General features: G+C 53.7%; 28 protein-coding genes. 16 read left to right on the top strand and 12 right to left on the bottom strand.

All coding sequences use genetic code 11. The features are described 5' to 3' along the window. The first annotated feature begins 1,098 nt into the window (after positions 1–1,098). Positions 1,099–1,860: a hypothetical protein gene (locus NKF06_RS05495; RefSeq protein ID WP_253244773.1), complete on the top strand. Its 762-nt coding sequence runs from the start codon at positions 1,099–1,101 to the stop codon at positions 1,858–1,860. Positions 1,861–2,258: 398 nt separating this feature from the next. Here NKF06_RS05495 and NKF06_RS05490 read toward each other — a convergent pair whose 3' ends face one another. Beyond that, entirely contained in the window at positions 2,259–2,633 is a 375-nt protein-coding gene (locus tag NKF06_RS05490) for a helix-turn-helix domain-containing protein (RefSeq protein ID WP_253244772.1), read from the bottom strand. 405 nt (positions 2,634–3,038) lie between these two features. Here NKF06_RS05490 and NKF06_RS05485 point away from each other — a divergent pair, with 405 nt between their 5' ends. Then, positions 3,039–3,443 carry a hypothetical protein gene (locus tag NKF06_RS05485; RefSeq protein WP_253244771.1) on the top strand — a complete coding sequence of 135 codons (405 nt, stop codon included), beginning with the start codon at positions 3,039–3,041 and terminating at the stop codon, positions 3,441–3,443. Between the two features lie 5 nt (positions 3,444–3,448). On the opposite strand, the gene NKF06_RS05480 is transcribed toward NKF06_RS05485, so the two are convergent. After that, positions 3,449–3,862 (bottom strand): MarR family transcriptional regulator, encoded by a 414-nt coding sequence (locus NKF06_RS05480; protein WP_253244770.1) that lies wholly within the window; start codon positions 3,860–3,862, stop codon positions 3,449–3,451. Between the two features lie 129 nt (positions 3,863–3,991). Between NKF06_RS05480 and NKF06_RS05475 the strand changes: the two genes are divergently transcribed. Together NKF06_RS05475 and NKF06_RS05470 are read left to right on the top strand one after the other, a co-directional pair. Then, positions 3,992–4,540, top strand: a complete 549-nt coding sequence (locus NKF06_RS05475; RefSeq protein ID WP_253244769.1) for a hypothetical protein — start codon at positions 3,992–3,994, stop codon at positions 4,538–4,540. 640 nt (positions 4,541–5,180) lie between these two features. Beyond that, positions 5,181–5,504, top strand: a complete 324-nt coding sequence (locus NKF06_RS05470) for a hypothetical protein (RefSeq protein ID WP_253244768.1) — start codon at positions 5,181–5,183, stop codon at positions 5,502–5,504. Positions 5,505–5,780: 276 nt separating this feature from the next. Here NKF06_RS05470 and NKF06_RS05465 read toward each other — a convergent pair whose 3' ends face one another. Then, positions 5,781–7,058 carry an orc1/cdc6 family replication initiation protein gene (locus tag NKF06_RS05465; protein ID WP_253244767.1) on the bottom strand — a complete coding sequence of 426 codons (1,278 nt, stop codon included), beginning with the start codon at positions 7,056–7,058 and terminating at the stop codon, positions 5,781–5,783. Between the two features lie 2,595 nt (positions 7,059–9,653). On the opposite strand from NKF06_RS05465, the gene NKF06_RS05460 reads away from it, so the two are divergent. Next, positions 9,654–10,910: an orc1/cdc6 family replication initiation protein gene (locus tag NKF06_RS05460; protein WP_253244766.1), complete on the top strand. Its 1,257-nt coding sequence runs from the start codon at positions 9,654–9,656 to the stop codon at positions 10,908–10,910. 925 nt (positions 10,911–11,835) lie between these two features. Here NKF06_RS05460 and NKF06_RS05455 read toward each other — a convergent pair. Further along, complete coding sequence (locus tag NKF06_RS05455) at positions 11,836–16,047, bottom strand: GH32 C-terminal domain-containing protein (protein ID WP_253244765.1); 4,212 nt, start codon at positions 16,045–16,047, stop codon at positions 11,836–11,838. 652 nt (positions 16,048–16,699) lie between these two features. On the opposite strand from NKF06_RS05455, the gene NKF06_RS05450 reads away from it, so the two are divergent. Together NKF06_RS05450 and NKF06_RS05445 are read left to right on the top strand one after the other, a co-directional pair. After that, complete coding sequence (locus NKF06_RS05450) at positions 16,700–18,058, top strand: glycoside hydrolase family 68 protein (RefSeq protein ID WP_253244764.1); 1,359 nt, start codon at positions 16,700–16,702, stop codon at positions 18,056–18,058. A 210-nt stretch (positions 18,059–18,268) separates the two neighbouring features. Further along, on the top strand, positions 18,269–19,666 hold the full coding sequence (locus tag NKF06_RS05445; RefSeq protein WP_253244763.1) for a glycoside hydrolase family 68 protein: 1,398 nt from the start codon (positions 18,269–18,271) through the stop codon (positions 19,664–19,666). A gap of 234 nt (positions 19,667–19,900) precedes the next feature. Here the strand turns inward: NKF06_RS05445 and NKF06_RS05440 are convergent, their stop codons facing one another. Continuing rightward, positions 19,901–22,078: a GH32 C-terminal domain-containing protein gene (locus tag NKF06_RS05440; protein ID WP_253244762.1), complete on the bottom strand. Its 2,178-nt coding sequence runs from the start codon at positions 22,076–22,078 to the stop codon at positions 19,901–19,903. Between the two features lie 1,281 nt (positions 22,079–23,359). On the opposite strand from NKF06_RS05440, the gene NKF06_RS05435 reads away from it, so the two are divergent. The 5 genes from NKF06_RS05435 (at position 23,360) to NKF06_RS05415 (ending at position 32,096) form a co-directional block, all read left to right on the top strand. Then, positions 23,360–25,291: an ABC transporter substrate-binding protein gene (locus NKF06_RS05435; protein ID WP_253244761.1), complete on the top strand. Its 1,932-nt coding sequence runs from the start codon at positions 23,360–23,362 to the stop codon at positions 25,289–25,291. A 115-nt stretch (positions 25,292–25,406) separates the two neighbouring features. Next, a complete protein-coding gene (locus NKF06_RS05430) occupies positions 25,407–27,626 on the top strand; it encodes a GH32 C-terminal domain-containing protein (RefSeq protein WP_253244760.1) in 2,220 nt (739 codons plus the stop codon). 269 nt (positions 27,627–27,895) lie between these two features. Next, positions 27,896–28,822: an ABC transporter permease gene (locus tag NKF06_RS05425; RefSeq protein ID WP_253244759.1), complete on the top strand. Its 927-nt coding sequence runs from the start codon at positions 27,896–27,898 to the stop codon at positions 28,820–28,822. After that, positions 28,809–29,813, top strand: coding sequence for an ABC transporter permease (locus NKF06_RS05420; RefSeq protein ID WP_253244758.1), 1,005 nt, complete (start codon positions 28,809–28,811; stop codon positions 29,811–29,813). Before NKF06_RS05425 ends, NKF06_RS05420 begins: the two co-directional genes overlap by 14 nt. Positions 29,814–29,858: 45 nt before the next feature. Then, on the top strand, positions 29,859–32,096 hold the full coding sequence (locus NKF06_RS05415; RefSeq protein ID WP_253244757.1) for an ABC transporter ATP-binding protein: 2,238 nt from the start codon (positions 29,859–29,861) through the stop codon (positions 32,094–32,096). A 382-nt stretch (positions 32,097–32,478) separates the two neighbouring features. Here NKF06_RS05415 and NKF06_RS05410 read toward each other — a convergent pair whose 3' ends face one another. Then, on the bottom strand, positions 32,479–33,432 hold the full coding sequence (locus tag NKF06_RS05410; RefSeq protein WP_253244756.1) for a carbohydrate kinase: 954 nt from the start codon (positions 33,430–33,432) through the stop codon (positions 32,479–32,481). A gap of 132 nt (positions 33,433–33,564) precedes the next feature. Here NKF06_RS05410 and NKF06_RS05405 point away from each other — a divergent pair, with 132 nt between their 5' ends. Next, positions 33,565–33,834 carry a hypothetical protein gene (locus tag NKF06_RS05405; protein WP_253244755.1) on the top strand — a complete coding sequence of 90 codons (270 nt, stop codon included), beginning with the start codon at positions 33,565–33,567 and terminating at the stop codon, positions 33,832–33,834. A gap of 65 nt (positions 33,835–33,899) precedes the next feature. On the opposite strand, the gene NKF06_RS05400 is transcribed toward NKF06_RS05405, so the two are convergent. Continuing rightward, entirely contained in the window at positions 33,900–36,140 is a 2,241-nt protein-coding gene (locus NKF06_RS05400) for a TrmB family transcriptional regulator sugar-binding domain-containing protein (protein ID WP_253244754.1), read from the bottom strand. A gap of 226 nt (positions 36,141–36,366) precedes the next feature. On the opposite strand from NKF06_RS05400, the gene NKF06_RS05395 reads away from it, so the two are divergent. Next, entirely contained in the window at positions 36,367–36,825 is a 459-nt protein-coding gene (locus NKF06_RS05395; RefSeq protein WP_253244753.1) for a universal stress protein, read from the top strand. 526 nt (positions 36,826–37,351) lie between these two features. Here NKF06_RS05395 and NKF06_RS05390 read toward each other — a convergent pair. Beyond that, positions 37,352–37,762 (bottom strand): hypothetical protein, encoded by a 411-nt coding sequence (locus NKF06_RS05390; RefSeq protein WP_253244752.1) that lies wholly within the window; start codon positions 37,760–37,762, stop codon positions 37,352–37,354. Further along, positions 37,759–38,634 (bottom strand): ParA family protein, encoded by an 876-nt coding sequence (locus tag NKF06_RS05385; protein ID WP_253244751.1) that lies wholly within the window; start codon positions 38,632–38,634, stop codon positions 37,759–37,761. The genes NKF06_RS05390 and NKF06_RS05385 overlap by 4 nt, the downstream gene beginning before the upstream one ends. A 927-nt stretch (positions 38,635–39,561) precedes the next feature. On the opposite strand from NKF06_RS05385, the gene NKF06_RS05380 reads away from it, so the two are divergent. Both NKF06_RS05380 and NKF06_RS05375 read left to right on the top strand, forming a co-directional pair. Continuing rightward, positions 39,562–40,137: a hypothetical protein gene (locus NKF06_RS05380; protein ID WP_253244750.1), complete on the top strand. Its 576-nt coding sequence runs from the start codon at positions 39,562–39,564 to the stop codon at positions 40,135–40,137. 62 nt (positions 40,138–40,199) lie between these two features. Further along, positions 40,200–40,580, top strand: coding sequence for a hypothetical protein (locus NKF06_RS05375; RefSeq protein WP_253244749.1), 381 nt, complete (start codon positions 40,200–40,202; stop codon positions 40,578–40,580). A gap of 1,116 nt (positions 40,581–41,696) precedes the next feature. Here the strand turns inward: NKF06_RS05375 and NKF06_RS05370 are convergent. From NKF06_RS05370 to NKF06_RS05360, 3 genes are all read right to left on the bottom strand, one after another. Continuing rightward, positions 41,697–41,879, bottom strand: coding sequence for a hypothetical protein (locus tag NKF06_RS05370; protein ID WP_253244748.1), 183 nt, complete (start codon positions 41,877–41,879; stop codon positions 41,697–41,699). Then, positions 41,876–42,802: an HTH domain-containing protein gene (locus NKF06_RS05365; protein ID WP_253244747.1), complete on the bottom strand. Its 927-nt coding sequence runs from the start codon at positions 42,800–42,802 to the stop codon at positions 41,876–41,878. The genes NKF06_RS05370 and NKF06_RS05365 overlap by 4 nt, the downstream gene beginning before the upstream one ends. Before the next feature lie 343 nt (positions 42,803–43,145). Next, complete coding sequence (locus NKF06_RS05360) at positions 43,146–43,523, bottom strand: hypothetical protein (RefSeq protein ID WP_253244746.1); 378 nt, start codon at positions 43,521–43,523, stop codon at positions 43,146–43,148. Between the last annotated feature and the right edge of the window lie 119 nt (positions 43,524–43,642).

Raw genomic sequence — 43,642 nt, 5'->3', positions numbered from 1 at the left:
TGCTCCCTCTGCCAACATTCAAGCGTAGCAGTGTCTAAACTCTCTTTGAGCAGGTCTTTGAGCAGCATAGGAAACTAGCTCTTCGACCTGTTCACCCCTTAACTAGACGGTGCCGTAGAGGACGATTTTTTAGTTTGTTGATAGTGTGACTTATCGAACTCATTCCTTTTTAGGGAGAGTCGGCATAGTGAAATCATATGGCCTCGATTGTATCTGAAACACTCGCTGGACGAACCATTCAGGTAATCGGGTTTGTTGTTGTTCTCTTGGCTATTCTCGAATATTTTGGAGTGATTCATCTCCTCCCGATATGGGGGTATCCAGTTGTCATCGTTCCACTCGGGTACCTTCGTTGGGTACTCGACCGGAGAAATACCTCAGGAAATGGCCGAACAGATAGAGATTGAAGCAGCTACGAAAAGGTAGTTTCACTGCTATTGGGGATGCTGAGTAAGCATCTAAGTCAGTGGTTCTCCCAGCGAAATCTAGTTTTTCTGTGGCTGAAGCCAGTAAGTCGTTGTCGAGTCGTGGGTCTCCTCTCCATTTAGCGGCTGTTTCACAGTAGACTCTGATTTTATCGGGATTGTTGCACACTGTATCGGTTCCCTTCAGGACGTCACGGCGGCCGAACATCCCGGGCTCTGTGGCTTCAGAGCTGGAGGGACTCTGTTCCTCTGCTGCTTTGTCGCCTTTCGGAGTTTCGTCGGTCAAGTGGGTTCTACCCACTCGACCCATCGCCCCGTTTTAATTCGGGTTTATTGTCATAAAAATTTTGCTAGTGTAGAATGGCTCTGTTGAAATCCTTCAGCGTTGACATTGGAGAGTGCGCTCTTTCTGGCTAGTTTCCGTGGATCACAGTGACTAGTCTCTTAACAAATCGCAAGACGGCGAGAGGAATTCAACAGAGCCGGGTTTTTTGTTGTGCTTTCCGACAGCCCACGTCGGTTCCTGTGAACTAGACGTCGGGAAGTCAGCGGCGGCAACCGAAGAAAGGATTACTCCGACTGTTACTGCTGACGCAGAGGCTGCGCCAATCCCTTTCAACACATCCCTGCTGAAGTCGTCTCGCATATCGTTGACTACGACGACGACGTCGCTGTGAAGGTCCAGAAGTACGAGATTGACGAAGCGTTCTACGTCGTCTACACGTCCCGTGTCGATGGTGGCCCCGTTCGTGAGATCGACTTCGATCTCAAAGCGTCACTCGCGAAGATGAGCGAGGACAACAGAACCATCGTCGTTCGGCTGCTCGAGATCTACCGTGCTCTCATCGCTCAGAACGAGGAGGAAGAAGGTGTTCCTGTCGAGGCGTACAAGAAGATCGACGTCGACGCGCTGCCGGACGTGCTTGATCAGACGTCGTGGGAAGGGTCAGCAACAGCCGTTGCAGGCCGACTCGCCTCGAACCTGATTCTGAAACACGCACTTCCGAACGCCAACCACCGGACTGCTGTCGCATTAGTTCAGTTCTACCTCCGGCGCCTGAGTCCTGACTTCTCTATGCCGGAAACGTCCATAGAAGTCGATCCGGAGTCGTACGACTGGCGGGAGTGGGTGAATGAGTACATCAACGAATCGAAGCGGCTATTGACCGTTCGGCGGAAGAACGTCCTCTTCAAGCACTTGTACCGCTTCGGCGCGAGAACGCTTGAGCGGAAACACGCGGTAGAAATCGACCTGACTGCATACGAGCTGGATATGTACCCGAGTGAAGCGAAGGTCATCTACGCGGAGCAACACGAAGAGCTCTGGATTGAGTTCGTCGAGGAGGCCGCCGAACGCGCAGGCTATCCAGAGCTGAAGGAAACGCCAGGACTATCGAAAACAGCGTTCGCTGAAAAGATTCGGAACCTCAACTAAACGGTTCTGTTAGTCTTGGAGCGTGGCGACTGTTCGGCCCGTTTCCTCGGCCTCTTCGCTGCGCGACATGTTGTACGTCGCGAGCGCTTCGTCAACCGCTTCATCAAGACTCATTGGTCAACCTAATCTTGATTCTTCTGTCGTATAAATACTTGCCTGGCTAAAACGTCAGCCCTCTAGATGGGAAGATCACAACCCAAACCACGCACAATCTGCTCGCTTTTCAAACTGGACCAAGCAGACAGTAGCTCTCGTGTTGTACACACCGTTCGTTGTTAGTGATCCCAACTGGACCCGTGGGGCTTGTTAGTAGACTCGAGCCGTCGTAACGAAGGGCGGCAGCGCAATCGCAGTTCAGGTATCAACCCGAGTGCCTCGGAGCTTGACCCCGAGGTGGTTCACTCTGTACTAGTGTCTGCATCTTCATACTCATCAAGATCTGGGAGATTGGCATCCCAGTCCGGATCCTCGTCGTAGTAATCGCCCTCAAACTGCTCGCTCACGGCAACTAAACCAATCAAGCTCGCAGTATGTGCATCGTAGGCGTCGGGATTGATCGCCCAATACTCGCCCTTATGACGCACAAACCCCTGATTATGGAGTCTGCTGAGCGTCGTCCCAACACTTCCTCGTGGGATGTCGAGCGCCTCAGTAATCTCACCTGCTCGATAGCCTGTTTCTGGAGTCGCTGCGAGGAAGCGAAGAATGGTCCGTCCATTCGTATTCGGTCCTGGAAGATCCGATGGCTGGTAGTTTTCGAAATCAACGGGCATATGTAATAGTATGTAACGGGGAGTAATAGACTTGCCGGAGTAGTTGTTCCAAAGTACTCTTTGGACGCTGGAACGTCTCGATCGACGCGTTCTCCCAATAGAAGTGCGATGAATCTGAGGTCGTTGAGGGATACTAGTTTTTACTGGCAAGAGTGGTGTGTCTGACAGAGTATCCGCAGAGTGGCGAGTTAATTCAGCAAGGAGATTGTTGATAGACAAAGACGACTCAGTATCCGAATCAATGGCCGTTGTCAGGTGGGAACGCCTACTTCTTGGCCTAAAGCTCTCTGCGAGATTGTCGGGGAGATTCAAGATGCAGCGGAACTCAATTTCACAGAACGGTTCAGCTGTTCTGCCTGTAGAAACGCACCGGAATACCAGTAGGAATCAGCTCCACCACAAACCATGACCGAAAACACACTCACCGTCCGTGTCGAATCGAACGACGAGTTCTTCGACCGTGCACTCGAAGCCGCAGCGAAAGCCGACGCTGGTGAACTGACTGATGACCACACTGGCGTCTCACTTCCAGACGAGGCTGCACTTGCACGTGTTCTAAGCGAGAATAATCTCAAGCTCATCCGGACTACTGCCCGCAAAGAGCCGCAGAGTCTCCGCGAACTCGCGCAGCTCGTCGATCGTGACATCAAGAACGTCTCGAACGCTATCAACGACCTCGCAGAACTCGAACTTGTCGAATTTGAGCAGGATGGCCGATCAAAGCGGCCGGTCGTCTGGTACAGCGATATCCACGTAGAGTACGACCTTGGCGTTGGGACTGACGATACCGAGGTCGCTGCACAGGAGTAGCTTGACTACTGCTGTTCTGGACGGGGCGCGTTCTCATACTTGACCATCTTCTCGGGCTTGTTGGAGATGGTCGCGTAGATCTGCTGGAGCGTCTCCTCAGCGGCGAGCAGATTGTGTTCCTCAAGGAATGTTCGACCGTCCTCAGTCAGGCCGTAGAACTTCCAGGGATAGCCCTGTCGGCGCTGGTCGTCGTCAAGTGCGACTTGTTTGACGATGCCAGCGTCAATCAACTTCTGGATGTGCTTGTAGACGGTGGCATCGCTGACGCTGGGGTTGAGCTCCTCAAGTTCGTACATTGAAGGCAGCTGCTTGGGATGCTGGAGGATATTATTGACGAGCGCGAACCGCGTCTGTTGGGTGACGAAATGGATGAGTTCACGGGACCTCTCTCCACCAGCGGTTCCCAGATCGGTACTCATACATCACAGTTCACACTCTGACGCAAAGTAGTTTACCCTTGAGTAAATCACTCTGAGGTAAACCAAAATAAATCTGAATGGGTGAATTACTTCATAAACCGTATTACTCGTCCGAGAGAGAACCCATATATGCCCGATGAAGAGTCGCCCGTCCCTGAAGAGGTCCTCACGAGTGCGAAGGAGCAACTCGATGAGGAAGAGATCTCACTGGCGGATAACGAAGAAATCCTCCACGCACTGAGCGAGTTGACACCTGTCTACGAGAACGACCGTTCGTACTTCGTACTCGGGAACTACGACCGGGAACCGATTCGTCGGCTGAACCTCGTAGTTGACCGTCTCAACCGACGCACTGACGCGTACGCCTTCCGGATGGTCGATATTCGGGGCGAGTGGGATAATAGCATCCAGAAGTTCTGCCTGATCGCCGATATCGTAACGTATCTCGTTGGTGTCGCCGAGAAGGACCCGAGCGACTTCCTTGTCGAACAGGGACTACTCGTTGGCACGACTGAATACTTCTCGAAGAGCCACGTCCTCAAGCGGGAGTATGAAGACGAGGAACATCCGTTCGGATGGATGCAGGACGGCGTCTTCGAACTGTTCGAACAGGAAGGTCGACTGTACCGATGGTGGACTGAAGACGACCTTGTTGACGTGACCGAAGAACTCCCGTGACGAGGAACGGAATCGCCATTCTCGACCGAATTACTCGGAGCGGGGCGACCCAAACTGTCCGAGAAGCAGTTGCAAAGCGGGACGACTTGCAGCTGTTTGGGTTAGATGAAATAACCAATAACGTGTAGCCCACAGTTCTTGGAAGTCTGAGGTGCAAGTATCCCGATGGTTCACCAATTATTCTCGGCGACACTCGAATCGACCAAACAACTTTGCTGTGGCATCGTGTGGACACTACTGGAGACAGACTGTGTCACATGCGTCTCCACAATCCCCCATGACGAGTGATTCGACGGCGCTTGGTCGATGTCCTGATTGCGGCGGAGAGATTGAGGCATACCAGTCGATAATTGAGTTCGAAGATGGCGATGGGTCAACTGGCGTTTTCGCTGAGTGCTATTCGTGCGACGAAGTTGTTCGTCCAGAGTGACGAACTGGTGCTACTGGTCCACGAGGAAGTCTAGGCTTGCGTCGAATGTTAGTTGACTCATCGAAGTACGTTGTAACGTAGCGCGAAACTTGTTGATATACCAACTTCGAGTAGCGTTACAACCAAAGGAAAACGGGAAGTCGGCATCAGCTGTTTAACCAACAAAATTTTTGATTAGCCCTTGTGTTGGTTAACACGAGGCAGCTGCCGATGTCCTACGAACCACCGACGCCGCCGACGAATCTCCCCACGGAAGTCGTCAACGCCCTCAACGAGTTGGGGCAGAACCGCCTTCGGGACGTTGCTCACTATGCCGAAGAGTTGGCCGAACACAAGGAGCGTGAGGCTCGTCTCGAGGAAGAGCCACCGGAAGGGGAACTCGAAGAACGGTCGGATGACCTTCCAGATGATGTCCCCACGAAGGCGACGATTACGATCAAAGAGATCAACGACAATCGCTACTACTACTGGCAGTGGCGAGAAGGTGACAAAATCAAATCTAAGTATAAAGGCCCAGTCAACCCCAATGAGTAGGAAGGACTTCCATGGGTCGAAAGACACCACACCCCGTGTGCGAAGTGAATTTTCTCATCATTGATGGGCCCCGTGTGAGAGATGAATCGGGTGACAATTTGAGAGGGGAGACACCCCGTGTACAAGATGAATAATGGAGAACCCCAACTGCTCATTAAACGCTCTCGCGCATGAATTTCGCATATTTACACTTTGCACACGGGGTGTGGGTTACCAGACTGAACAAGTCAGAACTTACACTCGTGGCCAGGGGTGCGTAGTCGGGGAAAACGGAAACTACGCGAGATCTTCTAGTCGGCTATCGCGGAGCACGGATTTTAGCACAATACCGGTATCCTGCACCAGTCGATGCTCCAGGTAGCTCCCCTCTCCCCGGCCACCGCCCGTCCGGGTCGATTCCACGACGCCGAGGAATGCCTGCTCCTTCAGCAGTTCATAGACGCGGTGTTCGCTCAGAACCTTCGCATCGACCGTCTCAGCAGTGTTCTGGTAGCGCTTGTAGATACGGCTTGTCGAGAATTCGTCTTCGTTCGAGCTCTCCTCGGTCAACAATGCAAGTGAGTAGAGAATGAACTTGACCTGAGTCGTCGATCCACGAAGTAACTCCTCGAATCGGTCAACCTCTGCCCATTCTTGAGCATCGCGAACGTGCTCTGCGACGACCTGGTTGGCATTTTCTCGCTCAGCGAGTTCGCCCGCGTGTCGGAGAATCTCGATTGCCTTCCTGGCGTCGCCATGTTCCTGTGCGGCGAGTGCCGCAGTTAGCGGGATGACGTCGTCAGAGAGAACGTCGTCGTGGAACGCGTCACGGCGGTGCTTCATTATCCCACGGAGTTGATTCGCGTCGTAGGGTTGGAAGACGAACTCTTCTTCACGAAGACTTGACTTGACACGCTCGTTCAACTGGTCCCGATACTCGATTTTGTTACTCACCGCAATAACACCCAGGTGACAATCGGCTTTCCCAGATTCACGGGCTCGTGAGAGCTGCATCAGAATATCGTCGTCGTTGAGACGATCAACCTCGTCGAGAATGATGACAACAGCATCGTAGGCGAGATTCAATATCTCCCAGAGGTAGTCGTAATATTCCCCACTGCCAATCCCCGCGCGTGGGACGTCGAAGTCAGTTTTTTCGGTCTTGTTGAGCTCCCGTGTCACTGTTCGGGCAACACGGGTCTGAGTATTGTGCTGTGCACAGTCGACGTAGACAGTCCCGACCGAAACCCCATTTGACTCTGCGGCTCGACGGGCACGTTCTGTGACATGGCGAGCAACCAGCGACTTGCCCGTCCCTGTCTTGCCGTAGATCATGACGTTGTTAGGCGGGTCATTTTGAACGATCGGCCTGAGTTCAGCAGCGATGTCTTTGATTTCTTCGTCACGGCCGACGATTCGGGCACTTTCCGGGACGTGACCAACCTTCAGGAGTTCCTTGCGAGTGAAAATGTCGACCCGGTCAGGGTCGTCTCCATCAATATTGAACAGCGGATCCTCAGCCGGGTCTTCGTACCGGTCGTTGAAGTCAGAGAGTTGCGACGGGTCATCAGCCATCGATACCAGATACCGCGCAACCTGGCTACTTAATTATTCTCCCACCCCAACAAGAGTGTAAATCGGCCCATGACTAGGATCTACTGCCTAGAGCGTCCAATGTCAGTCGGTAAAATAGACGGGATAATCCAGAGTGAAAGGCGTCCTTCCCGTGCAAGTGATTTGGACGATAAAACACCCCTCACCAAGACTGTATAGCGGACAGAAACCAATATTTGACCACCCCTCGTCCCGAGTGAATTACCACTAATCTTCCGCTGGGCTCGAAAATGCACACCCCACATCAAGAGTGTAACTCAATCAGAGCACAGACGTCAAACATTGAGCAGACACGAAGACGTCTGACGCACGGCACACACCCCTCGTCCAGAGTGAAAACAGTCGCGAGGTTCGTTATTCGGTTGAACAGAAGTTCGAGGAGATGCTTCCTGTTTTCAGTCGTAGCCATCGACACAAAACACAGCTGTTGACCTGTATTCTGCACCAATCTTGAGGGTGTCGAGAGTTTGGGGCATCGAGAGAATAATCATATAAAAGTCACGACGTAAAGACACCCACCCACCCCTCGTCCAGAGTGAAACAGCACGAGAAGATCCGGGTAGCAAGATGAGAATTGCACGACTGAATCGCCTGCAAACGACACGAATCACAGGAAGAGAGACGGAAACACACGCATCGAGCTTCCGGGGAATCAACTAGAACGCACATCCATCAGAATTCTTAGTATTATCTAGAAGATTTATATCTTATTGGTTCGAATAGCTCACTAACTATATTCTCCACAACAAAAGAGACGAATTAGTATTCGTCTGGGCCTCGTGAAGAACTACTCATCTACTTTCCTCTTATTTCGCCGTCAATCTCAGTCTTAGCGACTCTCTCCGTGGGTTCGTCCGTGTTCTGTCTTTTCGACCTCTGTTTCTTGTGGATAACACCCCTCACCCTTTCAATCGTTTTCACTCTTGACGAGGGGTGTGTGTTCCCACAATTTTCCCCTTCCGGTTCAGAAATTCGAGTCAAACTCTCGATTTCTTAACCAACAAAATCACCGAGCTCGTGATTCTGTTGGTTAACGTCTGAATCAATCACAAAATGTCGATTGGCCACCGTTAACGAGTCGAAAGTGAAGTTGTGACCTGATATAGATACGACACTCCGTGAATCAGTGATTCACTGATTGGCGTCTTGCTTTGCGAGTCCCGAATCTTCTCTTTCGTTTTCTCTTGGTGTTCGCCAAACGCCACCTCGAAGATCCCACGATAGAAGTGTTTGTTCTTCTCCAGCGTGACACCCTCGAGTTTCTGCTTCTGTTTTTGACGACGTCGCTGCAGCTTCCTCTTCGGCCTTAGTGTTCCCATCGTCCCCTTCGTCTGATAGATTCTCGAACCGCTCAACCATTCCTCGTGGCATACTTACGCCTCCACTTGAGCCTTGTCGAATGCCCGCTCCATCGTCTTTGCAACTTCTAGGAAGAGGTCACGCTCTCTCGCGGCAATGAATGAAGTGACTGAGAGTGAAAACTGCTCTTCCCCTGCAGATGGTTTCGATGGAGACACACCCCTCGTCCAGACTGTAAACCGGCTGGCTTTCCGCGACCTCCCCCGAACTGACAAGATCAGACGCTAACGGGTTGCTTACCGAGCTTGAAGACAGCTATGTCGGCAGTATCGAGACAGCAGAGTGTATGGGTTAGATTGTTACCGCGCTGTGCTAGTGAAATCGAGGAGACGTCCAGATGGCGTTCGATCAGTCCGGACCGTTCCGTCACATCCGCAATCTGACTGCGTTCGACACGGCACTATGGAATGTCCAATAGGCTATCGTAACAGACGACACTCTCCTCATATACTCGGTAGTCTAAGTATCCTCACCGCAGGTCTTACTCCACGAGCGTGTGTGCAACAACTCCCAACACGACCGCACTCACCCCGAGGATTGCCCACGTCATCCCGGCGACAGCGTATCCGAAGAACCCGTAATCGTTGCCACGGCGAATCGGCGGGGGTTCAGCATTCCAAGGATTCCCTCGACAACTGCGCTTCCCCATACCGCAAGGGCCGGAATTCTCGTGTCCCGCGAACCACCTCAATATGGTAGTAATCTGAGATACCGGTGTTGCCAGTACTGCCAATAACCAGTCCACTATTGCCAGTAAAGGTGGCGTAAGCATGGGAACTCCCGAGATCAAGGGCAGATTCGTTAAAGGTTTGTTCTCGGGAGACCCCCGTTGCCAGTACTGCCAGTATTCGCCCGTTTTAAGTAACACACACACACCACTTTTGCCAGTAAAGCCACTCGAACGAGTAGAAGACTACTCGTACCAGTACTAGTTAAGCGATAGATTTATATTAATAGTAGTTAAACCAAACCCGCACTAGAAAAGATTTAGTAAAGTACAGCTGTAGATATAGTTCGGTAGCTCTGTTAATTACCTCATTTTGGACTTCGGTCCTCATCTACGAGAGAATACTGGCAATGGTGGAGAGAGTGTCTTTTATAAGCCACCGTGATATTGGCGGTACTGGCAACGGGGGTGTAGTTACTGGTCATACTGGCACCCGTGGTTTTATAACATATAGCAACATCGTCCAATCCATGGGCCGGTTCACTCGGGAGTCATTCATTATTCGAGACAACGACGTGTTGCGAGACGACTACCAGCCTGAGACTCTTGAGGAACGAGACGCGGAACTCGACGAATACGCGGCAGCTCTCCGACCGGTAATCCAAGGATGGCAGCCGAATAACGTGTTTCTGTATGGGGTCACCGGTGTCGGGAAGACTGCGGCCACACACGATCTACTCAAAGAACTTCAGGAATCGGCTGACCAGTACGACGACGTTGACGTGAATATTATCGAACTGAACTGTACTGGCTGCAACACGTCGTACCAGGTTGCGGTGAACCTCGTGAACGAGATTCGAGAGCCAAATCACCCACTGACAAATGTGTCGTCTTCACGGGTGCCAATCAGTGAGACTGGATATCAACAAAAGCGCGTGTTTCGTGAACTCTATGCTGACTTAGAAGATATTGGAGGGACTGTATTGGTGGTCCTCGACGAGATCGACAATATCGGGTCAGATGATGATATTCTGTACGAACTCCCGCGGGCACGCTCACAATTGGACCTGGACGTGAAGTTGGGCGTCATCGGTATCAGTAACGACTTCAAATTCCGCGATAATCTCTCTCCGAAAGTTAAGGACACACTTTGCGAGGAAGAGATTTTGTTCCCGCCATACGATGCTGGTGAACTCCAGAATATTCTCCGCGAGCGAGCAGAGATTGCGTTGTATGATGATGTGTTGGAAGATGATGTGATTCCGTTGTGTGCCGCGTTTTCAGCACGAGACTCTGGATCCGCCCGGCAGGCACTTCGACTGTTGCGGAAGGCAGTCGATATTGCGGAGTCAGAAGCGCGGGCAGGTGGGGACGCGTTTGTAACAGAGGAACACGTCCGTGAGGGGGAGTTCCAGATTCAGCGCCAGCAGGTCGTTGAAGGGATGCATTCGTTGACACAGCATGGGCAGCATGTGTTATTGACGGTCTGTCAGCTGGCGGCCCGAGGAGAAACGCCCGAACGAACAAAGGCAATCTATCGCCGGTACCAGAAGGTTGCGAGAAAGAATGGGCAAGAGCCGTTGAAGCGTCGGCGTGTGCACGACCACCTGTCGGATTTGAATCTCCACGGTGTGTTGCAGTTGGTTGATTCGAGTGGTGGTCGAGGGAACTACAACGAGTACGATTTGGATGTCTCGTTGTCCTCGGCGTTGGATGCACTGGAGAGTGAGTTTGGGCATTTAGAAGGCATCCGTGAACTCGCAAAAAAGAACGGGACGTTAGATTAATTCGACTCTGTTAAATTCCGCTTCGCGCCTGGCGATTTACTGAGGAGTGAGTTTCTAACAACTTTCGCTGAAACCCGTGGAAGAGTGACTCTCTGTAGTGTCGAAATTGAAGGATGACAACAGAGCCACTGGTCTCTTTGTTCTGAGGGTGACCCCCGTTGCCAGTGTTGCCAATAACCTGTCCACTGTTGCCAGTTTCACCTGTTGATGTAGATTCCAACAGTATATTGGTATCCGATATATCTGAAACAGACCATCGTTGCCAGTAAGATTAATCTCGTTTACGTCTGCTGGTTTTATTGGCAATAGTGGTGTGTCTGACGAATCATCTAATAACTGACTACATTCGGTTCTTGGACTTTCTCAACTGTCGTTCGTCCATTGACCGCGTGATGAAATCATTGGATGTTATAGTATTGCACAACTTTAATGAACTACTTGTGGACGTCACCGTGACTACTCACTCTGGAATTATTGACGCGGCCAACTCGAATTTTGAGGTATGAACCCCATCGTTCGATACGATTCAACTCGACAGAGTCGAGTCACCTATCCACTTCTAATCGGTAGGCTACGACTAGATGGCTGCAACTATCAACGTGAAATATTATGTCTGGAGGTCGTGTTTTTTCGAGAGACGATCGAGAACCGTAGCAGTCAGATCAGCGTCATACCGTTCATACAATTCGACGCCCAGAATCAATTTTATCCCAACTATCATTGTGTTATATTTACAAGACTACTACTACGGGGCCGGCTGGACACACAACAGGTAGCACCCAGACGAGCTCATCCTCCCAAGACGACGGTCGTCTTGGCTTTCGACCCGACGGAAAATCCTCGACGTTCTGAAAACTTCATTTGGTAGATTATTCTCTCCTGCCATCGGTGTGCTGACCGTACTGTTTTCTTCAGCGCGTGCCTTTCAACTGAGTCGCTTGAACCGCCACTTCTGATTCTTTCCTCCCCACCACTCCCACTGCATCGCTCGCGCTCCCTCCGTGGTAGCTGCGTCCTCGATGTCCAGCACTTTCCCGCTGTTGACGTTTCGTATTCGGCGGTAGTTCCCTTCCGTACTATCAATTGTCCATCGCTGATTGTCACCTCCCCACCACTCCCACTGCATCGCGTGCGACCCGTCGTTCGTGGACGCGTCTTCGATGTCTAGGACGTCGCCGCTGGTGAGGTTCTCGATGCGATAGACTCCGCTCGTAACTTCGCGAACCACCCACCGTTGATTGTCACTGCCCTCCCAGCGCCGCTGTTGGACTGCCGCACCGTTCCCAGTCTCTCCGTCTCTCACTTCGAGTACTTTCCCGGACAGTCGGTTCTCGATACGATAGACTCCCCCGTCGACGAGACGTGGCGAATAGTCCCACGCGGTGAGAGTCTCAACCGTTGCGGTCCCACCGCTTGCCGTCATCGACGCGTGGACGCTCCGCTCGTCCGGATAGATTCGGTTCGTCATCGTTTGTTCGCCGCCATTAGCGAACGTCGTCACCGAACTCCGGTCGACGAGTACGCGGAGTTCGATAGTTCCGTTGCTCCGCGTCGATAGCGGGTGGCTCGCACTGTCTTTCGACGTCTCACCGAAGAACGATCCAGCGTCGTTTCGGTCGACGATCAGTTCTTCCATCTCGACGTCGTACGTCACTCGCGTCTCCTGTGTCATTCCCTTCCGTAGCTTGAGCGTCACGGAATCAGCATCTCCGGGGTCAATGCTCGTGCGCAGTTCGAACATCTCTCCCTGTACATCTGTTCCGGCGAGCGGGTCTGCCGTCGAGGAGAGCGGTTCAGTATCGAGTTCAGCCAGCGTGCCGTCGCGCGCTGATTTAATCGCTTCATCGGGTCGCTGGATGGGGATAATTTCGTTGCCAGTATCCCGGAGAGTGAGTCGACGGGGGAACGACTGCACGCCTTTCCACCCATCCTCTGGTGTGTTTGGAGCGTAGTCCCAGTGGCTCATCCAGGCGAGCCCCAAGCGGGAGTCCGTCGCTGGCTCGTTCGCCCACGTCTGTGCGGCATAGAAGTCCCGCCCAGAATCAGCATAGACTGAATTTTCGACAGTAAACGCAACTCCGTCGAAGTGGCCGATGTGATGTTCGACGTGGTCTGCGTCGACAGAGATGGTCATCACCCAACGAGCTTCACCAGTGTTCTCGACTGGTAGCTTGTAGAGGTCGGGGCACTCCCACCTCGCTCCCCCTGATTCGTACGTGGTCAAGTAGGTCCACTGCTTCAGGTCGTCAGATTCGTAAATCTCGATGCCGGCCGGTCGTGTGGGCCCGCTGGCCTCAACACGGGCGACGACCATGCGCCAGTTCGACGTCGGTTCATACCAAAACGGGTTCGGATCTCGCCAGTTCGTCGTTTCTTCGTCTAAGACCGGGTTTCCACTGAACTTCGTGAACGTTTCGCCGTTGTCAGTGCTGTAGGCGAGACGCTGGTCTTCGATTCCGGTGTCATCGTGGTGCCCCGTGTACATACAGACGATGGCATTGCTACCGAACCCTGCTGTGTCAATTTTGTCGACGACTGCACCGCCCGAGTAAGCCTGAATGGAGTTCGTATCCGGAATTTTCGTTCCCTGTTCAGTCCAATTGACTAAGTCACGACTCGTCGCATGGTCCCAGCGGCGGTGTGTTTCGCCTGCCTGGTAGAAGAGGTGGTATATCCCATCTTGGTAGACCAATCCGTTTGGATCGTTCATCCACCCGCTCTCCGGCGAGAAGTGATAGCCCGGCCGATATTGCTCGTCGCTCGGCGTTCCGTTTTGAATGTCTTCCATCTCCCAGATCTCTATCGACCGGACAGTGATATCACCATCATGATAGAGTCGCAACTCCGTGGAGTCCCCGCGAGAGGGATATGCGCGCGTCGTCACGCTCTTCAGTTCGTTGACGTAGCATTCGATCAGCGACTTGTCGATATACACGTGGAGTCGTAGCGGTTCATTGCCGATGTCGACCGGTCCCGCGGTCGTCAGCGTGCTTCGGTCGCGCTCTGCGGCCATCAACGTCTCGTCTAAACTGGTTTCTGTACGGTCCGTTTTGATCTCTCCAGTCTCTTCGTCGTAGTAACAGCGCGTCTTTTCTTCACCATCGGGCGAGTGGTGCGAATAGATGCCATACTTCGAAGCCCCGTGTGATTCAATCTCCAGTTTCAACTCCACCGTATCTGCAGTGAGGTTCTTCAGTGCGTCATTGACGAGGCTGGGCTGTGCATCTTTCATTTCCAAGCATTTCTCCGAGCGAGCTGATTTCATCTCTCGAATTGGCGCGATACCTAACTGTCCGTCGTCGCGTAGCGCCAACTCTATCGGCATCCCTGTGTTGTGCGCCCAGCCCGAGTCGTGCCACAGTTGTTCTCTCCGGTAATCTTGTGCAATCGTGAAAAGAATAGACCGGCCCGTGTGCGGATCGACGAACCCGCTCGGCCCCGTGAAGTGTGAATTACCCTCGTCGATGAGACGTGGCTCCATGTGGTCGCGGGTGAAACTGCACGTGCCCGCATCCCATTCGCCGATCCAGTAGAATACCTCCGTATCGCCGCCCTGTGGATTGATACAGAGGATGTGTTTTTCAACGCCGGAACCGTCCGTTCCGACAGGAAGTAACACGGGAAGCTCCCACGCGTCTCCGAGGTATGGATAGGCTGAGGGATCGTCTAACTGGAGCGCTCGGCCTTCGTAACTCCAGTTGATGCAGTCCGTCGAGCGGAACGCAAGCACAGTTCCACCGTTGTCGTTTTTCAGTCCAGACCCGACCAGACAGTACCACTTCCCGTTCTCCTGCCAGACGTGGGGGTCTCGGAACTGGTTCTTCCGGAGGCCAGGGTCGTCGGGCTGCTGCATGACAACTCCTTCTTTGTTCCAGTTAGTGAGCGTTGAGTCGCTGTCGGTGGGGTAAGTCGATGCGGCCGTCGCAATCGCTTGGTCGTCGGTGCCTTCGGTGACGCCCGCCGTGTAGAGCAGTCTCGGGTATCCATCTGCGTCGATAGTGGCGTCGCCCGACCAACAGCCGGCTGGGTCGATACCTTCCTCGGGTCGAAGCGCTTCTTCGACCGGATTCCAGTGGACCATATCGTCGCTCACCCAGTGACCCCAGTGGATCTGTCTCCAGTACGATCCCTTTGGGTTGTGCTGGTAGAACAGGTGGTACTTCCCGTCGAAGTACAGCGGGGCATGTGGCTCGTTCATCCAGTGAGTCGGAGCGATCGCGTGATACTCCGGGCGGAACGAATCGTCGTCGTACTGAGCGGGGTTGACCGTTAGCTCCTGATACCCCGTTGCGGGCATACCGTCCTCCTCGGAATCATATTTCTTGCTCACGTCTGCACTGCTCAGGGCCGTGGCGTAGGTTTCGATCTCGCTGACCGCGCCGTTGAACATGTTCTGTTTCCATATCTTACCGTCCCCGTCTTCACCGATATAATCCATCTGTGCGTTTCGACCCACTTTGAGCGGAACAGCCGCCGGAGTTATCGTACCGGTTGGTGTCGTTGTTTCGGCAACGAGCGCCCCGTTTTTATAGAGACGAAGCGACCCCGAATCTCCGTCGAAAACGCCGACGAGATGGTTCCACTTGTAGACATCAACCGTCTCACTGCTCTCCACCCACACCTCGTGCCATTCGTCCCCCGTTCCGACTTGGAACGTCCAGTATCCGAAGTCGTCGACTCCGAAGGTGAACCCGGAATGTGCTCCTCGGTCACATTTTTCGATGATTGGGTCGATATGCGGTGATTCGGAACCGTGAGAGCGGGGCGCAATCCACGTCGCTACTGTCAATGTCGGTGATTCCTGATTGAACTCTGCCACAAGCTCAGACGGTGCCCAACTCGCCCACGAGGTGTACCCGTCGAAGAGGAGGCTATGTCTGGCCGCCCCGTTGAACCACAGCGGGTCGTCATCACTCTTGTACGCGACGTGTTTTGAATATCCACCGACCGTTTCAGTGACGCGATCTCCAGTTCCCCTATCGAACGGCCAACTACCGATTGATGTTGACGAATCTGAGGCCGTTGCGGTACCGCTGAGCGTGTTTCCACTGCTCGCTGTGCCAACACTGATACCGAGTAGTTTCAGCCAGCTTCGTCGAGTGATACCGCTTCCATCGTCCGTGTCCCTTGGTGCCATGTGACTATCCACTCGCTACCAATTTAATCATTATCCATATAAGTTTATTCATAGTATTTCATACGGGTGGGTAGAACCAGTACGAATTCCTCGTTCGGCGTTTAACATATTCGTTCAAAAGTAATTATGGTTCTTCTCGGCGGATCAGATACTGTTAGCTAGGCTGAGTGCCACTGTCAATTCGGCCAACTAGGAACATTTGTGAGTGACCATTCTGGGTTTGATTGTCATTGCGAATGAATAAATCTGATCTGAGTTTTTTCGCTCACTGTGAAGATTGGACAGCTACTCAAATAAATAAATCACGGCCGTTTCGTGCTTAACTAATTCATCCGTCTGTAGACGATACCCCCGATCCACACATATAGCATTACGAATATAGGTTTGTAATAGATATCTTCGATTATTATGGTGGCTGTAATCATTCAATGAATGAACTTCTCACTAGCATTTTTATCACCGGCACAATAGCAGTTAGTGACGTGTGGACCGAGCGCAGTTTCGACTGATAGCACTTCAATTCAAAATCAAAATCCACCCGATTCGCCCATTACGACATTCCGTGCCGTTCATTAATTGTTCAATTTATATATGTTCTATAACGGTTGTATCGGCCAGAAGTTTATTCAACGCGTGGTAAATCAACCAACCTGTGGTATCAAACCAAGATAATTCGACGGGAACGAACAGAAGGCAGTTTCTAAAGACCAGTGCGGGCATAGGCCTTGCTGGCCTCGGCCTCTTGTCGACGAGTGGTTCTGTAGCTGCCGTCGAGACGAGCGACGCCGACCGGTGGACGCGCGCAGAGGCAGCGAACATCACGTTGACCAACGACACCACCGCACCGCTCATCCAAGAGAACTCCGAATCCATCTCCGACGACTACTGGATTTGGGACACGTGGCCGCTCCGGAACCGCGACGGTTCGATAGTCAAGATCAACGGCTGGCAGATCGTCTTCTCGCTAACTGCGCCCGATGACCTCGTTCCGGGTGCCCGCCACAACGAAGCGACTATCCGGTACTTCTACTCACGGGACGGCCAGTCGTGGCAAGAGGGTGGGCAGGCGTTCGAGGCACCGCTCGGCCACCATCAGTGGGCCGGGTCTGCGATGTACGACCAAGACGAAGAGCAGATCTACCACTTCTACACCGCCGTTAGCTCGTTCCCGGAGTTTCGACAGCGTCCCGCGCTCGCAATCGGTTCGTCTATCGAAACTGGTCCACAGGGCGTCGAGCTGACGGGTGAGCAAGAACACGTGATCATGGGCACGCCTGACGGTGAGCTGTATCAGACCCTGGAACAGTCCCGGGAACAAGGCATTGTTTACGCGTTCCGTGACCCCTGGTACTTCCAACACCCCGAGACAGGCGAGGACTTAGTCGTATTCGAGGCCAACACGCCGACGGGAAGCAAAGACCCTGGTAATCCCCAGAGCTTCAACGGGAACATCGGAGTCATGCGGGCCACGAACGACGAGTTGACCGAGTGGGAGCTGCTGCCGCCGGTACTGGAGGCGATTGGAACCAACCAGCAACTGGAGCGTCCGCACTTCGTCTTCAACGATGGGAAGTGGTATCTCTTTACCATCAGTCACAAGTTCACGTTTGCACCCGGACTCGAGGGTCCCGACGGCCTGTACGGGTTTGTGAGTGACTCAATGTACGGCGACTACGAACCGCTCAACGAGGGGGGACTAGTCATCGCGAATCCCGAAGAAGCGCCGTTCCAGGCCTATTCGTGGCTCGCGATGCCCCACGGCGACAACGCACTGGTAGAGAGCTTCGAGAACTTCCGGGGTCTCGATGACACCTCTCGCGGTTCCATCAGCCTCGATGAGGTCGGTTATCTCCCACCCGAAGAGCAGAAGGAACTCTTCGGTGGAACGCTCGCACCCAGTTTGAAACTCCAGCTTGACGGTGCCGAGACACGAATCGTCACGGAATTCAACGACGGCCACTTCTTGCCCTCGGGTGGTTCCTCGGGCAAAGGGCCGAAGCAATCACGCTGAGACTCCCGCGGATCGCGAGAACTGGTTCGGGTACTCCGTAGCCCCGTCCAGCTCGCTCAGGTTCGGTATCGGCTCCGGCGTCGATCCACGGGACGCTCGTGTTCAGCCGACCAGTGCCATCTCTACTAATTTTACTCTTCATATCAGTATAATATTATCTCTTAGAACATAGAAATATTTATCCATACGACCGTCCTACATCGAGTTGCAATGACGGAAGACAACTCCAAGCGTACGTTTGGGCGTCGTAAATTCCTCCAAACGACCGGTGCCCTCGGTGTCGCCGCTACAGTCGGTATCGGAGCAGCGAGCGGCTCCGCAGCAGCGGTCGAAGTGCAAGAGCCGGCTCAGTGGACCGAAGAGATGGTCAACGAGATTGAAGTCATGGACGAAAACACTGCTCCTTATCTGGACGAAGACCCGACCCAGATTGCCGAGAAAGCGGGGTACTGGGTATGGGACACGTGGCCGCTCCGGAACCGCGACGGCTCGATCGCAGTCATTGACGGGTATCAGATCATTTTCTCACTGGTTGCCGACAAGACCAGACCTGAGATCAACGTCCCTGGAGACCGCCACAACTACGCACGCGTCGGATACTTCTACTCGCGAACCGGCAAGAGCGAAGGGCCGAAGGGATGGCAGTTCGGCGGCGAAGTCTTCGACGAAGACGCCTTCCTCGGGAACCAGACGTGGGCCGGGTCTGCGATGTACGACCAAGACGAAGAGCAGATCTACCACTTCTACACCGCGGCGGAGGCGCTTCCCGAAGCACGTCAGCGCCTTGCCCTCGCGAAAGGTGCTACGATCGAAACCGGCCCGCAGGGCGTTCATATCACCGAGTCCGATTCCCACCACATCCTCGCCGAAGCCGACGGCGAGATGTACGAAAAGCTCGAAAACTCCAGTGGGATCATCACCGCGTTCCGCGACCCTTGGTACTTCACGCATCCCGAAACGGGCGAGGATTGGATGATTTTCGAGGGGAACACGCCGACGGCAAACGACGATCCCACCAGTCCGCTGAACTACAACGGTAACATCGGTGCGGCGAAGGCGATGAACGACGAGCTCACCGAGTGGAAGCTGATGCCGCCGATCTTCGAGGCGGTCGGTGTGAGCCAGCAGACTGAGCGGCCCCACTTCATCTTCCACGAGGACAAGTGGTACCTCTTCTTTATCACTCACGAGTTCACCTACGCGCCCCAGCTCTGGAGCGAGGGCGGTAGGTTCCGGAAGGAAGGTAAGCCGCCGGGTCCGGAAGCGCTTCACGGGTTCGCGGCTGACGGCCTCTACGACAGCGATATGGAACCGCTCAACGGGAGCAGTCTCGTTGTCGCGAACCCGGAGGAAGCGCCGTTCCAGACGTACTCGTGGCTCGCAATGCCGCACGGCGACGACAGTATCGTTGAGAGCTTCGTGAACTTCCAAGACGTCGATACGCTCGGACTGTACGGCGAAGAACTGAAGGAGGCGTTCGGGGGAACCCTCGCTCCGAGTCTCAAACTCCAGATCGACGGTACCGAGACGAGCGTCACGACAGAGCTCCAAGACGGGCAGTTCCCCGCGTCTGTCGGAGCGCGCTCCCGTGGCAACGGACCGAAATAGTTTACGCTAACTCGATTACGAGTCGATACTTGAATCGACGTAGATAGTGCTACTCAACCAACGCAGTATTTTTCTCTATGGTCATTGGCACTGGTTGTCTGGCGCTTCTGAAATAACCTACCTGAGGCAACGCCGAAGCAGGTTGCAGTCGACGAGACCGCTGTCAACATCAGTGGTGAGTTGTTCAGTTAGCATTGCCTGACGGGTCTGCCTGATACGAATTCAGACGTTGTGCTACAGCCCGATTTCTTCCAATTCCCAGACTTGCATCGCTTCGACGGTCACGTCCCCGTCTGCCCAGAGAGCCAATCCAGTCGCATCCGGTCGGGTAGGGTATACTCGGGTAGTAATACTTTTGCGTGATTGGACGTAGCATTCGATCATCGACTTATCGAGGAACAGGTGTAGTCTCAGGGTCCCCCCGTCCAGTTCGAACTCCCCACTGTGAACCAGCGAGCTTCGCTTCGCCAAGCCAGACCGAACGTCAACGTCACTGCTGTTCTCCTCGCGGTGGGCGTAGATGCGCTCACACTCCTCGTCGTAGTAGATAAGCGTCTGTTCTTCTCCGTGGGGACTCTTTCGAATCTCGATTCCATACTTCGATGCTCCGCCTGAGTCGATTTCGAGCGATATTTCCAGGATGTCTCCTGCAACTCCGGTTAGTTCCTCGTTGGCCGACCGCAAGGTTTGATCGGAAACGTTGACGAGTTCCGTTTGGCGCAGTGAGGCGAGTTCCTCGATTGGGTCGATTCCGAGTTGGTCGTCGTCGGTTAAGTACAACTCTAGCGGGAGTCCTCCGTTGTGCGCCCACCCGGCGTCGAAGTGGTCCTGCGGTCGTCGCTGATCCTGAGCGATGGTAAACAGGATGCAGCGGCCCGTCTTTGGATCCCGCATCGCACTCGGCCCCGTGAATCCGAAGTCGCCGTAGTCAATTCGTTGGGGGTCTTCAGTGTCAGGAACGAACCGATAGTCGTCTGCATCCCATTCGCCGAGCCAGTAGTACACCTCGATGTCGGCGCCCGCTCCAACCGGACTGATGATGAAGACGTACTTCTCGTCGCCGTCGCTGTCTTCCCCGAGTGAGAGGAGGATTGGGAGTTCCCAAACGGTCCCTAGCTCAGGGTATTGGTCATGGTCAGTCTCGAAGAGGTGGCCTTTGAATTGCCACTCCTCCAGCGTCTTCGATTCGTACACAAGAGCAGTCCCGCCACCGCCTCGTATCCCTGCACCGACGAGACAGAGCCACCGTCCGTCTTCACGCCAGATGTACGGGTCGCGGAAATCATTCTCCCGAAGCCCGATCCTGCGTGGTTTCTCAATAGTAACCTCGTTTGTCTTCTCCCACTCGACGAGTTCGGGGTCGGTAGTGTCTGCCGGTGTCGCAGTCGCCACGACTTGGTCCGGCGTGTTCGCCATGTTTCCCGCAGTGTAGAACAGAACCGGATCTCCATCCTCGTCGTACGTCGCGTTCCCTGACCAGATACCATCCGGATCGAGGTCAGTCGGTCCTGGTGAGAGTGCGATGGGGAGATGACGCCAGTGAACGAGATCGTCACTGACCCAATGTCCCCAGTGGATGTTCCCCCAGTACGGTCCCTTGGGGTTGTGCTGGTAGAACAGGTGATACTGCCCATCGTAGTACAGCGGCGCGTGGGGTTCGTTCATCCAGTGCCCGGGAGCGATAAGATGGAACTCGGGACGATGGTGATCGTCGCGGTACAGAGACGGGTCCAAACCGATCTCTTTGATTCCCGCTTTGGGCAACTCTCCATCGTGTTGTGAGCGAATTTGCTCGTAGTGCGAGGCAATCTGGTCCGTTGTCAACGCGTCCTCGTAGAGTGCCAGCTCGTCGATCAAGCCGTTGAACAGACCGACGTCGAAGACGCCACTGGCCGTCCCAGTCTGATTTTCCTGTTCGGTTGGTTTGTTGCTCTTGCCAATCAAGAGGGATACGTCCGCATAAGATATCGACCCTGGCTCACTGAGGTCTTTTGATGCAACTTTCACGCCATTAACGAACACCGACAGAGAGGAGTTGTCGCCATCGAAAACACCGACGATGTGTGACCACTCGTATGTTGGGACACACCGAGAATCGGTCGACACCTCGGCGGTATTACAACCCAACCCGACTCGGAACGAACACGACCCATGTGGACCGAGTCCGAATTCGAACCCCTGGTCTTTCCAGAGTGCGTGTTGGCTGATGACGGCCTCTAACCGGTCAGTTCCGTGACTGCCGTGTGATCGAGGTGCGACCCATGCCTCGACCGACAGCTGGTCAGTGGTGGCACCAACGTTGTCCAGAGTTGTTTCGATACTGGTCGAATATCCATCGAAGAGAAGACAGGAATTCTGAACACCGTCACGCCACTGAACAGTATTGGGCTTGTCCTTCGTCTCAACGGCCACGGACGTAATAGTAGCAGTCGCCCCAGAGATAGTTTCTGAGACAGTTGTCCCAGATCCCTCGTCGAACGACCATCGGGCGACCGGAGTTGCCCGCGTGTGAGCGTCACTATTGCCTGGCATACCTAAGCCTTCGCGGAGGTTCCCCTAATAGATAAGCATTAACGGAGGATCGAAAGCTCTAGCTGTGCTTCGACATTCGTGTTCACTGGTGTGATGAAGTCGGAGATTCAAACTGCGCCCCAACTGACGACCCTGCCTAATGTTCCGTTGTACTGTGAAGCTCAGCATTGCCACAATCACGTGTTGTGCATCTCTATTGTACTGGGACAATCTAAATTCACTCAGAATCAGATTTCTCGCACGGTGTGGAGTGGTTGGTGATTCGCCCCAGGATGATTGTACACTGACTACGAGAAATAAAGAGCCACCGTACAACTGTAACTGCGACTGAGCTCAGACCAATAGTTTCTCGATCTGAGCACGGCGGACTCGTACTGAACGTACAACGTACGAATCGGTACTCCATGGGAGTGAGTTACAAGATTAAGACTGTAATGGATGATGCTGTTGGTGATCGCAGTCGCTGGCATAGTTTGAACAAACCATTACGTTGCACGGATGTGATTGATCGATCTCATTGTGGGGCCTTCTCCGAGGAGCGCAGACGACTTCCTTTACTGAGTGAAACGTATTGACAGAGAAAATACACCACTCCGATTAATCAATTATTGAACGAAAATAGGATATCGAAGGGGTAGAACAGCCGTTTTGAACGGTGCTCCATACTTTTCACAGTAGCAGTTAACGACCTTAGCAATCATGAAGAATACGCTTTCATAGATGGTGTGAAAAATCCATGTCTCATTCTATACACACTAATCACCTCTTAGCGGCCCTCCAGATTCTCTGATTGTTCGTGCGTTCGGCATCGATACAGAATGTAGCTAATTGGAATCAACACCGCGGTGAAGATCATGAGATCGATTTTAATCAGGATACCTGCCGCCGAGTTTGGGTCGACGAAAGGGAACGTGACAATGGAGACGAACAACAGGAGTACTGCGATTACTAGCATCAGGAAGAATTGTGGTTTGAGGTCACACAACGACTCCCAGACGTTGTCCGGTATTCGAGGCATACTTCCTGTGTGCTTGCCCTCCCTCCATAAATGTGGCCCGAGAGCGCGAGACCATATGCAAAACAGGACTGTTACCACGTTATTTTTCCGAGAAGACGTCACCATCATAAATTATAAGTAATGTGCCTCAATATTCCGTTGGTATGGTGAAGCATGACAGCAGCGAAGAGACTAGTGGTGGGTTTGCCCATCGCCGACAAATCCTGAAAGGACTCGCGACAGCAGGTATCGCTGGGTTGGCGGGATGTAGTACAGATGGTGGTAGGATCACCACTAGCGACGGGGGTAGCGGAGGTGGTGACAACAGTGGTTCCGGGACAGCCACTCAAACGGGTGCGGAACCACGGGACAAATACCTGAGTGTACAGATGAACACCCGACCCGATCAAGTCAACTACAATCCGTTCGGAAAGCAGGCAATGGGGCCGCTCGCCAAGATCGTCTTCGAGATTGGCGCCAAGTGGTACCCCGACGAGGAGAAGTGGGTCCCCTTGCTCATTGAAGGCTGGGAGTATCCTTCGACCATCGCACAAGGAGAGACTGTCCAGTTCAACCTGCACTCGGACACAACCTGGGTCAACGGTGATCCGTACACAGCACAGGACTTCGTTGGCCAGATGCACTGGCGGAAGGAGAACAACGACTCGGTCTGGGAGTTCATCGAAGGTGTCGAACAGACGGGCGATCATACCGTCGAAATGACCTTCGCACAGCAAATCGACACCCGACTGTTCGAGAACGCACTCATCGGGATGGGTGACGCTCCGACAGTGTGGAACTTCAAATACGACGTCTACAGCGACTACCTTGAGCGGCTTCAAGACGCCTCTGGAAGCAAGGAGCGTAATGCCATCCTCCAGGAAGTGTCGAACTTGAACTTCTCGCTCGACGAAGCAATGGAGAAAGGCCTCGCGAACGGCCCGTTCAAGCCAAAACAGGCCTCGGCGACCAAGCTCATCCTCGAAAAAAATGAAGACTACACGAATCCACACATCACGGCCGACGACTTGAACTTCAATCTCATCGAGGGACTGCCGATCGACTCTCCACAAAAGAAGCTTCGGTCGCTCCGGAACAACGAGGCCGACGCACTCCACAACACGGCCTTCACTTCAGCACAGAGCGATCAGGTCCCCGACCACTACGAGGGACTCACCTACTTCACCCACAGTGGGGGTGCGTTCTGTTTCAACTGCCGTCGCGAACCGTTCGACAACCGCAAAGTTCGGTGGGCACTGTCCAACGTTTGGCGAGCAGGACACGCAACACTCATGCAGAACCTCCCGCTCTCGGACAAGAACAAGGACACTGTCCCGTTTTCAGCAGGTATGTCTGGCCCACTCGTTGAGAAGTGGCTCGGTGACCGTAAGGACGACTACATGCACTTCGACGGAGGCACCGAACGTGCGGCCGAACTCCTCCGTGGCGAGGGATTCACCAAGGAGAACGGGACGTGGTACAAGCCCAACGGCGAGCAGTTCACGATCACGTTCAAGGGAGCGTCCTTCCACAGCAATCGAACACAGACCGGCGCTCAGTTGCTCACAGACTTTGGAATCGAGACCAAGGCATTGGTCCAAGAACCCACAACGTGGTTCAGTAAAACGACCGCGAACCGCGACTACGATATCACGAACTGGTGGGTCGGCCAGTCGGTCGCAATTCCGTACCAAGGTCTGTTCGGGACACTCGTCAACTCTGCGTGGGTGACCGCGTACCCGCTCGGAGTCGAGTCCGTTACACCGTGGGAAGGTGAGAGCACGAGCGAGTTCATCGTGAAAGTCCCACCCATCGGAGAGCCCGAGGGGGAACTCCGTGAAGTCAACATTAAGGAACGACTGTCGAAACTCGCAGCCGCCCAGACTGAAGAAGAGAAACGTTCGCATATCCAAGAGATTGCTTGGGTGTGGAACTGGATGGACACCTACTGGGGCCCGTGGCTGCTCTACCTCGCTTCTGAATACTACGACACCAACGATTGGCAGTGGAAGGATAAGGAAGACCCAATGATGCAGGCACCGACAGTGCAGGACTGGCCGCTCCGGCTTGGCTACCCCAAAGCGAAGACGAAATAATTCGAGACACACCCGCGGACCGTACGCACGACACTGAATCGATGAGAGAGACGATCATCCCGGAAACAACATCATTCCCTTGCACACACACCACACAATTTCACACGTGAATACAATGGACGACAACGGAACCAGCAGCTACACTGTTGGTTTTCTAACGACCGGAGAGAGTACCGTAGAACAGCAGCATGCACAGGCGTTCCTCGAATCGCTGGCGACCGTTGAAGCCGTCGCGTTCGACGCCGTTGAGTCAAAGAACGTCATCGACGAGTACGACCTGCTTTGGTGGCACCGGGACACCCCAGTCTCAGAAGAGACTATCTCTGCCGACGCCCTTTCGGCGCTCACTTCGTACGTCGAAGAAGGCGGAGGATTGTATCTGGGGTTGTACGCTCTCGATGCCGTCGATTCACTGGGAATTGACCCACATCCTCCGGACCAGATCGAATCGACATACGTCCCTAACCACACGTTCGGACAGCAACCAGCTGGTTTTCTCATCAAAGCGCGGTACGAGGAATCGACGGTCTTTGATGGGTTCTCTGCCCTCCGGGTCAACACACAACACTCACGAAAACAGAGCACACCGAGGCTTGCGTACCACAACCGCGTCCCACAAAATGGAGACGTACTGGCCAGTTGTGTCGTGGGTGGTGAAGACCGACCAGCCGAGAATTCGATTATTGCGTGGAGCCCAGGTCGCGGCCGAGTTCTTGGCGTCGGTCAGCACTTGGTGTTCTCAGAGCTTTCCGAACCCTACGAAGATACCGTCCGAACACTTGTTACGGGACTAGTCTCTCACCTCGGCGACTCTGAAGAGGAGGCGTTTAGTGGTCGCCCGAAGACGTCCGACGAACTCACAGAGATGCGGGTGGAACTGGAGGCAGATACCCACCAACCAACGTACCACTTCACGCCACCAGCGAACTGGATGAACGACCCCAACGGAATCGTCGAGTACGACGGCATCTACCATCTGTTCTACCAGTACAATCCCGCGGGACCGTACCATGGGTCGATTCACTGGGGGCACGCGACGAGCGACGACCTCGTCCACTGGGAAGACAGACCAGTGGCACTGGCACCCGACCTCGACGGTCCAGACAAAGACGGGTGCTGGTCAGGGTGTACCGTCTTGGACGACGGGCAGCCAACCGTCGTCTACACCGGTGGGAGTGGTGGAGACCAGACGCCATGTCTCGCACGTGCGACCGACGACTCGCTCGACGAATGGGAGAAGCATCCCGGTAACCCGGTCATCGAGGACATTCCCGAGGAACTCGGGATCCTATCAAACGACGAGTGGAATGCGGAGTTCCGCGACCACGACGTCTGGCAGGAAGACGGTACTTGGTACCACCTCATCGGAACTGGCCTTGAGGACGGTGGCGGTGCTGCTATCCTTTACACGTCCGATACACTCACCGAATGGGAACTCGTCGGCCCGCTTCTCGTCGGAGACAGACACGAAGACGGTCCGCTCTGGGAGTGTCCCGAACTCTTAGACTTCGGCGAGAGTCAGGTTCTACAGGTGTCGAATTACGACAAGGTGGTCTACTTTGTCGGGACGTTTGATGGCACGTCGTTCGACCGCCGCGCAGATGGGACACTTGACCATGGAAACTACTACGCCGCTCAGTCTATACCGCATGGTGAGGGCCAGTACCTGTCGTGGGGATGGATTCGCGAAGACCGTGACGGTGCGGCACAGTGGGACGCTGGGTGGTCTGGTGTGATGTCCCTGCCTCGTATCCTCTCGCTCGACGAAGCCGATACACTTCGCGTGCGGCCGACACCTGAAATCGAGGCACTCCGTGGACATCACCAATCGCTGCCGAAGCAGACACTATCTTCAGGGGACAGTGTCTGCCCGGAGACGTCCGGGTCGGCCTTAGAGATACAGGTGACTTTTGAACTCGGTGACGCCGAGGCGTTCGAACTTGTCGTCGGTGAATCTCCCGACGGTGCCGAACGGACACCCATCCGGTACAGCTGTGAAGACGAACTAGTGGTGGACCGGTCTGCATCCAGCGAGTCCACAGCACCCTCGTCGGACCCACAGTGTATCCCGTCTATTTCGGCGGACGATGGACTGGTCACGCTACACGTCTTCGTTGACGGGTCCGTGGTCGAACTCTTCGCTAACGAGCGTGAGAGTCTGAGTAGCCGTATCTACCCTACACGCGAGGATAGCACTGGAGTCTCGCTGAACGCCATCGGAGGAGACATAGCAATCCACACCGTTGACATCTGGGAACTGGACTCAGCGTTCTCACCCGACGATGGAAAACTAGCGTCCCAGCAGGCGTCACCCACAAACAGCGGGATGGACTGATCATGGTCCACTGTTCGACAGCAGTAGCGGCAATGGAGAGTGGCCCGGCAGGCCAGGGAAAACTCCCTGTCGGCTCTCGTTGTGTCACCGGGGCCACCAGTAATTTTATAGTATGGTATATGAACGATTTGGACGTCCGAAGAGAGTCACAGAAGGCGTGAAAAATCCGAGCAAGACAGGAATCCATGAACTATTACGTAAAGCGGTTAGGACGGTCACTACTCACCCTAGTGTTAGTTATTACAATCACCTTCGGGTTGACGCGGTTGATGCCCGGGGGTCCGGTTGAGTACATGCGGGCACAACTGCGAGCCCAGAACCCCAATCTCTCGACAGAAGAGATCAACCAGATGGTGCAGGCGTACGTCGGTGTCAAACCCGACGAACCGCTACCGATGCAGTATCTCAACTACCTCGTGCAGGTGTTGCAGGGAGACCTCGGCCGGTCGACCTTCTATGACCAGCCGGTGGCATCGATCTATGCAAACGCCATCCCGTGGACATTGTTCGTCCTCGGGACGGCACTGATAGTGACATTCGTCATTTCGGTCACGCTTGGTGCCCTCTTGGCGTATAAAGAAGGAAGCAGGGTCGATACGGTGGTTAGTTCGATTTCGGTTATCATGAATTCGGTTCCGTACTACATCGCTGCCATCGTGCTCATCGCCGTGTTCGTCACGTGGCTCGGGTGGTTTCCTCTGTCGGGGCGGAGCAGTATCGACATCGCGCCAGGATTCAACATCCCGTTCATCTTGGACGTCACCAAACATGCGGTCCTACCGATGCTCTCGGTCATTCTGACAGGCTTTGGAGCACAGACCCTCGGAATGCGCGGGAACAGCGTTCGTGTCCTTGGCGAGGACTACATTCGTGTCGCTCAGCTTCGCATGTTGCCCACTCACCGGATCGCCATGCGGTACGTCGCACGAAACGCGATCCTCCCGATCTACACTGGGTTTATCATCCAGATCGCGTTCGTTCTCGGCGGCTCGGTCATCCTCGAAGAGATCTTCCGATATCCTGGTGTCGGTTTCTACTTCTTTAACGGCATCAGTTCCCGTGACTACCCACTGATGATGGGTGGCTTCCTGCTGATCTCGGTGGCCGTCGTTCTTGCCGTGCTCATCGCTGACCTGACGTACGGAATACTCGACCCACGTGCGAGCTCTGGAGGTGGCGACAGTGAAGCGTACTGACGACCCCGCTGTCCACGACTCGGACACGGCTCGAACCGACGGTGGTACACCGGAGATACCACTGACCAGTGTCTCGGCCGAAGACGTGACGCGGACGGACCGTCTCGAAGACTACCTCGCACAGCGCTACGAGACGTTCCTGCTCGCGTGGTCTGACTGGCGGTTTAAGCTTGGGCTGCTCGTCGTCGTCACCTTCGTCCTGATGGGGACTGTCGGTGTGATGCTCGTTCCCAAACCGGCGTACTCTGATGGCGGCAAATGGGATGCTCCGTTCGCGGGAACCGAGAACCTGCTCGGGACGAATCAGTTCGGGCAGGACATCCTGGCGATGCTTATCCATGCGACACCCGCGATGCTCCTGATGATCATCGGTGGTGCCGTTTTTGCCACCGGTATCGGTGCACTCGTTGGGATCGTGTCCGGCTACAAAGGTGGCCGCCTCGACGAGGTTCTGATGACGATCTCTGATACGGCGATGATGCTTCCAGGCCTCCCGCTCATCATTGTCATCGGCGCGATCTGGGAACCCACTAACCCGTTCATCGTCGGTATTCTGGTGTCGATTAACGCCTGGGCGGGGACAGCACGTGGGCTCCGTTCTCAGGTTCTCACAATTCGTGAGGAGTCCTACGTCGAAGCTTCACGGGTGATGGGTGTCTCTACACCTTCCATCCTCAGAAAGGACATCACACCTCAACTCCTGCCACTGATCCTCGTGAACTTCGTGATGTCGGGTCGAGGTGTCATCTTCAACTCTGTTGCACTCTACTTCCTGGGTGTCCTGCCGGTCCAAAACGTGAACTGGGGCGTGATGCTTCAGCAAGCGTACGAAGCAGGGGCTGTTACGTCGCCCACCCTGTTCTACACCATCTTGTTCCCGTTGTTGACCATCGTCATCCTCTCGTGGGGTATGATCATGCTCTCACAGGGACTTGACAGGGTTGTCAACGTCCGCGTACGTGCCCGCCACGAAGGGGGACCACAGGAATGACGGGCGAAATCGTTCACAGACAGCTAGCGACTTCGGAGGAAAGTCATGAGTAAAACAATCCAGCACGAGAGAGAATCGGACATGAACGAGGAGACAATCCTCGAGATACGGAACGCATCGGTCACGTTCGACATGGACCGGGGGACCTCTCGGGTCCTCAACGACGTGTCGGTAGACGTGAAACGAAACGAAATTCTCGGTATCGTCGGCGAATCCGGAAGCGGAAAGTCAATGTTTGCCGACTCGATGCTGAACGCCGTCGTCGAACCCGGAAACCTCTCGGGGGAAATCATCTACCACCCGGAAGACGGTCAGCCAGTTGACCTTGCGAACGCAGACAGGGAGACGATGGAGAAGTATCGCTGGAAAGAGGTCTCAATGGTGTTCCAGGGGGCGATGAGTTCCTTCAATCCCACTCAGAAAATCAAGGACCACTTCACCGAGACGATCAAGGCTCACGGCCACAGCCTCAGTGAGGGCATGGCACACGCACGATCGCTCCTCACAAAGCTCCACCTCGACCCCGAACGAGTGCTGACGTCGTATCCACACGAACTCTCTGGTGGGATGCAACAACGAGCACTCATCGCGCTCTCGCTCGTGTTGAAGCCTCGCGTTCTCGTGATGGACGAACCAACGGCGGCACTTGACCTGCTCATGCAGCGGTCGATTCTCGGACTCCTCGCCGAACTTCAAGAAGAGTACGGGCTGACGGTCGTTTTCATCACGCACGACCTGCCGCTCGTTGCTGGACTGGCAGACCGTATCGGCGTTATGTATGCCTTCGAGTTAGCCGAGATTGGCCCCGCAGACCAGATGCTCGAGAACCCCGCTCACCCGTACACACGAGACTTGCTCAATGCGGTGCCGAACCTGAACACGCCGCTCGACGAGATGAAACCGATTGAAGGGTCCAGTCCTGACCCAGTAAACGATCACACTGGCTGCCAGTACGCCTCACGCTGTTCGCTCGCCACCAGTAAGTGTCACTCGACCGACCCTCCGTTCGAACAGGCGGGCGATGATCACGAGACAGCCTGTTTCCACTGGGAGCGAGCACGCGAGGAGATTCCGATGGCGATACACGACGACGTTCCCGCCTCCGACTTCGAGGTTCAAGGGAAGCAGTCGGTAGAACCAGTCGTCACCCTCGACGATGTCGACGTCCACTTCGAAAACAAAGGTGGATTCCTCTCGCAACTCCGTGGCGAATCCGAGACGGTGTACGCGGTCAACGACATCGACCTCGATATCTACGAGAACGACGTTGTTGCCCTCATCGGCGAGTCTGGCTGTGGGAAGAGTACGCTCGGAAAGACGGCGATTGGTATCCAACGACCAACCGACGGGTCGCTTGACTATCGGGGACAAGATGTCTGGGAGACCAGAGACGGGGGGAGCGGAGACATCTCTTTCAATGAGATACGCCAGTCACTCCAGCTTATCCATCAGGACCCCGGAAGTTCGTTGAACCCGAACATGAGTGTTGCAAAGGTACTCGCAGAGCCGCTCAAGCAGGCGCAGTCTGACCTCTCGTTCAAGGACCGTCGTGAGCGTATCCTCGGAATGCTGGAGTACGTCGGGTTGACGCCGGCGAAGGATTACGCCGAGCGCTACCCCCACCAACTCTCCGGTGGCGAGAAGCAGCGGGTGGCTCTCATCCGAGCGCTGTTCATGAATCCTGACCTCATCTTCGCTGACGAAGCCGTCTCAGCGCTAGACGTCTCGCTGCGTGTGGAGATGATGGATCTGATGCTCGAACTTCAGGACCGGTTCAACACCTCGTACCTGTTCATCTCGCACAACCTGGAGAACGCCCGCTACCTCGCGGGCAAGACCGATGGACGTATCGGTGTCATGTACCTCGGGAATATCGTCGAAATCGGTCCCGCAGAAGAGATGATTACTAACCCGAAACATCCCTACACGAAGGTTCTCCGGTGGTCGACGACCGACGTCGACCCCAACGAAGACGCCGAGGAGCCGCCGATCCGGGGCATCGACATCCCCGACCCGGTCGACCCGCCGAGCGGGTGCCCGTTCCAGACGCGCTGTCCGAAGGCCCGTGAGCATTGTACGAAGGAAGTACCGTCACTTGAGGCGAGCAATGTAGACGGCCACTCAGTCGCGTGTTTCCGTGAGCAGGATGGCGACCATCCGTACTGGGACAGCGAGCCAGTTGAGGAAGTCGATCTCGAGACTGACATCTTCGGCCCCGACCTCCCGCCGGCAGCACGTCCCGAGACCGAGACGGGGTCCGGTAGCCAAGCAGTAGACGACTAACGACGCCGCCCGGCTCTGTTTCGGGGCATCCAAAACCTCCCGAACAGATACGCTGTGCCCTTTCTCAGGTCGTAGTGTGTCTGTACTCCTCCGGTTTAAACTACACGTGGTAGTTCGGGGGCATCGGTGGTACCGTGGTCTCCCGTCGATTGTATCACCTGCAGGACGAAGAACTGAACGTTCCGTGACGTAGGGATTCAGCGTGAAACTCGGAGAACTCTTCGGCATTCCCTTTGGCGTCTCAGTATGTGTGATCAGGGCCTCGACGTATCGGTGTCTGTTGCTGAGATTGAGCGGCTCGAAACACCAATTGGGCCAACGTGGTCGTCATTGCTTGCGTAACATGGTTGGACCGACTTCGGCACGACTGACTGGTTAAATGTTACTGGTCTCGCTGGAGTGCTGCGACGGCATCTCTGTCTGGGAGTGCTTCCATTGCCCCATGAGCGGTCGTTGCTGTCGCTGCGACGGCGTTTGCGAAACTCAGCGCTTCTTCGAGCCTCTGTCCTTCGACGAGTGCTGCAATACAGCCTGCAGTGAAGGCGTCACCTGCACCCGTTGTGTCCACTTGGTCGACCTCGTAGCCACCGTGTCTCACTGACGTACCGCTGTCAGTCCATGGTGCCAAGTCAGTCGTCGATGCAAACGAACCCTCACTACCGAGTGTAATCAGAGCAGTGTGAGGCCCATGTTCGAGAATGTGCGCCGCTAGTTCATCTGCGTCACCCCCGACGCCCATCTCTGCCATGTCCTCGGGCGTGGCCTTCACTACGTCGGCGTACTCGAACGCTTGATACATGGAGTCTGTATAATCGAAGTCAGTCCACCGCTCTGGACGCGCGTTCGGGTCAAATGAGACCGTAGAGCCAGACTCTGAAGCCCTCCGTACGAGGTCAAAAATCGCGTCACGGCTGGGTTCCGCATCGAGTGAGAGCCCGTCGAAGTGAACCCACGATATCGATTCCAGTGTCTCGTCCGCTACTGTCCCCGGTTGAAACCGCGTCTCAGCGGCATTACCGTGGTAGAACGTAAACTCGCGTTCTGCGTCTTCGCCAAGGTTGACGAACGCTAGACCGGTCTTGGCGCCTTCATCTCGTTCGATGAAGTCCATCGGAAGTCCCACGGACTCGAGCGTCTCAGCGAGGAAGTCGCCGAACGGACCACTACCAAGCCGAGTCCAGAACAGTGGCGTCTCCTCTAAGTGTGATAATGCAACAGCGACGTTTGCAGGAGCACCGCCTGCACAACGAGTGAACTCTCCGACACGCGCCAGTTCTCCGGTCTCTGTAGGGAGAAAGTCAATTATCGTCTCCCCAGCCACGAGTACATCGGTCATGATTCATTCAACAGTGCGGGGGAAGTTGAAACTATAGGAGTTGGCGTGATTTTCTATCAGACTATTTCGTATGGCGACTGCCAATCAGTGGGCAATTTAATGTAGTATGAGGCCACACAGTTATTCACACACATGGCAACTACCGAGTCATTCGACAGTAACACGGATTCGAGAGTGTTGTCCGCCCTCTCAGGATACACCCCAATTCTGTATTTTATTGGGTCCGTTCTCGGCATCCTGTTTTTAGGATACGCCGTCGACATCTTGGCCGGACCGCTGAACGAATCCACGATACTTGCACATCAGATATCTGGCTTGCTAGCGGCTGTCGCACTTGTCCTCGCCATCTGCGGCGTCTTAGTGGGTGTGCTGTGGGGAGGCCTGTTCATCTCGAAGCGATAAGGTGTGAACGCCACGCACTCCTGAAAAATGGACAAAAAAACACCTGTATAAGTCGTAGTTGATTCTTATAGTGCGCTGAGGTCGTCGTGCGCAGACAGATATGAGCGGAGCTCTTCCACATCTGGAACCGATTGATGTTGTTTGTAGTATCCACTCAAGGCGGTTGCGAGTGCTAATGAGCTCTTCTCGGTGAGTCCTTCGGTCAACCCGATAGCGAACCCTGCGGTAAAGTGGTCCTCAACAGTCCCCTCTTCTGCCGGTTGCGCAGTCCGCGGTAAGAGAATCTTGTGTGGGTCGCCCCCGGCCGCGAGGACAGACTCGCGGGTCGTTGTGATCGCAACGCGCGAGACGTCGAGTGTGCGACGGAGCTCAGTAGCCATGGTTGGGAGCGCTCGCTGACGACGAGTGTCAGTCTCGTCGAGGAATACCGCTCCGAGATGCTCTGCATCGTCTCGGGTCGCCACGACAGTCACATCTGCAACATCGTTGAGAGCGCTTAGTGAGTCGATATCCGAACGAAGTGTTGTCTCTCGGAGATGGGCGACACTCGAGATTGGAATGAGAAACTCTTTCGGCGGGTTCGAGAGTTGTGGGTACACTTGCTCTCGAAAGCCTTCCCAGATTGTCGAAATTTGTGGAAACAGCGCCCAGCCACCAATGCTTACGACATCTGTCCCTTCGAGGTAGTCGACCATGTCATCTAGAGGGACGTACTCACAGAGAGTTTCCCAATTGAGTGCTCGGTGGGTTCGGGAATCTGTGAACAGAACCTTTCCATCACCAAACTGGAGGTATTCGGTCGAAGTTGGTTGCCCGAGGCTCAGTAGGGTGGCGTCAGTGAACGTCTCAGAGAACTCCTCTCTGACCGGTTGACCAAAGTAGCCGATGAGTTGGACGTCGTATCCAATAGCCTCCATGGTGCGCCCTGCATGCGCTGTGTGGCCGCCAGGGACTCTCTCACTTTCTGCCCACTCGAACTGGAGCGTTCGATCAGAGAGCGCCGCGCGGGTGAACATCTCACGGACGGTGTCGAATTCACCAATCTCCTCGTACATCCGCTGGCTCTTACGCTCACCCACGAGCGTCCGTATGTGGTCAGTGTATCCATCGAAGCCAACGACGACATTAGCCGGAGAGAGGTGCGTGGGTAATTCTTCTAAACACGCCTGAAACGATGCTGCTGTCTCCTCACGGAGCGCTTCGATAGTCCGATCGTCTCTCTCTTCGAGAGAGATTTGATGCGCTTTGAAATCCTCGCCTTCGGATTTCCAGTCACCCACGGTCACGCGCTTGGTATCACTACCATCACCGACCCCGACATCTAGTTCGACGTAGGCGACATCATCATACTCGGAATACGTGAATCCGGCGAGAACGCCAGTTTTAGTGACTTGGTCTCCGGAGAGATTATCGTAGCCGTCGAATGTGACCGCGAGTGATTCGAGCGGAACGTCTTTTGCGAGCATCTGCAGGTCAGCAAGACAGTCTCTGAGCCGGAAGTACTGCGTCGGAAGTGATGGTGTACTTTCGTCAGCTTCAGACGTAACGGAGGTAGCCAATGGCCAGATAGAATCAGAGAGGAACCGATCGAACAGGAACGCGAGTTCAGAGTCGGTTACGTAGAATCCTTCCTGCTCACCGCTCCCAGAGACAAGTGGCTTTGGCCAGAAAAACCCGCTATTCCGGTCGATGGTGAGAACGAACGGCTCACTCCGTGACGTTCCACGGATGTGATTCGTCACCTGCTCAATCTGGTCACTCCTGAAGATTGAACCGGCATCAAGCGTCTCTGGATTAACATCCGAGACCACTACCCGGACCTGGACATCGCCCATAGCCAATAGGTCATCTTCGAACTGTCGCAACCGGTCCGGTGATGCCAGCAAAAAAACCGTGTTCTCAGCTGCTGCAAACAGTTCTGAGACGTATTTTTCGATCGTGGAAATGTTCTTGAACTGTGCCACGCCGCTTTCAATGTCGGAGACTGTTTTGTGGAGTTCGTCAAGCCGGTCTTGAACACGTCTGATCTGCGTTTGGATCGGTCCGAGTGTCTTGTTGGGTTCGACTGCGTACGCCTTTTTCGGATAACTGTCGTCGAGTTCGATGAATCCCTCACTGCGGAGTGTGTCGACAATGTCATACACTCTCTGTTTCGGAACACCACTCGTCTCTGCTATCTCTTTCATTGACTGCTTGCCATTTCTAACAAGTGAAAGGTAGACGAATGATTCGTACTCCGACATATCTACATTTCGCTGTAGGGACTCTCTGATGGCAGGCTCATCCATCTTTCCCGGATCGCTCATATCAACACTTCTCACTTCCATTGGCATAGTATTTTGTGGCACATCGCATGGTAAATTCACTAGGCGCGGGAAAATTCTCACTCCAGTAGGCTGAGAGACTACTCATGTCGTGCATTCATCTTGTCGTAGGAGTTGCAACGATTACTGTGAATCGCCGATTGAGTGGTCATGTCCCTATTTTTCAGGAGGAATAAACGCTTATGTTGGTTGCGAACCGACCGGTTATATGGAAAATGCGCTCGTTGTCGTAGAGGATACTATCGACAGCAAAGAACTCGTCCGTGAAGCCGCTTCATTCGCAGCAGCCGAAGAAGCCACGCTATATCTCTTCGTGATGGTTTCGAAGGACGAACTCGAACGCACAGTCTCGACGCTCGAACGAATTGGTGAAGTGGAAAACACTTCTTATGGTCCAGATACCGCCCTCGGAGGTGCAACCGCGTTCCTAGAAGAAGTCGCAAACGAGGCACTCAATGATAGCGACGTTGAGTACGAACGTGTCTGCTCGGTGGTCGACGACACAGACCGTTCGACTGCAGCTATCCAAGCTGCGAACGAGAACGACTGTGATCACGTCTTTACGACCGGAAGTAAGCGCTCACCGACAGGCAAGGCACTCTTCGGCGACTTCGTCCAATCGCTCATCCTCTCGTTTGATGGACGGGTCACGGTTGACCTGCAGTAGCGTTTTTATCGCATTTCAGAGTTCTTGTACCATCGGGAACCACCACATCAACGGCTCTGTTGAAATCCTTTAGCGTTGACCTCGATGAGCGTAACTCTTCCCACCGGTTTTCGTAGAACCGATGTGAAATTGCATTTCACCGAATCGCAAGACTGAAAGAGGTTTCAACAGAGCCGTATCAGTATATCTGTTAAAAAAGGGCCATATATCAAAGCTATCCTCCGAAACTGTGGGTCGGCCAGTATCAGAAATTGATATAGCGACATGCGATTCATCATCCAAACTCGCAGACTCACCGACATTTTGCTAATCCTCGTTGTCTCTGCGGGACAATGAGGTAATTGGGAATGTAAGAAATATACTATTATTGCGCTACCTCCGAACTCTTTGGTCCTTAGAATGGGCTACCAGGGAAGCGACGCTCGTTCTCTTGGTCAACAAACCTCCCAGCGGATTCCTAGTTCGGACCGTGACCGACTGCCAGTCGTCGGTTTTCGTGCCTACTGCTGTAAGCGCTGTTTCTTGGCTAGTCGAACGTCATCCCGTAGCCCCATTCTTCGAGGCACTCTTCTGTCTCATCGAGGTGCTGCAAGCCGACCTTCATGAGCGCTTCACGGAGGTCGGTGAGCGAGACGTTTTCTTCGAAGCGGTCTTCGAACTCCCGGAGGGCGTCACGTTCTGCGACTTTTGTCTCCTTCTGTAAGAACAGCGGGACGCGGTCACGACCGTCTTGGACGCCATCACGGCGGAATTTGTATGGTATCTGGAGTTGCTGGCGAGACTGTTGGGTGTCCGCGTCCTCGGCTTGGTTCGACTCCGATTCTCCACCCTGTTCGGGCGCTGGTTCCTGCGTTTGGGCCCCTGTCTCGGCCGTCGGTTCAGTCGACGAGTCATCCGCAAACGGGTCTTCCCCAGCTCCTTTCTTCATCCCAGTCATGCCGTCACCACCTCGTGGTCAACGTCACCCGGTTCCGGGGGATTTGGCGCCTCAATTCCAACCTGTTCTTCGAGATGTCTCGCGATGCGGTCGAACTGGGCAAGCGTCTCAATTTCGTAGTCACGGCGACGATCACGATGTTCACGGACGTATTTGAACGCCGAGCACTGTTCCATCCAGCACCCCTCCATCAGGGAGGCACGCTCGCTGATGATCTCTGGGATCGGATAGTCGATTTCAGCTAGTACCTGCCGTTGGTCACGTGTGTTTTTGAATCCGGTTGGCACAGCGGCGAGCACACCAACGTCAATCTCGAGCTGGTCTTCAAACCCGGCGACGAGGGCTTCAAGCCCCTCAACTGCTGCACGGCCCTTTGCGCTTGGTTCGACGGGGATGACAAGCGACCGCGTCGCGTGAATCGCGTTGTAGAGGTGTGGCCCTTCAGTTGCTGGTGGGTCACAGATCAGTACATCGTACTCCTCTGGGACACCGGCCTCGCGGAGCACACGGAGTAACTGTGCGTGCATCCCGAATGCTTCGCCCATGGCCTCCGCCTGGTCTTTCTCTCGCTGGAGAAAATCGGCTAAATCTGAGAGCATGTTGTGCTCCGGAACGATGTCGACACCTTCGACGGTCCGAATGAGATCGTCAAAGTCGCCGTTGGGGCGTCGAATCATATGCCGGACAATGTTATCGACTGAATCCGTCCGCTGGTCGTCAACCCCGAAGAGACGTGAAAGATCGCCGTCTTGTGGGTCAAGTGGAACGACGAGCGGTTTCAACCCTGCCCGAGCGTGCGCAACCGCCAGGTTTGCTGCGGTGGTTGTCTTCCCGACCCCACCTGCTTCGCTGTAGGTCGAATATGTGAGCATACTGTGTTCATGATGAACCACCATCTTGAATCTTCTGTGCATGCACTCATTGTGTCCAATAGGGACATTTATTCGTTGTGTTCAGCAATGAATGTACACAATGAACAAACAGACTGAATACATCTGATGAACAAACACAACGAACGTCATGGCTGGGTGAGACTATGCTCATCCATGATTACAGCGGTCTGCGGAGAAATCTGATTTAGTGAATAAAGGTAATGAACACAATTCATGAATGTATGTGGTGGGTACTCCGCCTGGCCAAACCTCTTTGCTGTGACACCACGTAGCTACTACTGGAGACAATCTGTGTCACACTCGTCTCCACAACTCCCCCATGACGACTGATTCGACGATACTTGGCCGGTGTCCTGACTGCGGTGACGAACTTGCACCGCATCAATCGCTGATTGAGTTTGAAGAAGCAGATGGTACAACCGGCGTGTTCGCGGAATGCTACTCGTGTGATGACGTCGTTCGACCAGAGTGACCCCTGCTCTTTGTTGCAGAAACCGACTTTCACACATCGATGATGAGGGGTGCGATATGTCTGAGAGAGTCCCAGTTGAGAACTGCAGGAGATGTTCGATTTACACATCGATGACGGGGGGTCTTCAATCTCGACCTCGATGAACACGTCAGTCGTCGGGTTGAGTGTGCCAAATGGTTCGTGGCCCAAACCTACTTCCTGCGGCGAGATCCTGTCCTGAGTGGCGAACTAACGCTACTCAATCTCAACGTCCAGATGTCTCATTTTCGATGTACTTGTAATAAAGCACTACACCAGATATGAGACATCGACAACTATGTTAACCAACAACTGGGCGTATCTAGCCGGTCTGTTGGTTAATACAGCCCCCGAATCATGTAGACGGAATAATCCGTGCTAGCAAGATTTATTCCTGTTCTCCTCGTGGTGTGAGTATGGAAGAACCACGCTCTGAACTGAAGGCTGATGCCGAGGAGCGAACTAAATCACCAGACTTCGACGTCCTGACCTCGCCAGAGGAGCTTGTCCGTGGGGAGCGGACGCGAGATGACTTCTTTGACGCTGTGCTTGGGCTCAGCACTCCAGCGACCGCCAGCGAAGTTGCAGACCTCGCAGGCCACGGCGTCGACGCTGCGAGAGAGTACCTCGAGTGGTTCGAACAGATGGGTATCGTGAAACGGGTTACCGAGTCGCCGGCCACGTACGAGCGTAACCAATCATACTTGAACTGGCGGCGGGTCCAGACGCTCCAAGATGAGTATTCGTCAGCGGAGTTGCTTGAGTTCTTGAAAGCTGAGGCAGCACGAGTAGAAGAGTTTGCCGAGGAGTTCGATGTCGCGTCGCCGGAAGCGGTCTCTCTCTCAAAGCATGCATCGACTACTGATCAATCGATAGAGGATGTTTGGGAGGCCGTTTCTGCGTGGAAGACCGCTCGCCGTCGAGTTGATCTGCTTGAGCGGGCATTAGCAACCGAGTCGGGTGACGCTACTGATCAGCGAACGGCGGTATGACAGGGTGGGATGAGAGTAGTGGGTCCCATTCAGTTTCAGGTGCCCCAATTGATTTTGACCGCTTGGACGTCATCCGAGATCGATTTGCTACCGACGAGCGGTTCGATCAGATAGTCGACCGACCTGAATTCGCCCCTGAGCGGCTGGTCTGCGTGTACGATACACGGTTCTACCCATCGAGTGTTCAAAATGCTCGAGTAGAGATTGTCTGGTTCGAGAACGGGGACTTCTCGCTCCATTACCACGAGGATCACGTTGAGGGGACGTTCGATCATCGATGGAACCGCTATCCATTGGATCATAACGCTCGCGACCACATCCATCCCGGTCCAGATGCACCGACTCCTGGAGATGATTCATCACATCCTAGCGATTGGCGCGATGTCCTCTCAATGGCTCTTGCCGAGATTGAAGCCAGGCAGCGTGCATTCTGGGAGGACTGATTGAAACCTCACATTTGAGTACAAACGAGTAGATTGCCCTGTAGCCTCGCTTAGGTGGAAAAGTGAGGGTGCAGAATTAGACAAGTAACCGAAGTCATTCAACTAGTTAGGCTGTGGATTTAGCCTAGTCTTTGCTATGGTCTAGTCAAGAACAAACAGCAGGTTTCGAAATCAGTTACTGCCGGTTGATATTAAGTAGTCACACATCCAACACGTCCTCCATGGCAATTAGATTAAGAGGGAGTATTGGGATTGTATTAATCTTGGCAGGTGCCGGCTATATCTCATCGGCCAACAAGGTGTCGCAGAATACCAAACTACCGGTGGGCAACTAGTCCGTACCCTTTCCAGTTCAGATCAAGCACAATATGAGTTATACACAATGATGAGATTAGCAGGTGCTGGGACAGGTATTCTTGGCGGTGTTCTAGTCTTACTGGATGTCGTTAGTAGTGGTTCAGGTACTTCTTCAGCTAAATCGAAGCAAACTGGAGAGTTGTTCTCAGGTTACGACCATGATACGATACCCTCCGGTTCGTATACATACTTTGAGTTTTCCCTGAAAAAGCCAGCAGTACTCCACGTAGATGTAGAGGTTCTAAATGGGAATCCAATCAATGTGATCGTGACCTCAAAAAAAGAACCTCAAGCGATTCGCTTCGACCGGAGACATTCGGTATCACGAATCTACGACGGGGTTTAAAACAACTCACCACACCACGAAAGGCCGGTTGCCAGCAGGTGACTGGGCAATACTCATCGACAATACCAACCGGGTTGGAGGGACTGCCAAACAGGATCCAACAAAGGTTGACATAGAGATAACCTACAACGTCAAAGCCTGATGATGAACTTCCAGAAACATAGCAGATGTATCCTTCTTTAGTTGCTACGACTGGTTCGACTCGATTAAGCGTCTCGTTGGTATTATCTCAGGGTGGATTGTCTTAGTGAGGACGAAGATAGAGTTAACTTAGCCAATTCTTTATGTTTATATAGTAACCGTTTCACATAATATCCGAGAATTAGGGATCTAAAAGTGAGGTTGAGATTCGACTCCTACTGAATCTACTAATCGAATCCGAATCAAAATCAAGACTTACGCTAGCTAATACACTACAACTGGTGGAGATCTTCTCTAACGATGAAGTCGATGTCTTTTGTCGCGTTCTTGAGCTCCTGGAGCGTAAGAGCGCCACTTCCAATGAGGAACACCGTAATCGGCTCGTTGATCAGGTTCGCGAGTTTGTGAAACTGATCTCGGATCGCCGTGTATTCCAACGTCGACTCGCGGGTCATATCTCTACCTCGTAGTCACGAGCGAGCGATTCCATTTCAGACCAGGGTGGGGTTTGGGCTGAGGTCTGTTCGCCTTCTGTTCGTAGGTACGTCAAGAGAGGTGAGATGATGTCTTCGACTCCGTAGGCTGTTGCGGCTTCGTGAACGTCTTCGTGGGATGTGTTGGTTGCGGTAATGAGAAGCATAGCGTACTTTCGGTGGCGAGCGTCGTTCTCGATGAGGAGTAGGTGACAGACCAACTCGGCCGGTGAGAGTGACTCTCGGCTTTCTGAGTAGAAGTAATAGTTCCACGAGCGCGTGAAGAACTGCAGACCGTATTCGCTGAATGCATCGAGTCCTGTCAGCAGGTACTGACTGTCGTCAACACCCCCGTCTGTTCGCACAATGAACTCGTCATAAGATTCCCACAGAAGTGTTCCACTCCCGATGTCGGTTCGGACTTGCATACGGTGGTGTTGGTGCCGGAGCTCCACGGTGAACTTGTGAAGTCCTGAGAACTGTTCGGTGAGGCGGTATCTCGTTCCTTGCTTAACAGCTATTGCCCGGTTTGTAAGCGTCTTGAGCGTCCGATAGACAGTTGCCCGTGACACTTCGGTTCGTTGGGCAAGCTCGGCTGCCGACACTGGTTCATCCGCGGGGAGATAGTAGAGGACGCGAAGCATCGACGACGTCAGCAATTCCGGGAAGTCAACGTGGGAGTTGGTTGCCGTGAGGTCTTGGTACACCTCGAGGCACTTCGCAGACGTTGGGTGTATTATCGTCTCGTTTCCCACCCGTTCACGGGTGACCAATCCCAATTTTTCGAGATGTACCACAGCGTTCGTGATGGTCCCCGGCTCATATCCGAGCTCAGTAGCAAGTGCTCGGCGCTTTTTAGGGGAATCAAGTGTCGCCATGATTCGCAATTCATTCTCCTCTAGCATGGTGTCTCAAATTGGATGAACTTGTAATAAAGCACTACATCGGATATGAGACTTTTGGTGATGATTGTTGAGAAATTCGATGGCTCTCTTCGGTAGAGAGAATACTGTATTCAAGGACAATAGTATGGTACTGGAATTGCGTCCAACAAAGAAATTGAGCGTGTCCAAATTGCCTCGCTTAGGTGGAAAAGTGAGGGTATAGAAATTGATGATTTGGTGTGGGTGGATGTCGTGATAATCTCTCATATACCTCTTGTGAGGAACAGTTGTCTCTTTCAACAGCTGTAATTGATATTGCATGTATCCACCCACGTTCAGCTGTTATTAAGGACTGATAGAGACCTTACCGGTACTCTTCTGAATACTCCAAAGTCGCCTGATGAATGTCTTCCAACCCTGTATTCAAACCATCCAAAATTGACGCATATTCGTCTGGCAATTCCTCTAATCGTTCGTTGAGCAATTCTATTAGAATTTCAGATTTCTGGGCCCTACCAGGAACTCTTATGAAGCCAAGGTAAACAGCATAAAAACGAGAAACTGCAGTAATTTTGTCCCCAGCTTGTAGAACTGATTGACCCGGTCCAGCGCCAAGAGTATATAAGAGAATGTTCTCTTGTCCAGCAATCCACTTCAACCATTCATATTGTGGATTCACAACATCTGCCCTTTGAGCAACAAAATCAACGATTCTTTGGTACAATGTCGGCAATGCGTCCAACTTTTTTAGCACGGTATACGATCGCTTGTGCCCAGCGCTCAACTGAGTAGAATGAGTGCTTCCTAATCAGTTGATTGACAACGTTCGCATAAAATTCGGATCGAACTGTTTTGGATTCA

The sequence above is a fragment of the Haloferax sp. AB510 genome, assembly GCF_024136985.1.
GTDB lineage: Archaea > Halobacteriota > Halobacteria > Halobacteriales > Haloferacaceae > Haloferax.
This window is presented reverse-complemented; position numbering and strand designations above follow the sequence as displayed.

Excerpts from the sequence above, each read along its gene's own strand:
- NKF06_RS05395 (WP_253244753.1), top strand. The coding sequence starts at position 36,367 with ATGGAAAATGCGCTCGTTGTCGTAGAGGATACTATCGACAGCAAAGAA.
- NKF06_RS05425 (WP_253244759.1), top strand. The coding sequence starts at position 27,896 with ATGCCCGGGGGTCCGGTTGAGTACATGCGGGCACAACTGCGAGCCCAG.
- NKF06_RS05380 (WP_253244750.1), top strand. The coding sequence starts at position 39,562 with ATGGAAGAACCACGCTCTGAACTGAAGGCTGATGCCGAGGAGCGAACT.
- NKF06_RS05460 (WP_253244766.1), top strand. The coding sequence starts at position 9,654 with ATGGGCCGGTTCACTCGGGAGTCATTCATTATTCGAGACAACGACGTG.
- NKF06_RS05415 (WP_253244757.1), top strand. The coding sequence starts at position 29,859 with ATGAGTAAAACAATCCAGCACGAGAGAGAATCGGACATGAACGAGGAG.
- NKF06_RS05400 (WP_253244754.1), bottom strand. The coding sequence starts at position 36,140 with ATGAGCGATCCGGGAAAGATGGATGAGCCTGCCATCAGAGAGTCCCTA.
- NKF06_RS05435 (WP_253244761.1), top strand. The coding sequence starts at position 23,360 with ATGGTGAAGCATGACAGCAGCGAAGAGACTAGTGGTGGGTTTGCCCAT.
- NKF06_RS05465 (WP_253244767.1), bottom strand. The coding sequence starts at position 7,058 with ATGGCTGATGACCCGTCGCAACTCTCTGACTTCAACGACCGGTACGAA.
- NKF06_RS05405 (WP_253244755.1), top strand. The coding sequence starts at position 33,565 with ATGGCAACTACCGAGTCATTCGACAGTAACACGGATTCGAGAGTGTTG.
- NKF06_RS05455 (WP_253244765.1), bottom strand. The coding sequence starts at position 16,047 with ATGGCACCAAGGGACACGGACGATGGAAGCGGTATCACTCGACGAAGC.
- NKF06_RS05370 (WP_253244748.1), bottom strand. The coding sequence starts at position 41,879 with ATGACCCGCGAGTCGACGTTGGAATACACGGCGATCCGAGATCAGTTT.
- NKF06_RS05430 (WP_253244760.1), top strand. The coding sequence starts at position 25,407 with ATGGACGACAACGGAACCAGCAGCTACACTGTTGGTTTTCTAACGACC.
- NKF06_RS05470 (WP_253244768.1), top strand. The coding sequence starts at position 5,181 with ATGTCCTACGAACCACCGACGCCGCCGACGAATCTCCCCACGGAAGTC.
- NKF06_RS05485 (WP_253244771.1), top strand. The coding sequence starts at position 3,039 with ATGACCGAAAACACACTCACCGTCCGTGTCGAATCGAACGACGAGTTC.
- NKF06_RS05365 (WP_253244747.1), bottom strand. The coding sequence starts at position 42,802 with ATGCTAGAGGAGAATGAATTGCGAATCATGGCGACACTTGATTCCCCT.
- NKF06_RS05475 (WP_253244769.1), top strand. The coding sequence starts at position 3,992 with ATGCCCGATGAAGAGTCGCCCGTCCCTGAAGAGGTCCTCACGAGTGCG.
- NKF06_RS05490 (WP_253244772.1), bottom strand. The coding sequence starts at position 2,633 with ATGCCCGTTGATTTCGAAAACTACCAGCCATCGGATCTTCCAGGACCG.
- NKF06_RS05390 (WP_253244752.1), bottom strand. The coding sequence starts at position 37,762 with ATGACTGGGATGAAGAAAGGAGCTGGGGAAGACCCGTTTGCGGATGAC.
- NKF06_RS05480 (WP_253244770.1), bottom strand. The coding sequence starts at position 3,862 with ATGAGTACCGATCTGGGAACCGCTGGTGGAGAGAGGTCCCGTGAACTC.
- NKF06_RS05410 (WP_253244756.1), bottom strand. The coding sequence starts at position 33,432 with ATGACCGATGTACTCGTGGCTGGGGAGACGATAATTGACTTTCTCCCT.
- NKF06_RS05445 (WP_253244763.1), top strand. The coding sequence starts at position 18,269 with ATGACGGAAGACAACTCCAAGCGTACGTTTGGGCGTCGTAAATTCCTC.
- NKF06_RS05385 (WP_253244751.1), bottom strand. The coding sequence starts at position 38,634 with ATGCTCACATATTCGACCTACAGCGAAGCAGGTGGGGTCGGGAAGACA.